This window comes from Ferroplasma sp., from assembly GCF_031200575.1.
Classification (GTDB): domain Archaea; phylum Thermoplasmatota; class Thermoplasmata; order Thermoplasmatales; family Thermoplasmataceae; genus Ferroplasma.
The window spans coordinates 1,726,665-1,784,335 of sequence record NZ_CP133597.1 but is presented as its reverse complement, the minus strand read 5'-3'; the positions used below and the strand labels follow the sequence as shown (position 1 = coordinate 1,784,335).

61 protein-coding genes and 1 pseudogene (2 of these 62 cut by a window edge) are annotated in these 57,671 nt (G+C 38.9%); 32 read left to right on the top strand and 30 right to left on the bottom strand.

Features of this window, described 5'->3' with window-relative positions; translation table 11 throughout:
- A protein-coding gene (locus tag RE471_RS09435) for an ROK family protein (RefSeq protein WP_309214620.1) crosses the window boundary here: on the bottom strand, positions 1-224 show its 5' end (the start). Its footprint begins 715 nt before the window's first position; only the first 224 of its 939 coding nucleotides appear in the window; its start codon is at positions 222-224; its stop codon lies beyond the left edge, outside the window.
- A 41-nt stretch (positions 225-265) separates the two neighbouring features.
- The gene (locus tag RE471_RS09430) at positions 266-1,570 is read right to left on the bottom strand and encodes an NfeD family protein (RefSeq protein ID WP_309214618.1); all 1,305 of its coding nucleotides are present in this window, start codon (positions 1,568-1,570) and stop codon (positions 266-268) included.
- A gap of 81 nt (positions 1,571-1,651) precedes the next feature.
- On the opposite strand from RE471_RS09430, the gene aspS reads away from it, so the two are divergent.
- Positions 1,652-2,935 (top strand): aspartate--tRNA(Asn) ligase, encoded by a 1,284-nt coding sequence (gene aspS, locus RE471_RS09425; protein ID WP_309214617.1) that lies wholly within the window; start codon positions 1,652-1,654, stop codon positions 2,933-2,935.
- On the opposite strand, the gene RE471_RS09420 is transcribed toward aspS, so the two are convergent.
- The 3 genes from RE471_RS09420 to RE471_RS09410 all read right to left on the bottom strand — a co-directional run bounded on the left by RE471_RS09420 (position 2,900) and on the right by RE471_RS09410 (position 4,500).
- On the bottom strand, positions 2,900-3,031 hold the full coding sequence (locus RE471_RS09420; RefSeq protein WP_298278792.1) for a hypothetical protein: 132 nt from the start codon (positions 3,029-3,031) through the stop codon (positions 2,900-2,902). The genes aspS and RE471_RS09420 overlap by 36 nt on opposite strands.
- A 291-nt stretch (positions 3,032-3,322) precedes the next feature.
- Positions 3,323-3,604 carry a hypothetical protein gene (locus RE471_RS09415; protein WP_309214616.1) on the bottom strand — a complete coding sequence of 94 codons (282 nt, stop codon included), beginning with the start codon at positions 3,602-3,604 and terminating at the stop codon, positions 3,323-3,325.
- 230 nt (positions 3,605-3,834) lie between these two features.
- Positions 3,835-4,500, bottom strand: a complete 666-nt coding sequence (locus RE471_RS09410; protein WP_309214615.1) for a fibrillarin-like rRNA/tRNA 2'-O-methyltransferase — start codon at positions 4,498-4,500, stop codon at positions 3,835-3,837.
- A 93-nt stretch (positions 4,501-4,593) separates the two neighbouring features.
- On the opposite strand from RE471_RS09410, the gene RE471_RS09405 reads away from it, so the two are divergent.
- The 3 genes from RE471_RS09405 (at position 4,594) to RE471_RS09395 (ending at position 6,143) form a co-directional block, all read left to right on the top strand.
- Complete coding sequence (locus RE471_RS09405) at positions 4,594-4,929, top strand: hypothetical protein (RefSeq protein WP_309214614.1); 336 nt, start codon at positions 4,594-4,596, stop codon at positions 4,927-4,929.
- Positions 4,930-5,100: 171 nt separating this feature from the next.
- Entirely contained in the window at positions 5,101-5,550 is a 450-nt protein-coding gene (locus tag RE471_RS09400) for a multiprotein bridging factor aMBF1 (RefSeq protein WP_309214613.1), read from the top strand.
- 74 nt (positions 5,551-5,624) lie between these two features.
- The gene (locus tag RE471_RS09395) at positions 5,625-6,143 is read left to right on the top strand and encodes a DUF2269 domain-containing protein (protein ID WP_309214612.1); all 519 of its coding nucleotides are present in this window, start codon (positions 5,625-5,627) and stop codon (positions 6,141-6,143) included.
- 111 nt (positions 6,144-6,254) lie between these two features.
- Here the strand turns inward: RE471_RS09395 and RE471_RS09390 are convergent, their stop codons facing one another.
- The 5 genes from RE471_RS09390 to RE471_RS09370 all read right to left on the bottom strand — a co-directional run bounded on the left by RE471_RS09390 (position 6,255) and on the right by RE471_RS09370 (position 10,052).
- Positions 6,255-6,818, bottom strand: a complete 564-nt coding sequence (locus RE471_RS09390) for a 30S ribosomal protein S7 (RefSeq protein WP_309214611.1) — start codon at positions 6,816-6,818, stop codon at positions 6,255-6,257.
- A 4-nt stretch (positions 6,819-6,822) separates the two neighbouring features.
- Positions 6,823-7,251, bottom strand: coding sequence for a 30S ribosomal protein S12 (locus RE471_RS09385; protein ID WP_298278805.1), 429 nt, complete (start codon positions 7,249-7,251; stop codon positions 6,823-6,825).
- A 4-nt stretch (positions 7,252-7,255) separates the two neighbouring features.
- Positions 7,256-8,431, bottom strand: a complete 1,176-nt coding sequence (gene ychF / locus RE471_RS09380) for a YchF-related putative GTPase (RefSeq protein WP_309214608.1) — start codon at positions 8,429-8,431, stop codon at positions 7,256-7,258.
- Positions 8,431-8,871 carry a UPF0179 family protein gene (locus RE471_RS09375; protein ID WP_309214607.1) on the bottom strand — a complete coding sequence of 147 codons (441 nt, stop codon included), beginning with the start codon at positions 8,869-8,871 and terminating at the stop codon, positions 8,431-8,433. The genes ychF and RE471_RS09375 overlap by 1 nt, the downstream gene beginning before the upstream one ends.
- Before the next feature lie 128 nt (positions 8,872-8,999).
- Positions 9,000-10,052 (bottom strand): NAD(P)-dependent glycerol-1-phosphate dehydrogenase, encoded by a 1,053-nt coding sequence (locus RE471_RS09370; RefSeq protein WP_309214606.1) that lies wholly within the window; start codon positions 10,050-10,052, stop codon positions 9,000-9,002.
- Between the two features lie 128 nt (positions 10,053-10,180).
- Here RE471_RS09370 and RE471_RS09365 point away from each other — a divergent pair, with 128 nt between their 5' ends.
- Both RE471_RS09365 and xerA read left to right on the top strand, forming a co-directional pair.
- Positions 10,181-10,624 carry a hypothetical protein gene (locus RE471_RS09365; RefSeq protein WP_309214605.1) on the top strand — a complete coding sequence of 148 codons (444 nt, stop codon included), beginning with the start codon at positions 10,181-10,183 and terminating at the stop codon, positions 10,622-10,624.
- A complete protein-coding gene (gene xerA / locus RE471_RS09360; RefSeq protein ID WP_309214604.1) occupies positions 10,614-11,504 on the top strand; it encodes a site-specific tyrosine recombinase/integron integrase in 891 nt (296 codons plus the stop codon). The genes RE471_RS09365 and xerA overlap by 11 nt, the downstream gene beginning before the upstream one ends.
- On the opposite strand, the gene RE471_RS09355 is transcribed toward xerA, so the two are convergent.
- Positions 11,501-12,526, bottom strand: coding sequence for a polyprenyl synthetase family protein (locus RE471_RS09355; protein ID WP_309214602.1), 1,026 nt, complete (start codon positions 12,524-12,526; stop codon positions 11,501-11,503). The genes xerA and RE471_RS09355 overlap by 4 nt on opposite strands.
- Before the next feature lie 119 nt (positions 12,527-12,645).
- Between RE471_RS09355 and RE471_RS09350 the strand changes: the two genes are divergently transcribed.
- Positions 12,646-13,335, top strand: coding sequence for a tetratricopeptide repeat protein (locus RE471_RS09350; protein WP_309214601.1), 690 nt, complete (start codon positions 12,646-12,648; stop codon positions 13,333-13,335).
- 55 nt (positions 13,336-13,390) lie between these two features.
- The gene (locus RE471_RS09345) at positions 13,391-14,344 is read left to right on the top strand and encodes an alcohol dehydrogenase catalytic domain-containing protein (RefSeq protein WP_309214600.1); all 954 of its coding nucleotides are present in this window, start codon (positions 13,391-13,393) and stop codon (positions 14,342-14,344) included.
- Here the strand turns inward: RE471_RS09345 and rpe are convergent.
- Entirely contained in the window at positions 14,339-14,989 is a 651-nt protein-coding gene (gene rpe / locus RE471_RS09340; protein WP_309214599.1) for a ribulose-phosphate 3-epimerase, read from the bottom strand. The two genes, RE471_RS09345 and rpe, sit on opposite strands and share 6 nt — an antisense overlap.
- Positions 14,990-15,323: 334 nt before the next feature.
- Here rpe and RE471_RS09335 point away from each other — a divergent pair, with 334 nt between their 5' ends.
- Entirely contained in the window at positions 15,324-16,850 is a 1,527-nt protein-coding gene (locus tag RE471_RS09335) for an AarF/ABC1/UbiB kinase family protein (RefSeq protein WP_309214598.1), read from the top strand.
- A 41-nt stretch (positions 16,851-16,891) separates the two neighbouring features.
- Here RE471_RS09335 and hsp14 read toward each other — a convergent pair whose 3' ends face one another.
- The 6 genes from hsp14 to RE471_RS09305 all read right to left on the bottom strand — a co-directional run bounded on the left by hsp14 (position 16,892) and on the right by RE471_RS09305 (position 21,771).
- Complete coding sequence (hsp14, locus tag RE471_RS09330) at positions 16,892-17,272, bottom strand: archaeal heat shock protein Hsp14 (protein WP_309214597.1); 381 nt, start codon at positions 17,270-17,272, stop codon at positions 16,892-16,894.
- Positions 17,273-17,400: 128 nt separating this feature from the next.
- Positions 17,401-18,321: a methylmalonyl Co-A mutase-associated GTPase MeaB gene (locus RE471_RS09325; protein WP_309214596.1), complete on the bottom strand. Its 921-nt coding sequence runs from the start codon at positions 18,319-18,321 to the stop codon at positions 17,401-17,403.
- Entirely contained in the window at positions 18,311-18,778 is a 468-nt protein-coding gene (locus tag RE471_RS09320) for a cobalamin B12-binding domain-containing protein (protein ID WP_375379259.1), read from the bottom strand. Before RE471_RS09320 ends, RE471_RS09325 begins: the two co-directional genes overlap by 11 nt.
- Complete coding sequence (locus RE471_RS09315; protein ID WP_309214594.1) at positions 18,729-20,432, bottom strand: methylmalonyl-CoA mutase family protein; 1,704 nt, start codon at positions 20,430-20,432, stop codon at positions 18,729-18,731. The genes RE471_RS09320 and RE471_RS09315 overlap by 50 nt, the downstream gene beginning before the upstream one ends.
- 80 nt (positions 20,433-20,512) lie before the next feature.
- A complete protein-coding gene (locus tag RE471_RS09310) occupies positions 20,513-21,319 on the bottom strand; it encodes a glycerophosphodiester phosphodiesterase (protein ID WP_309214593.1) in 807 nt (268 codons plus the stop codon).
- Between the two features lie 131 nt (positions 21,320-21,450).
- Positions 21,451-21,771: a winged helix-turn-helix domain-containing protein gene (locus tag RE471_RS09305; RefSeq protein ID WP_309214592.1), complete on the bottom strand. Its 321-nt coding sequence runs from the start codon at positions 21,769-21,771 to the stop codon at positions 21,451-21,453.
- 379 nt (positions 21,772-22,150) lie between these two features.
- Between RE471_RS09305 and RE471_RS09300 the strand changes: the two genes are divergently transcribed.
- From RE471_RS09300 to RE471_RS09285, 4 genes are all read left to right on the top strand, one after another.
- Positions 22,151-22,870: a hypothetical protein gene (locus RE471_RS09300; protein ID WP_309214591.1), complete on the top strand. Its 720-nt coding sequence runs from the start codon at positions 22,151-22,153 to the stop codon at positions 22,868-22,870.
- Between the two features lie 86 nt (positions 22,871-22,956).
- Positions 22,957-23,775 carry a hypothetical protein gene (locus tag RE471_RS09295; RefSeq protein ID WP_309214590.1) on the top strand — a complete coding sequence of 273 codons (819 nt, stop codon included), beginning with the start codon at positions 22,957-22,959 and terminating at the stop codon, positions 23,773-23,775.
- Between the two features lie 195 nt (positions 23,776-23,970).
- A complete protein-coding gene (tes, locus tag RE471_RS09290) occupies positions 23,971-25,797 on the top strand; it encodes a tetraether lipid synthase Tes (protein ID WP_309214589.1) in 1,827 nt (608 codons plus the stop codon).
- 51 nt (positions 25,798-25,848) lie between these two features.
- Positions 25,849-26,250, top strand: a complete 402-nt coding sequence (locus RE471_RS09285; protein WP_309214588.1) for an archease — start codon at positions 25,849-25,851, stop codon at positions 26,248-26,250.
- Here the strand turns inward: RE471_RS09285 and leuS are convergent, their stop codons facing one another.
- The 7 genes from leuS to RE471_RS09250 all read right to left on the bottom strand — a co-directional run bounded on the left by leuS (position 26,251) and on the right by RE471_RS09250 (position 36,155).
- Complete coding sequence (leuS, locus tag RE471_RS09280; protein WP_309214586.1) at positions 26,251-28,959, bottom strand: leucine--tRNA ligase; 2,709 nt, start codon at positions 28,957-28,959, stop codon at positions 26,251-26,253.
- Positions 28,960-29,499 (bottom strand): pyruvoyl-dependent arginine decarboxylase, encoded by a 540-nt coding sequence (locus RE471_RS09275; protein WP_309214585.1) that lies wholly within the window; start codon positions 29,497-29,499, stop codon positions 28,960-28,962.
- Positions 29,500-29,574: 75 nt separating this feature from the next.
- Entirely contained in the window at positions 29,575-31,092 is a 1,518-nt protein-coding gene (locus RE471_RS09270) for a hypothetical protein (RefSeq protein ID WP_309214584.1), read from the bottom strand.
- Entirely contained in the window at positions 31,067-32,605 is a 1,539-nt protein-coding gene (locus RE471_RS09265; protein WP_309214583.1) for a hypothetical protein, read from the bottom strand. The genes RE471_RS09270 and RE471_RS09265 overlap by 26 nt, the downstream gene beginning before the upstream one ends.
- Positions 32,606-32,813: 208 nt before the next feature.
- The gene (locus RE471_RS09260) at positions 32,814-33,623 is read right to left on the bottom strand and encodes a hypothetical protein (RefSeq protein WP_309214581.1); all 810 of its coding nucleotides are present in this window, start codon (positions 33,621-33,623) and stop codon (positions 32,814-32,816) included.
- A gap of 40 nt (positions 33,624-33,663) precedes the next feature.
- A complete protein-coding gene (locus RE471_RS09255; RefSeq protein ID WP_309214579.1) occupies positions 33,664-34,551 on the bottom strand; it encodes a hypothetical protein in 888 nt (295 codons plus the stop codon).
- On the bottom strand, positions 34,548-36,155 hold the full coding sequence (locus RE471_RS09250) for a hypothetical protein (RefSeq protein WP_309214578.1): 1,608 nt from the start codon (positions 36,153-36,155) through the stop codon (positions 34,548-34,550). The genes RE471_RS09255 and RE471_RS09250 overlap by 4 nt, the downstream gene beginning before the upstream one ends.
- 91 nt (positions 36,156-36,246) lie before the next feature.
- On the opposite strand from RE471_RS09250, the gene RE471_RS09245 reads away from it, so the two are divergent.
- On the top strand, positions 36,247-36,477 hold the full coding sequence (locus RE471_RS09245; RefSeq protein WP_309214487.1) for a hypothetical protein: 231 nt from the start codon (positions 36,247-36,249) through the stop codon (positions 36,475-36,477).
- 292 nt (positions 36,478-36,769) lie between these two features.
- On the opposite strand, the pseudogene RE471_RS09240 reads toward RE471_RS09245, so the two are convergent.
- Positions 36,770-37,804, bottom strand: a pseudogene (locus RE471_RS09240) (ISNCY family transposase).
- A gap of 34 nt (positions 37,805-37,838) precedes the next feature.
- Between RE471_RS09240 and RE471_RS09235 the strand changes: the two are divergent.
- The 4 genes from RE471_RS09235 (at position 37,839) to RE471_RS09220 (ending at position 42,914) form a co-directional block, all read left to right on the top strand.
- Positions 37,839-37,976, top strand: coding sequence for a DUF2080 family transposase-associated protein (locus RE471_RS09235; RefSeq protein WP_309214577.1), 138 nt, complete (start codon positions 37,839-37,841; stop codon positions 37,974-37,976).
- A gap of 86 nt (positions 37,977-38,062) precedes the next feature.
- On the top strand, positions 38,063-40,768 hold the full coding sequence (locus tag RE471_RS09230; protein ID WP_309214576.1) for a DEAD/DEAH box helicase: 2,706 nt from the start codon (positions 38,063-38,065) through the stop codon (positions 40,766-40,768).
- Positions 40,769-40,870: 102 nt separating this feature from the next.
- Entirely contained in the window at positions 40,871-42,490 is a 1,620-nt protein-coding gene (gene thsB / locus RE471_RS09225; RefSeq protein WP_309214575.1) for a thermosome subunit beta, read from the top strand.
- A 118-nt stretch (positions 42,491-42,608) separates the two neighbouring features.
- Positions 42,609-42,914: an L-rhamnose mutarotase gene (locus tag RE471_RS09220; RefSeq protein ID WP_309214574.1), complete on the top strand. Its 306-nt coding sequence runs from the start codon at positions 42,609-42,611 to the stop codon at positions 42,912-42,914.
- Between the two features lie 23 nt (positions 42,915-42,937).
- Here RE471_RS09220 and RE471_RS09215 read toward each other — a convergent pair whose 3' ends face one another.
- Positions 42,938-43,825: a dihydrodipicolinate synthase family protein gene (locus RE471_RS09215; RefSeq protein WP_309214572.1), complete on the bottom strand. Its 888-nt coding sequence runs from the start codon at positions 43,823-43,825 to the stop codon at positions 42,938-42,940.
- A 117-nt stretch (positions 43,826-43,942) separates the two neighbouring features.
- On the opposite strand from RE471_RS09215, the gene RE471_RS09210 reads away from it, so the two are divergent.
- Genes RE471_RS09210 through RE471_RS09200 form a run of 3 tightly spaced genes read left to right on the top strand, consistent with a single transcriptional unit; the run spans position 43,943 to position 46,877 of the window.
- Entirely contained in the window at positions 43,943-44,248 is a 306-nt protein-coding gene (locus tag RE471_RS09210; RefSeq protein WP_309214571.1) for an antibiotic biosynthesis monooxygenase, read from the top strand.
- Positions 44,249-44,269: 21 nt separating this feature from the next.
- The gene (locus RE471_RS09205; RefSeq protein ID WP_309214570.1) at positions 44,270-45,601 is read left to right on the top strand and encodes a DEAD/DEAH box helicase family protein; all 1,332 of its coding nucleotides are present in this window, start codon (positions 44,270-44,272) and stop codon (positions 45,599-45,601) included.
- Positions 45,543-46,877 (top strand): DUF790 family protein, encoded by a 1,335-nt coding sequence (locus tag RE471_RS09200; protein WP_309214569.1) that lies wholly within the window; start codon positions 45,543-45,545, stop codon positions 46,875-46,877. Before RE471_RS09205 ends, RE471_RS09200 begins: the two co-directional genes overlap by 59 nt.
- Here the strand turns inward: RE471_RS09200 and RE471_RS09195 are convergent.
- A complete protein-coding gene (locus RE471_RS09195) occupies positions 46,874-47,248 on the bottom strand; it encodes a DUF2004 domain-containing protein (RefSeq protein WP_309214568.1) in 375 nt (124 codons plus the stop codon). The two genes, RE471_RS09200 and RE471_RS09195, sit on opposite strands and share 4 nt — an antisense overlap.
- A gap of 303 nt (positions 47,249-47,551) precedes the next feature.
- On the bottom strand, positions 47,552-48,007 hold the full coding sequence (locus RE471_RS09190) for a PaaI family thioesterase (RefSeq protein WP_309214567.1): 456 nt from the start codon (positions 48,005-48,007) through the stop codon (positions 47,552-47,554).
- 258 nt (positions 48,008-48,265) lie between these two features.
- Here RE471_RS09190 and RE471_RS09185 point away from each other — a divergent pair, with 258 nt between their 5' ends.
- The 5 genes from RE471_RS09185 to RE471_RS09165 all read left to right on the top strand — a co-directional run bounded on the left by RE471_RS09185 (position 48,266) and on the right by RE471_RS09165 (position 52,221).
- Positions 48,266-48,550, top strand: coding sequence for a ferritin (locus RE471_RS09185; RefSeq protein ID WP_309214566.1), 285 nt, complete (start codon positions 48,266-48,268; stop codon positions 48,548-48,550).
- A gap of 47 nt (positions 48,551-48,597) precedes the next feature.
- Positions 48,598-49,095, top strand: coding sequence for a hypothetical protein (locus RE471_RS09180; RefSeq protein WP_309214565.1), 498 nt, complete (start codon positions 48,598-48,600; stop codon positions 49,093-49,095).
- Between the two features lie 153 nt (positions 49,096-49,248).
- Positions 49,249-50,040: an ABC transporter ATP-binding protein gene (locus tag RE471_RS09175; protein WP_309214564.1), complete on the top strand. Its 792-nt coding sequence runs from the start codon at positions 49,249-49,251 to the stop codon at positions 50,038-50,040.
- Between the two features lie 9 nt (positions 50,041-50,049).
- Positions 50,050-51,672, top strand: coding sequence for an ABC transporter permease subunit (locus tag RE471_RS09170; protein ID WP_309214563.1), 1,623 nt, complete (start codon positions 50,050-50,052; stop codon positions 51,670-51,672).
- An 81-nt stretch (positions 51,673-51,753) separates the two neighbouring features.
- Entirely contained in the window at positions 51,754-52,221 is a 468-nt protein-coding gene (locus tag RE471_RS09165; RefSeq protein ID WP_298277549.1) for an AAA-associated domain-containing protein, read from the top strand.
- On the opposite strand, the gene RE471_RS09160 is transcribed toward RE471_RS09165, so the two are convergent.
- Positions 52,216-53,127: an alpha/beta hydrolase gene (locus tag RE471_RS09160; protein ID WP_309214562.1), complete on the bottom strand. Its 912-nt coding sequence runs from the start codon at positions 53,125-53,127 to the stop codon at positions 52,216-52,218. The genes RE471_RS09165 and RE471_RS09160 overlap by 6 nt on opposite strands.
- A gap of 111 nt (positions 53,128-53,238) precedes the next feature.
- Between RE471_RS09160 and RE471_RS09155 the strand changes: the two genes are divergently transcribed.
- The 6 genes from RE471_RS09155 to hisB all read left to right on the top strand — a co-directional run.
- On the top strand, positions 53,239-54,279 hold the full coding sequence (locus tag RE471_RS09155) for an SIS domain-containing protein (protein ID WP_309214561.1): 1,041 nt from the start codon (positions 53,239-53,241) through the stop codon (positions 54,277-54,279).
- Positions 54,280-54,656: 377 nt separating this feature from the next.
- Positions 54,657-54,821, top strand: a complete 165-nt coding sequence (locus tag RE471_RS09150; protein ID WP_309214560.1) for a hypothetical protein — start codon at positions 54,657-54,659, stop codon at positions 54,819-54,821.
- Positions 54,793-55,560 (top strand): ATP phosphoribosyltransferase regulatory subunit, encoded by a 768-nt coding sequence (locus tag RE471_RS09145; RefSeq protein WP_309214559.1) that lies wholly within the window; start codon positions 54,793-54,795, stop codon positions 55,558-55,560. Before RE471_RS09150 ends, RE471_RS09145 begins: the two co-directional genes overlap by 29 nt.
- On the top strand, positions 55,557-56,195 hold the full coding sequence (gene hisG / locus RE471_RS09140) for an ATP phosphoribosyltransferase (RefSeq protein ID WP_309214558.1): 639 nt from the start codon (positions 55,557-55,559) through the stop codon (positions 56,193-56,195). The genes RE471_RS09145 and hisG overlap by 4 nt, the downstream gene beginning before the upstream one ends.
- Positions 56,152-57,279: a histidinol dehydrogenase gene (gene hisD, locus RE471_RS09135; protein ID WP_309214557.1), complete on the top strand. Its 1,128-nt coding sequence runs from the start codon at positions 56,152-56,154 to the stop codon at positions 57,277-57,279. Before hisG ends, hisD begins: the two co-directional genes overlap by 44 nt.
- Positions 57,276-57,671, top strand: partial view of an imidazoleglycerol-phosphate dehydratase HisB gene (gene hisB, locus RE471_RS09130; protein WP_309214556.1) — the 5' portion only. Its footprint extends 135 nt past the window's final position; only the first 396 of its 531 coding nucleotides appear in the window; it begins with the start codon at positions 57,276-57,278; the stop codon falls past the right edge of the window. Before hisD ends, hisB begins: the two co-directional genes overlap by 4 nt.

Below are 57,671 nucleotides of genomic sequence, written 5' to 3'. Positions count from 1 at the left end.
TCGGAATCCACAGGCCCTGCAAATATTATACCAATTTTTGAAATTTTATCGATGTTTTTCTTCTCTATCAGATCCTCGCCCATGGAAATCAACTGTTCTGTTATTCCTGTTTTGCCATACTCTCTGGCTGTTCTCCGTACAATTTTTCCTATGATCTCCCCACTTTCATTTCCAATGACAGTTGAAATTTTGGTACCACCCACATCATATCCAAGTATGTACATTATGTCTGTATTTACAGAAAAGATATAAAGATAGTCCAGAATCAAATCTTTTTTACTATCAGGGTAAGTCCCCTGCGTTCAATTATTATCACCCTATCATTTCTGTTGACAGGGACGCCGATGTTGAGTGCCCTCCACTGGACACCCTCTATTGCAACAAAGCCCCTGCCATTTGTTCCCATGGCTGTCTTAACCTCTGCGCTGTGGCCTATAAGTGACTCGATTCCGGTATAGTGTTCCCTTATCTGCGATTTCAATATCCTGCTTATATAAACTACCATTAGCATTCCCAGCAGGATGATAGCAATTGATGTCAGGTAGAATCCCTCACCATATGGATCCGGAGAGTATCCGGGGCTGTTTGTTCCATAGGAAGACCCAAGAAAATAAACGCCTGCAATACCTGAAATCAATCCAAGCAATAGGGCCACGCCGTGATTTGTTTCAAATTCTATGAATATAAGTATCCCGGCCAGAAGGAGCAGAAGGAGCCCTATGACTGATGCGTCTATGAGGGCTGCACCTATAATTCCAAGGACTATCAATGCAACCCCCAGCACAGAAAGCACAATTGTTCCATGGTAAAGGTCAAAAAATACTGCTATTATGCCAGTAAGTATCAGAAGCCCTGCAGTAAATGGGCTTCCAAGGAACCCAATAAAGTTTTCATATAAATTCTCCTCACTGTAGTGTATGCCGTATGAGCTAAGATTCATTTCTGCAATAAACCCCCCCAGGCTCGGGGACCTCCCGTTTGCCACATTATCAGAAATTGCAACAGAGGAATCATATACAGTATCGCCTGTAACCATTTCCATGGCATAGGTACCGTTTCTACCATGTGATGAAGCTAATGCTGACATTATATTACCCATATTCAGGGCATCAGCATTTTCTTCCTCCTGTGATCCCGCTATGATGTAGGGTTTAGCCCTGCCGATTGATGAACCTGGGGCCATATAAATTCCATCTGCATCCATGGCCACATATGAACCTGCATTTACAGCTGATGCTCCTGGTCCAATGTAGGCATAAACCTTTATCCCGGAATTTTCAGTGGAATTTATGCATTTATCCATATCCAGTGCACTCTTTAACATGCCAGATCCTGCATTTATGTTGATTATAACTGCCCTAACAGAGGAACTGCTTACACCATGCAGATCTGATTTAATCATGCTATACGTTCCCGGATCTATAGACCCTGTTAAATTTATGACCAGAACCTCCCTGCTGGATGCTTCATCATGGATAGCAGATGATCCATGCTGCAACAGCGGTGCAGCAACCACTATAAGTATTACCCCGATTAACAATAGCAAAAGAAAAGCCCTGGATTTTTCCATCAATCATAAAACCTAAATGAATAGTTATAGTTTGCTAAAAAAAACTTAAAGAATTTAATAATAGATAAATATACCATAAGAATGAGAACTTATATTGCCGATACAGAAACACTGGATGATGGGAAGGAGATTACGCTGCAGGGCTGGATTCAGGAACTCAGGAAGATAAAAAACCTGATGTTCATTATTGTCCGTGACAGTACAGGCCAGATTCAGGTGACCGTGAAAAAGGGCAGCATTACGAATTATGATGAGCTCTATGAGATAACAAGGGAGTCTGTTATTTCAGTCCATGGCATACTGAATAAAAAAAGCGTGAGCAGGTCAGGAACTGAAGTTCTGGCTACAGGTGTCGAAATACTTTCCATTGCAGACACGCCCCTTCCACTGGGGGTTATTGATAGGGTGTCAGCAGATTTCGATACCAGGCTGAACAACCGTTTTCTGGATTTAAGGAAACCGGAGCATCTTGTTATATTTAAGTTTGAAAGTCAGCTCCTATTCGGCATAAGGGAGTATATGAACAGGGAAAATTTTATAGAGGTGCATACTCCGAAAATAGTTGGGGCAGCCACTGAGGGAGGTGCAGATCTATTCCGCGTAGAATATTTCGAAAAACAGGCATATCTAAACCAGTCGCCGCAGCTCTACAAGGAAATACTCATAGGATCAGGATTTGACAAGGTGTTTGAGGTTGGCCCTGCATTCAGGGCAGAAAAGGAAAATACAGTAAGGCACCTCAACGAATTTACCTCTATAGATATGGAAGCGGCGTTTATCGATGATAGAAAGGCAATGGAATATCTCGAGAGAGCAATATCCTATGCGGTCAACAGAACCATTGATGTCATGGGCGCCGAACTGGAAAGATCAGGATACCATGTTGACAGGCTTGATCCGCCATTCCCAAGGATAACATACGAAGAGGCACTGGGATACCTAAATAACCACGGCCTGAAACTATCCTTCGGTGATGATTTCTCACCTGAGGCAAACAAAATACTGGCACAGAAATTCAACGGCTTTTATTTTATTACCGGATGGCCCTCAGCCATGAGGCCATTTTATACGCACCCGGATACAAATCCTGAGATAACAAAATCATTTGACCTGCAGCTGAACGATATAGAGGTAACTTCCGGTGCACAGAGAGTACATAATTACAGAATGCTGGAAGAAAATTTTATGAAAAAAGGGCTCAATAAAAACGACTTTGAATTTTACGAAAAGGCATTTAAATATGGAATGCCACCACATGCCGGATGGGGGCTTGGCCTTGAACGGCTTGTGATGAACCTCCTCGGTTTAAATAATGTCAGAGAATCGACATTATTTCCTAGAGACAGGACCAGACTTTCTCCCTGAATTATTTTTATCTTCTCTCCATATATCTTTTTCTAATTCTTCATAGCTGGCTTCTTCATCTAATTCGTCCTTTCCTTTCTTTCTGTATAGCGACATTAGAAAGACCAGATTATACATTATAAAAACTGTATATAAAGTTTTTGAATCAGTATTTCGGCAATTTCATCAATAACCTTTATGCTGGTAAATAATATATGGAAATTTTCTATAAATAATTGAAATTCATGCATATCCTTCCTTTCGGGCATATCATTAACCTTTGAATCCGTAAAATTACTGCCATTTCTATAAAAACGTAAAACTTACTTTCAGCATAAAACACTCATTAAAAATAAAAATAAACAATTAATAATTCAGGAAGAAGGTAAAATAATCAATAGAGATCCTTTATTTCTGGAGGGCACCTCTCTGTCTGTTAAGTATAACTATAGTAGGAGTTATCCTGTATTTTGATTTTGATATTCTTTCTATTGATATTATTGCTGATTTTTTCTCTGTGTTTGCAAAGAATTTGTTGATTTCTCTTGACAGGCTCCTGTTGATGATTAACTCGACATATATAGGGTTGCCAAGGCTGTAATATGTTGCTATTACTGACCCCTCCGTTACGTTCTCTATGTCCGACCTCTCTATTTCGAAATCATATTTTTCTCCAACTTCTATTTTCAAGTCTCTTACCTTATATGATATAAAAAAGAGAACTATATAACCTTTTCTAATGCCTTTTCATGTCAAATTAAATATATATTTAATATGAAAAAATTATTTATTTCAAAAATTATAATAAAAATGGATAAATACGAAATTAATACAGAAAATAAATATTTCAAGCCAGAACTTTTATGAATAATATAATTATTTAAATTTTAATATTTTTATTAACAGAAGCGGTATGCATGTTAATCTTTATCAAGATATATGAAATAATTACCAACATCATACGGTTTAAGATCTATTACTTCTCTCACCCTGAAATCCTTTATCTGCCTTACTGCAGAATTGATAATGCTCTTATCTGATCTGTTGGATGATATTGCCCTTGCCTTAATAATTAACATAGCTTTTTTTGCAGATGAAAATATTTTTGCATTTTCATTGAAAATCTGTACCTGGTTCCTCTGTGCAATATCCTGATATATAATATCTGGATTTCCCACAAAAAATTGATATTTCTCCGGCATATTGGCATCCTCCAGTATGGGAAAGATATTATTTCTCCTCCTCGCCAGATCGTATAGCTTTATAAATGAATCATATGAGAATTCTACTGCAAATACACTGCCCCTGTATGAAATATCTGCAACATGGCTTACTGTTGTTCCAGTGGATGCTCCAAGATAGAGTATCGATGAATCCTGTTCAACAGGCATGCTAGAAAATCCCTTTAGTATGGCAGCCGCGAGCTTGCTCCTTCTTGGGTTCCATTCTCTGAAGTATACATTTCCAGATCTCTTGATTCTCTCCCCGTATACCGATTGGTTATAAGCAGTTGCAGTATAAATTCTACTTTTATCAATTAAAATCCTGCTGTTCTGTATTTTCAGGGGATGATCATGCTTCTTCATAATTCTCTATAGCCAATAAAAATATATAACTTCCCAAAAATGATATATGGCAATTCCAAATATTTTTAATACTATAATTTGTATCCAACTACCATGAAGAAACGAGAAAGGAAGTTAGTAGCGGTTTTAGTTATAATTGTAATAGCATTGCTTGCATATGGAATAGTACCGGTTGCCATAGCGGCAAGTCCCGGTTCAATGCATAGCGGTAACACATATTATGTGTACGGTACAGTTGATCACAGATTTGAATATGATAACACCAGTGTTGTACAGATCAATGATTCTGGCCATTACTTCTATGTATATTTCAATGGGTCAGCCCCGGCAGTTGGAAGCCATATACTGGCACATGGAAAATACAATAATGGGTTTCTTGGGAGGACTATAAGCGCAACCAGCGTTTATCCCTGGTATTACTCACTATAATGTGGTGATTAATAACATTATAGGATATTTTCGATTATTTCTGTATAATTTTTACATAATTTTTAACCATGGAGAGACCCGGGTTCCTGCATAATCTATGGGCGGATAACTCCACCACTTCAAATATTGCTAATTTGATAAAATCTATATTTCAGATAGGCATATATTATTATGAACTGTGAAATGTGCGGAGAACCAAGCGATAAATTAATCAAGGTACGTATTTCTGGTGCCATACTTAATGTATGCCCGAAATGCGCAAAATTTGGAGATCCAGTTGAGGAAAAGAAACTCAACAAAATAAGTGAAAGCATAACAATAAAATTTCCCGAGAAGAAAATAAATGTGGTAACATACAAGAAACCATTCAAAAAACAGGCACCTTTGAAGAAACCTGTACATAAAGAAAATGTTGAGGACTTTGATGTTGTTGAGGATTACGCAGAGTTAATAAAAAATAAGAGGGAATCAATGAATATGACACAGGATGACCTGGCTAAGAAAATATTTGAGCGTAAAAACGTCCTTTCCAACATAGAACGGGGTGAACTGCTCCCGGATATAAGCACTGCAAGAAAATTGGAGAAGGTGCTCAATATAAAATTACTTGAAAAAAATTAAGCATAAGAGCAGGAAACCCATCTATAGCATGGTAAAGAAGTTAGATTTAATATATATGTAAATAATTAACTTCGATGTATTACGGCTTAATTATATCCCCGGCATTACATAAGGCTCTATTTTTTGTTCTGCTTTCTGTGCATGTGCTTTCTGCAATTACCTTTGTTGGCGGGTCAATATTTATATGGCTTATCCTATGGCCGGAATCATATAAAATGAATGATGATAAACTCCGTACCCGGCTTCTGGGTTTTGTTGGACACCGTTTTGCATTCTGGACAAATTTAACACTTGGGTTGCTTATCCTTACAGGGCTTCTGATGACCTATAAATATATCTTAAACCCGTCACTGTACATAGCCAGTACAGGCGGTAAAATTTTGCTTGCTGCTGAAATAATCATAGTTGTTATGATAATAATTATGTACGGAAACAACATATATCACGGAAAACTTATAGTAAGGCTTAATGAGGAGGGCAAATTTGATGAGATTAAAAAGATCAGGAAAGTTACGCATGTATACTCAATGATTACAATGGCGCTTCTAATTATTATAGTCATTATGATGGTGGCTCTTAGCATTTATTCCTAAAGAGTTACACTTAATTTTTAACAGGTACATGGAATAATACAACAATAAAAATAACATTAGCAGGTATTATAAATAAAATAGTGAATCTGAACCCGATGGGATACTATAAATTTATCTTGCCGAGGCAGCTACTCTTTCAATTTCTTCTTTCTTGCTTATTGCAAATGAATTTGCATCGTTTCTTGCTGCAAGCATAATTTCGCTTGCCAGGCATTCTTCTATGTGTGTTTTATGTTTGAAAGATGCTTTCGTTGCCCCACGGGCTATATTCCTGAGGGCCTCGTCAAGCCTTCTGGAAGGTGAAACATCAACGGACTTTGGTACTGCAATACCGCCGTACTTCAATCTAGTAACCTCCTCTCTGGGTGCCGAATTCTCTATAGCTGATACTAGTATCTGGACAGGATTCTGTTTTGTTTTTGTTGCTATTATGTCAAAAGCTTCACTGAGAACCCTGTATGCAGAATACTTCTTTCCTGTCCACTTCTCTGTTCTCATAAGATTGTTAAGCAATCTTTCAATGGTATTAATATTCCTTTTTCCAGAAAGGTAGTTTGAAAACCTGCCACCTGTATCAAGATTAAGGTAAGATGTGAGATTTATGTATGTTGCAAGCCCCTGATCCTTTATTTGTATTCCTGAAATGTCATATTTATTCATTATTAACTGATCCATATTATCACCTTACTGTTTTCTCCTTTCTTCCACGTACCAGCTCATTCAGGGAAATGCCATTTACCTTAATTACCTTGTATCTGACTCCAGGGATATCTCCCTTACTTCTTCCCATCCTTCCACCTATGCCTTCAACCATTACCTCGTCATGTTCATCTATATAGTTTATGGCACCATCACCTGGTGCAAAGGCGGATAACTGCCTGCCATTCTTTATCAACTGTATCTTGACGCATTTTCTGATTCCGGAGTTAGGCTGTTTAGCCTCTATACCGACCTTTTCTATAACTATGCCCTTAGCCTGTGGTGACCCCTCAAGAGGATCGCTCTTCCTCCTCAAATCTAGCATTCTCCTCTTGTAATCTCTATCCGACCACGCATAATGTTTTCTTGCTTTCATTAATTTTTTTCCTGCATTCATACCATTGGGCACTATATCACCTTGAATTTGAAATTATTTTGATAACGTCATTATTTAATAATTTATAATCTTTTCCTATTACTCTCTGCGTGCGTCCATTCACCGCACGGATAAAGTTTTTTCCGATGTCTGTGTGTATTCTGTATGCCAGGTCCAGTGCTGTATCGCCCTCCTTCATTAGATACGCATCAGGCAAAACATTTCCGTTCTTATCTGTCCACCTGCTTTCATCAAGAACCGGGTATACCACGATATAACCAAGTGATTTTATAATTTCAGTCAGGACATCGTAAAAACGTTTTACGACATTCCCATTTACCCTTTCCATGATGGCATTGATCACCGTTTTCTGTGACCCTCCGGATTTATCTGTAAATAAAAATCCATTACCGTCTGGTATAATGTATCCATTTTTTAATGCTTTTTCCAGAACAAGCTCATACTGTGCAGAAATAAAATATACTTTGCCCCTTCCCGCTTCCATAGATTCAAGTTCTTCATCGGTTACCATATCAGCCTTATTGCCTATATTAAAAACTGGCTTGGCGTATTTCAGTATGGCCTCAGATAACCTCTGTATATCTTCATCTGTCCAGTGAATAAGCTTTTCAGGGAATTTTTCTCTGGTCATTATTAGTATCATTTCCTTTTCATTTATCCCAAAGGTCGCAGCCTTCTGGAGTATTTTGACTTCCAGGCGATCCGGGCTGTTGTCCTCCTTCCTTGCAAATTTTTGCCAGTCCTTTGATATTTTCCCATTCATCCATTTAACTATTTCACTATGTACAAAATCAATGTCCTGCACAGGGTCATGCCGCTTTTCTGCAGGATTGCCCTCAACATCTGTCATGCCAGATGCATCAAAAAGATTGAGAATTATATCCGCATCCCTGATATTGTCGAGGAACTCATTTCCCATGCCCTTTCCCTCGCTTGCGCCTTCAATTAACCCCGGAACGTCAATTATTTCTACAGGAATATACCTAATGCCATCTATACATTTTCCCTCTCTGGGATTGCATCTTGAATGTATTTCATCCTCCGGGCATTTATCCTTTATAAAGGAGATTCCAATATTTGGCTTTATTGTGGTAAATGGATAATTTGCTATATCAACATCAATCGATGTAATTGCAGAAAATAATGTTGACTTTCCAGCATTTGGCTTTCCGATTAAACCTATCTTCAGCATTAGGATTCAACTTCCCGCATATCATATCCCTTTGGGCAGGTTAATTTACCCCTTATCCTTTTTACAACAATTTTTTTGTTTCCCTTTATGTTCAGGAGGTTGCATTTTTCAATGTTGGGGCATGTAAGGTAATCACACTTCATGCTCCGCAACTCTACGGATGAACCCTCCATAAGCCTTTTGCCGTTCTGTATATTGTAAGTATCAGGCACCTCCTCAACATCAATTGTGGATACCTTGTTTTTATTATATACAAAACATGGATTGACCTGCTCTTTTACGTTTATTATGCGGTATGATTTCCCTGGCTCAAGGTTAAAGCAGACATTTTTTATCCTGCACTCATCGCATTTCCCGGATAATGGTCCTCTGAATGTAAACACCAAATCTTTTTTGGCTAAATCAACGCCTATTAAACTTATTTTATTCAATTTGATCACGTTCCTTAAAATTAAATGGTTTATTAAAGTTATCATTTAACATGGATATAATACCATCTGAAATATATCCACTACAAATCATTATGTCAAATTTTTGTGTCCACAGTTCTTCAGGTTATGCTTTAAGCCTATATCACTCCTGTTGTTTTCAAGGCATTCCTTGCAACGCCCTCACTTAGATCTGTTTCCCCCAGTATTGTGTACCGCTGGGGGCGAAGTCTGTGAGCTATGGAAAGCGCCTTTATGGCAGTATCGTTTGATATGCCATAGTCAGCTGCCCTGGTTGAAACGCCTATCTTTTTATATGTTTCGTAAAGCATCTTCCAGTCTCCACCATGGAGGTACATTGACGCAAGGGACCCCATGGCCACCTGCTCACCATGCATTGCAGTTCCACTTCCAAGAATCTCCAGTGCATGGGCGAACAGATGCTCACTGCCACTTGCTGGCCTTGATGAGCCGGCTATTGCCATGGCTGTTCCCGAGGCCAGTATTTGTTTTGTTATCAGCCATATACTTGATTCCAGACCAGGCTGTATTATATTTGCGTTTTCTATCAGGTCCCTGGATGAATACTCAGATATCACAGCCGCAGTGGTGCTAAAAGATTCACCCTTGATTCTGTTTGCCATCTTCCAGTCCATTACAGCTGTTAGGTTGGCAATAACATCAGAGGCACCGGATGCAGCAAATCTGTAAGGTGCCCGTACCATAATTTTGGTATCTGCCACTATGGAAGAAGGCATGGCTGCCTCAATTGATAAGAATGATTTTCCATCATATATAGATGCTCTTGGTGATGCAATGCCGTCATGGCTGGGGGCAGTGGGCACACTGATAAATGGGACATCAAGATCATATGCGAGTTTTTTCCCCATATCTATTTTAGAACCTCCTCCTACCCCAATTACAAGGCCTACCCTGATACCTATAATTTCCTCTCTTGCCTTTTTTATGGCATCCATGGTTGCATTTCCTGTCATCAGAAGGTGGTATTCAAGCCCCTGCATTTTATCTATAACAGCCTCGCCGGCTATTTTATAAGTTTTCTCCCCGGATACTATTAGAACAGTTCCAGATTTTAAATTTTTTTCCACCACATGACGTACATTCTGTATTGCATCATGGCCAATGTAAACATCATTGGGAAAATGCATGGCCCTGATTTTATTGAATTCCATTGCATTATGATATTCATTTAGGATATAAATTTACGTATTGAAAAATGGATGTATGCCATCTGGATTCATTTATGATCCATGGTTCAGTAACAGGAAATGTTTATATATGTCAGACAATTAATATTAGTATGGACAGGTATAGTATATTTTTCCTTTCTGGAACGGCGATTGTTGTTATTACATACCTGTTTATTTTTGTGCTTCCTGGAAACCGGCTTTCTCAGGATTTTCAGTCAGATTATTACTCAGGCGCAATACCCAGAATATTCCCTGTATTTCTAATATTCGGTGACGTGTTCGTTGTGACTGGCCTTCTATTCCCGGACAGGAGCATGAGAAGAAACAGGATTATGCTTTTAGGGTCATCTGCCATCTTTATTATTGCAGGTTCTGCTATGGCACTGCTATTAAAAGTTTCGCCAGTAAATACATCACAGTACAATGGGATCAGATCTGGCTACCTCATAGTAGAGGGACTCTCAATTTTATTTTTCACAATGGTAATTTCATACTATAAAACAGCCGACACCAAAAATACTGATATTGATGCTTACGGAACCCATGACAGATAAAACAATAAAAATAAGAGGGGATAACATATATACAAAAATGGATACAGAAAGAGAACTGCGGTCATTCGAAAGGTTTATGATCACAGAAAGAAAAAGTTTTTACACAATAAAAGAGTATAAGTTTCTTATTTCTGGATTTCTTTCATACTGTAATAAGGATATATCATCCATCAATTTTGAGGATATAGAAAATTACAAGAACTTTATTGTAACAGAAAAAAAATACTCAAAGGCATCACAGTACCTTGCCATGAAGGCATTGAAACTTTACTATAAGTTCAAAAATACTGAGGTCCCTCCGAACCTTGTTCCACCAAGAAGATCACAGAAAATGCCAGTTTATCTGAATCAGAAAGATGCGGGCATACTTCTTAATGGGTCCAGTTCTATAAGAGACAGGGCCATTATATCTGTATTTCTATATACCGGCATTCGGGTCAGCGAACTTGTTAATCTCGAAATCGGCGATGCTGATTTCGAGGAAAATATTATATATGTACACGCTGGGAAGGGAGACAAAGATAGAATTGTGGTTATGCCCGATATCTGCAAGGAACAAATAAAAGATTATATAAAAGAACGGATAAAAATAAGGTCAAACAACAACTACCTGTTCCTATCAAACAAGAAAACTAAATTCAATACCAGCACCATTGAGAGGATGGTTAAGCGTGTTGCAGAAAAGTCCGGTATAACGAAAAAGGTCACCCCTCATGTGCTCAGGCATACATTTGCAACCTCCATATTGAGGAATGGCGGGGACATAAGATTTATACAGCAGATTCTCGGGCATTCCAGCCTGGCCACAACACAGATTTACACCCATATTGACGACAGCACCCTTAAGGAAATGTATTCCCAGCATATGCCGAAGTATTAATTTTCCCTCTTTATTAAATATTCCAGAAGAAAATCAAGCATATCGATAATATCCTCGTTGCCGGAGATCTTTTTCAGTGAGGCACGTGCTTTGCTATTATATTCATCAATTTTCTTTTTTGTGTAATCCAGCGAACCGGATTCTATTACAACTCTACGGAGCTTCTGGAAATCCGAATCACTAATATTCCCGTTGTTAAGGCACTTATCAATAAATTTTCTGGTTTCACTGCCAGAGCTTTCATATGCCCTGATCATCAAGAGTGTTTTTTTGCCCTCGTTAACATCACTTTTTATGGATTTGCCTGTTTTTTCCTCTTCACCGAATAGCCCAAGGAGATCATCATAAAGTTGAAACGCTATTCCTGCATATTTCCCGAAATCCCGTATTTCATTTAGATACTGTTTGTTTCCAGAAAGAAGCGCACCCATAAGTATGGGGCCCTGTATGGTATACCTTGCAGTTTTGAGAAAATGGAGCTTTAAAAGCCTATCCTCACTGTATACATCCTCCAGGGCTGAATATATATCGAGAATCTGGCCCTTACCTGTATCCTCTATAATTTTTGAAAATTCAAAATCTGCATCAAGCAGGTTATTTACAGGAAAACCCGATCTGAGAAGGGCCTCATGTGAAAACGTATCGATTAAATCTCCGGCGCTAATTGCTATATTTTCCGCTATTCTTTCTATACCATCACGATTCAATGAACTCTCAACAGATCTGTGAAAACTTGGCTTTCCACGGCGCATATCACTCTGATCCATTATATCATCATGGATTAAAAGAAAGGATTGGGCCATCTCTATAGAAATTGATGCATTTATTATCCTCTCATCTATTTCAGAAAAGAGCCCATAACCCATTATCAGGAGTATGGGCCTTACGCGCTTGCCCCCATTCATTGTAAACTCCCTTAATTTTATTATTATATCCTTAATTATTTCATTATCGCATTCATCCAGTTTGAATTTGAAGTAATCCTCGAGCTTTTGATTAATTCTTTCTCTGAGGCTATCCATTTGCTTTTTATAATTGTCTATATTTATCAATTTAGACAGTAATTGGTTGAATTATTATTAACTTTTTTCATGTTTATTCCCACTTAATGTTAATATATTCCTTTTATATACGATATAATATGGCGGGAAATTATGTATATAAAAAGGATGATGAAGCAGACGATTATAACGAGAGGGGAATATCATATTTCAATGTAACCCAGTACGCAGATGCTGTCAAGGAATTTACAAAGGCAATTAATTTAATAAAGACAGACCCGGATTATTATATCAACAGGGCACTGGCATATTATTCCATGAGAATGTACAATGACGCTATTAAGGACTGCAAGAAGGCTATAGAGCTAAGCAGCGATCGTGGAGATTACCACAACACACTTGGGTCAATATACGACGACATGAATAAGCTGGAAGATGCAATGCATGAGTTTGATGCTGCAATAAAAATAGAGGATGATGTGCCGGATTATTATTACAATAGGGGAAATGTTTACTGGAAAATGGGAGAGCATGATCTTGCACTGGAGGATTATAATAAGGCCGTTTACCTGAATTCCTCAGACCCGGTATTTCTTTATAAAAGGTCGCAGATATTTACTCAGCTGAAAAGATATGAGGATGCACTTGGCGACATCGAGGATTGCCTGAAACTGGCCAGAAACCCTCAGTATTACATAGACCAGGCACACATATATCTTTTAATGGGCAGAAGGGATAAGGCACTTGAAGTGGTAACCGGTGCCCTGAAATCCACACCAGAGGACATCTCATTGAAATCACTTAAGGCAGAAATTGAGAACCAAAAATAATTTTTTAATATGAAAAACTAGATAATACTTTAATAGCCTTATTTCATATTATGCTATGAAGGTTATAGAGTTTTCAAAACCTGGAATAGAGAATATTCATGTGGCTGACAGAAATCTTGAGGGCAATGGCATAAAAATTAAGGTTGTCAAGGCAGGGCTCAACCCACTTGATTACAATCTCATTGATGGAAAGGTTGTATATAATGTAAATCCCATGCCCCATATACCTGGTTCAGAAGTTATGGGTATTGCCATGGAAGATGGAAAGTACGTGAAGAAGGGCGATAGGGTAATCGTATATAACAGAATTTTTGATGGCAGCTGCGATATGTGTTATTCCGGCAATGAACATCTTTGCTATAATGGCGGGATATGGGGCGTGATTTCTAACGGTGGTTATTCAGAATTTATCAGGATCGGAGAACAGAACCTGTTCAGGGTCCCTGACAGCATGGATGACAATACTGCGGTAAGTGTGGGCATAGGTGCACTAACATCCTACAGGGCATTGAAACTTGCAAACCCACTTGTTAATGAAAAAATACTTGTATATGGTGCAGGCAATACAGGAATATTCACGGTCCAGATAGCAAGGTATATGGGTCTCCATGTTTATGTATACTCCAGAAACAAGGGGCTTGAATCTTCAGGTATAACTGTATTCAATTCAATTCCAGAGGATTTCCGTGCAGATATAATAATAAATCCCCTAGGAGGGAAACTTTTCAGTGATTCCATGAACCACCTGAAGAGAAAGGGCAGGATAGTTACATACGGGGTTCTCACAGGAAAAATTGCGGATACGGACATAGCTAGTATATACACAAACGAATTGAAAATTATAGGCTCCACAGGTGGCACCAGGAAAGATTTATCAGAACTGCTATCACTTATGGAAGCCAGGCATTTTGATCTTCCTGTCTATAAGGAATATAGCCTATGGGATATAAAGGAAGCACTCCATGCATTCAGGGATAGAATCAATGGCAGAATAGTCCTTAACCTATAAGGACTTCAATTTTTTTATACTATCCTCAATATTATTATGGAAAATATATGAGGCTGATACCAGTATTTCAGCACCGGCTTCCCGGGCCAGTTTTCCAGTTTCCGCGTTTATACCTCCATCTATCTCTATTTTTGCACTGTAATTGTTTTCATCTATAAACTTTCTTAACTCTCTCACCTTATCAAGAGACTTTTCAATAAATTTTTGACCTGAAAACCCCGGATACACAGACATAATAAGAACAATTTCAGATGTTGGAACAAATTTATAAATTTTTTTTATGTCGGTATCAGGGTTAATTACTATACCATGGCGTATATTTTCATCTTCAAGTTTCTTCAGGAAATTGCCTACTTCAATTGGGGTTTCATAATGAATTAGAAGGACATCACATCCTGCATCAATGAAGGATTTATAATACCTGTCTGGCCTTTCAATCATTAGATGGCAGTCAAGGCGCAGATTAGTTGCCCTTCTCACAGCTGAAACCACATCAGGGCCAATTGTAATGTTATTAACAAAATGTCCGTCCATAACATCCAGGTGAAATGACCCGGCCCCTGCCCTCTGGCATTCTTTTACCTGATTTCCCAGTTCCAGCAGATTGCTTGAAATTATCGAAGGGGATATTTCCGTACTTTTCATGTTATCTAATAATGAACCTGGATTTATTTTTTTTTATAAATTTTTTTAACAGGTGTGGCATTCTCCCATCTCTAAATATCTGGGCTTCCCCCTTCTATGAAAAAGGATGTTTATATTAAGATCAGCAAATGGGACTCTTATACATGTAGATATAAATGCACCCTATAATATTTCATAATGGGAATCATGAAGTTTGTGTAAACTGGAGGAAGTATTGGTCTTGCCCAAGGAAGTGCAGGCATAGAAGAATTTTAAATATGATATACCCTAAAGGTTGTTATTAATGTGGTTTTAAGAAACCGTAACCTTAAAAACCTGTTATGAATTTGCAACGGTGAACGATGACGTTAAAAATATTAAGGTTACAGAAATCAGATACTTATTTAAGCTTCTGCCCGTATTTATTAAATTCAGCTCAGATAGAAAACGTTCCAGAAGGCAGGAGGAATACGATTACAGAATAGAAAAGCATGGCAGAATTGCTGTGAACACATTTATCCAGCTGGGCCCAACATTTATCAAGCTGGGGCAGGTCCTTTCAGCGCGACCCGATCTCCTGCCGAAAGAATATTTAAAGGCATTTTCAGACCTTCAGGATAAGGTCCCGCCGGACAACTTTGCCTATGCCCGCAGAATAATAGAGGAAAATGTTGGAAATCTTGACAAGGTTTTTGATGAATTCAATGAGAATGCAATATCTGGGGCTTCCCTGGGACAGGTTTACAGGGCAAAATACAGGGGCATTGATGCAGCTGTAAAGGTTAACAGGCACGACATAGACAGGGTGCTAAGGAGAGATTTGATTATTATCAAAAAACTACTGGACCTTTTCAAGAGATTCATGGATAACTTTCTGTATATAAGTATCTCTAACGTCATTTCCGATTTTTCAGCCAGGATATATGATGAAACAAACTATCTCATAGAGGCAGATAACATAAGGAGAATCAGGACCAATATAAAGAAATACGACATAATCATACCTGACGTTCTGTTTGCCTCAAAACAGGTTTTGATACTTACATATATTGAGGGAATAAAGGTTACGGATGTTAAAAAACTCAGTGAATATGGCATAGACCTACCGAAGCTTGCACATGATCTTGATATAACTTTCATTCGCATGCTCCTGCGCAATGATATATTCCATGCAGACCCACACCCAGGGAATATATCAATTTCCACAGAGGGCAGAATTATTCTTTACGATTTTGGCATGGTGGGGAAGCTTGACGATGATACCAGATTTAAGCTGTTAAAACTGTACGATGGACTGATTAACAAGGATCCTGATACTATTATGGATTCGCTGATCCAGCTTAACGCACTTTCCCCTGCTGCTAACAGGGGCATAGTACGAAAAGGAATAGAGCTATCCATAGCCAATCTCTCAGGTACAAATGTAAACGAAATGGATATCAGGGAGCTTCTTGCAATAGCAAATAATGTAATCTTTGAGTTCCCGTTCCATCTCCCAAGGGAACTGGTACTGTATATGAGAATGTCATCACTTCTTGAGGGCATCTGCAAAACGCTGGACCCGAATTTCAAGTTTGTGATTGTTTTGAGGGATATACTTTACAACGAGGGCATGCTTCAGGAATTGTATATGAAAGAACTGAACGAATTTGCACAGAAGGCTGTAATATCAATAGAAAAGGGCTTTGATGTACTTCCACTTCTTAAGAGGAGGCTGGAGGAACAGGAAATGCCTGTCCAGGAAAATAGGAAACTCCCAGCAACAGTGTTTCTATCTGCAGTATTTATTGCCATGGTTTTATTTTCAAGAATACATCCAGTGGTTTCATATATAATAATGGCAGCAGACATCATAGTTATGGTTTTAACCTTAAGGAAATAATCGATAGATTCTAAAAATAAATTTTGTTTAGATATAAAATTTCATTCAATTTTTACTGTTTTTACATTCTTTACAGGTATTCTTAATGAGAGCACGCCATCGGTGTATTTTGCTGTGAAATCCTGTTCGGTATCTACCTCAAGAGGCAGTTGCATTCTCTTGAAAACTTTGTCAGGCCTCTGGTTTTCGAATACTGTTCCATCTGGCTTGATTTCACGATCAGCCCTTATTACAATAGCATTCTTCTCAATTGTAACCTTTATATCATTTCTGTCAAAGCCAGGAAGGTCTGCATCTATTCCTATGTATCCATTGTCCTCATACACTGTAACCGGCGGGTACATGTAGCTCATTATTTCTCTAGCCCTGTTGTTAATATTTTTCATAAACTCGTCAGAGTAATATTTTAACGGTCTGTACATATTTCAAATATAAATCATGAGTACTAAAAGTTTACGTTAGTATTTAGGATACAGTTTTTTCAGGCGTTAAATATAAAAAACCTAATCCACCACTATTTCTCTTTATATTTCTATTCATTATATTCATCCTATACTTCCCTGCCCTTAAGCCCATCTGGCCTTGCCACATGCCTTGCAAGGATTTCCTCGGCCATTGTATATGGGTCTTCCTTTAAGGGTTTATCCCCAAATTCTATACTGTCAACATAATTTGAATATTCATGGTAAATAGCCTCCATGACAACCAGCTTAAGTTTTTTGTAATATTTTTCCCGTGGATTCCTGTTGTGCATCTTCAGTATGCTCTGCACCAGTTCCTCATAGTGATCACCAGTAAGTGAATTAACGCCGATAACAGGGGTTTCCAGTTTATTGCTAATGCTAAGGGATTCTTTTATGTCCTTGATTGCTAGATAAGACCCCTCCCTGTCTATTTTGTTGATCACAAAGATATCACCTATTTCCATTATTCCAGATTTTATTGCCTGTATCTCATCCCCCAATCCTGGGGCAAGGAATACGCATGTCACATCAGCTATGTTCATAATATCTATATCAGCCTGCCCAGAGCCAACAGTTTCAAGGATTATATAATCATTCCCGGCAGCTTCCAGAACCTTTACGATATCCCACGTGTATTCTGAGAGTCCACCATTGTAAAGCCTGTTTGAAGTGCTCCTCATATATATCCCCTGCCTGCTCAATGCGGACTGCATCCTTATGCGGTTTCCAAGTATGGCACCTCCCGAGAAGGGGCTTGCAGGGTCAATTGCCAGAACCGCAACCTTTCCATGGTCAGCAAGTAAAGGCGCCAGATTCCCTATTGCTGTGCTTTTTCCTACCCCTGGCGGCCCCGTGATCCCAATGACCTTTGCATTGCCATGCCCGTATATCCTTTTAATTATGGCCTTTCTTACCTCATAACCTGAGTTTTCTATTAGGGATATTGATCTGGCCATGGCCCTGTAATCTCCATTCAGTATGCCCTGAGCCAGCATTTCAGTATTCATTTTCTCTCAATTTCCTTATTTCCCTGGCCCTTGCCTTAATATGATCTATTATGATGTTCAGGGGTGTACCAGGGCCAAAATTTCCAGTTATTCCCATCCTCTCAAGGGCAGGTTTGTCTTCATCGGGGATGATTCCACCACCAACCACTGCAATATCATTTACACCCCTTTTTTTGAGTATTTCCATTACATTTCTGAACGCGGTCATATGGGCTCCATTCAAAAGGCTGAGCGCAATTACGTCTACATCCTCATTTATCGCGGTATCCACAACTTCCTCAGGTGTTGGCAAAAGTCCAGCATAGATAACGTCCATACCGGCATCCCTGAAAGCCTTTGCAAGGACAAATATGCCACGGTCATGTCCATCTATAGCAGGTTTAGCCAGCAGAATCTTTATTGGTGCTTCAGTATATTTTTGGCTCTTTCCACTCACCGAATATCTCCCTCCCCACATTTGATATTTCTTCCAGGGTGCAGTAATTTCTCACACATTCCATTATATATGGCATGAGATTTATCCTATCATCTTCCATTGCTTTATGGAGTTCCTCAAGGGACCTTGAGACTTTGGACTGATCGCGGTTCTTTTTGACATTCTCGAGGCTATTTATCTGCCCTTTCTCTGCCACATCCGTAATCTTCAGGGTATTTATTGGCTTTTCATCCCTGTCGACATACTTGTTTACCCCGACTATTATGTCATCTCCCCTTTCTATTTTGAGCTGTTTTTTATAGGATGTGTCAGCTATTTCTTTCTGCAAATAACCGGACTTCACGGCTTCGAGGATTCCGCCCATCTTCTCAATTTCTGAGAAGTATTTGTACGCCTCGATCTCCATCTCACATGTCAGCCTCTCCAAATAATAGGAACCACCCAGGGGATCAATAACATCAGTTATCCCAGTTTCCTCTGCTATTATCTGCTGTGTCCTGAGCGCAACCTTTACTGCGTCATCAGTTGGAAGTGCCCAGGCCTCATCATAGGAATTGGTATGCAGGCTCTGAGTCCCTCCAAGAACAGCTGCCATTGCCTCAATTGTTGTTCTGACTATGTTGTTCAGGGGCTGCTGCCATGTCAGCGTGTAACCGGATGTTTGTGTATGGAATTTCAATGCCATGCTTTTTGGATTTTTTGCGTGATATTTTTCCTTAAGCACAGTTGCCCATATGCGCCTTGCTGCCCTGAATTTTGCGATTTCTTCGAAGAAATTAATGGATGAATTGAAGAAAAATGATGTTCTCGGTGCAAAATCATCCACTTTCAGTCCTGCATTTATGCCCATCTCGATGTAATAAAAACCATCTGCAAGTGTAAATGCAAGCTCCTGGACAGCGCTGGACCCAGCCTCCCTTATGTGGTATCCTGAAACACTTATATAATTCCATTTGGGAACATGTTCTGTTGAATATACAAGCATGTCCCTGATCAACCTAAGGTGGGTCTCAGGCGGATACATCCATTCTTTCTGGGCTATGTATTCCTTCAGTATGTCTGCCTGTACTGTTCCTGAAATTTTTTCTAATGGAATGCCCTTTTTCTCTGCCAGTACAAAATACATTGCAGTCAGTATGGCTGCAGGGGCATTTATTGTCATGGATGTGCTTACCTTTGAAAGGTCTATGCCATCAAATATTCGCTCCATGTCATAAAGTGAGGAAACATTAACACCGCATTTGCCTACCTCACCCTCTGCCCTGCTGCTGTCACAGTCATAACCATAAAGGGTGGGCATATCAAATGCGATACTCAAACCTGTCTCGCCATTTTCAATTAAATACTTAAGCCTCTTATTTGTATCATCCGGCGTTCCGAAACCTGAAAACATACGCATGGTCCAGTTTCTTCCCCTGTACATATTTGGGTATATGCCACGTGTAAACGGGTATTCACCTGGATATCCAATTCTCTCTGAAGCATCTCTGGGAAGGTCTCCGGCCGTGTAAAGCTCCTTTACGGGCATTGCTGATGAATTTTCCATGGTTTTATCCTTATAACCGGTTTTTTTGTTCCACGGATTTAATACCGTCTCCTTCCATTTTTCATAATTTTTATCTTCAGTGAAGGATTGCATTATTTCCCTTGCTTTTATATCCCAGAAATTATCCATGTTCTCTTAATAGCTAAAAGCATTAATATTTTTCTTATGGGACACATATAGCCCTTTGATAGTAACAGAATCATTTATTGTTATTTTTTATCATGTCCACAACTTCCAGGCATAGCATCCACCCTATTTGTAATAAATCCGTTTAATCCTGCATTGCATATCTTATATGCATCCTCAGGTTCATCAACTGTCCATGGCAAAACGGAATAACCTGCCTCATGGATTTTTATAAATTTCTCAATATACTCTTCCTTGAATTCCGGCAGATAAAGTGATACATCCATGGACTCCAGGTCCCTGCAATCTATCTTTCCCATATATTTTTCTGAATGGCTATCGTAATCAAGTCCCAGCATAATAGTGCTATTCAATTCCCTCGCTTGTTTGATTGCATATGGGTCAAAAGAAATAATGCATACATGGTCCCTCATTCCGGTTTCCTTTATTACATCAAGGGTGCGCATTGGCAGCTCATTCTTGATAATATAGCCATCGTCATGCACTGTTTTTAATTCCACAAGAAAATATCTGTCCCTGTGTTCTCTTAAAAGATCCTTTAATCTTGGAATTTTTTGATTTCCAACCCTAATATCATAGATTTCTCTGGAATTCATGCTTTCTATTTCTTTATTAAGTGACGCAAGCCTTTCCAGATTAAAGTCATGTATTATAAATACTTCATTATCGCTGCTAAGATGAACGTCAAGTTCAACAATGTTTGTGAATTTAAATGCATTTTCAAAAGACTCCATGGTATTTTCCATATATTTTGATGGCAGCCCTCTGTGGCCTACTGCGGTGAAATTTGATTTTATATAGTTATATATATCCATTGCCATTAATTTATCACAACCTAATAAGAATATTGCCTGCACTGATCCTACCATGCAATAACCATGGGACTCTGTGCTTTTTATACAAAGTAATATGCAAGAATATAAAGGTCTGAAATTCCGTTCGGATTGTAAGATCTGCCATTACCGGTATAATTCCAGATAAAAATCAAATATGGAAATAATTAAAAATCAAATTTTTTAATAATTTTCTCATTATAGTAGCTGGCATATGTATATTTTCTCAATAATGGATAATAATTAAGGTTAAATTTCCTGAGAATTTCCCTGACTTCCTTTGATGAATATGTAACGTCAAACTCATCTTCTATATATTTCTGGATTTCACGTACGGTGCAAACTTTTTTATCTTCTATGCAGTTTTTCAGTATGCACATCTGGTTCTCGTGCAATTTGGAAGGCCTGCCCATGTATGTTCTAACTACCACATTCTTTTCTTCATCACTTTCAACTGAATTGACAGTCTGTAATTTATTCTGTACCATACTTTCACCCTACAATTCGTATATACATTTAACTTATAAATACGTTATTATTTTTGTAGAATAAATCAAAAAAAAACGAAATTATGTATATTTTGTAAGATTTCATAATTCACTCAAAAGATTTCAAAATTTATCTATTATCTTAACGGCTCTTGTATATTTAAGTCGAAAACCAACAAAACTGATACAAAGAATGAATATGTAATCGCAACTTCGTATAAACTTAAATTTTTTATTATTTATCACGATATTATTAAATCTTGAAAATTCAGTAACAAAATCAAAAGGCAATAAATTGAAGTATACATTTTCATATTTGTCATATTCCATAATATCATGACACAAATAACATATTTATATATCTATAATATCATTGCCTATGAAATTTGCATCTCCGGGATTTGATATTGTTTCTGATTTTTTTGGATATACTGACGGAGTCAAAATCTCTGTATCAGGGAGCCAGTGGTTTATAGTACCTCAAATCATCTCATATTTTTCCTCTGCAGGGATCAAGATCTACGTCGAAACACTGCCCTCAGTACTTGTGAGGAAAAGGGCAAATGGCGTTCCAATTTCTCTTGGGAACCTGCAAATAGCCGGTGTTCCACATATAATCTGCATTGATAACGAATTAATCCGCAGGATGAATATGAGTGACAGATTTCCAGCTTTTCAGGATCGTATGTGCATTGCATGGTCCGGTAAGGGCAATAAACCGGAACTATGTGAAATCGACAGAAAAGGTCTTGCAATACCTAATCCCCAGTTATCATCTATAGGGATGGTGTTTAAAAAATATTATGAAAAACAATGTGGCTATTATGGGGACCTTAAGGGGGAGGCCATAATATGCGATCTACACCACAGGGAAATACCCCAGAGAATTTTATCCGGGCAGGCCAATTATGGAATTCTGTGGGAGAGCGAGGCGAAATACTGGAAATTTAATTATTGCATTCTTGATAAAAATGGAAAAAAATTTTCCTGGGTTTTAACAGAAAACTCAGACATAGAATCAAAAAAGGTTTTTGATACCATAAAATCAGGTGCCTTACGGGATTTCTACAGGAAATATGGTCTAGAAAGTACATCTTAAAATATTATATATTTAATGGCATAAAAAATAATATTAAAAATCCTTTTATATGAGTTTTATCTTAATTATCTGTATTGTGGTCTAATATGAAAGACAAAATGGAATTACTGTGGGACAGCATTGTAAAATATTCCAAAAGGAATGACATTTCTATATATTATTCCACAGATGTGGATATAGTGATAAGCTTTGAGTGGGATAAACGCATGGGGGGAGCCGCAAAATTCCTGAGGAATGCAGAGGAAAGCGGAATTAAATCCATTGTGATTTCCATAAAAAGATTTGAAGATGAGGATATGGATTGCTCTTCCATAGATTGCAAGAAGTACCGGGGAAAGATTGCAGAAATTGATATTATGTATATATCAAACGATGTGGGTTACAAATATCATGAGGAAGCAGACTGGTTCTCTGAATTAAATACTTTCAATATCGATGATCTACTGGAAGAGAACGATGATAAGAAGGTTCTGCCCCTCACCAGGGAGGTGAATGAGAAATCCATAGACTCACTTATACAGGATATGTTACAGTATTTTGACAATGAGGTTATGGACTTAGAAAATGGTGAAATAGACAGCAACATAAAAAACTTCTGGATGGATAAGGGAATAAACTTTGATTTTCCAATTGACCAGGAATTAAAGCTGAAAATCGATCGTGTTAACAGGGAAGCCCGCAAAAAGATAGAAAAAAATATGAAATCTGTTGAAAGGCAGAAACTGATGAAATTAATTCCTGCTGTAATCAAGGAAAAAATAGGAAATTCAAATGATATAATATCCAGGGAACAGCTTAAAAATTATCTGTCCGATAAAGGTATAACTGTCCATACAGCCTCTAATATAGATTATATGTACAATCAGTTATTAAAGGAAATCAAAATACAGAATAAAAAATATTAATTTTACATTATAAATTTTCTGTATAAATTAGTCCTGTAAGATAAAACAACCCTGAATATTTGTTTTTCTTATATATAAAGGCATATTTTGTAATTATTACCACTAATTAGTGTTTTGCATTATTAGCAAGAAAAAAGACAAAACATATATATTATTCTATATGCTTAACATGATTAGTTAATTAGGTGAATTAAGATGGTATTGACAGAAGAAAGAAATAAATCCGAGGTCAGACTGGCGAATGACTTTGAGATAAGTAGAAACGCGCCTTTCAAGACTGTAGATGAATTCTTGAAAAGTATGGGCCATTTAATTACAGACGATATGCTTGTTTTAAGAGTAACAGAAAGCTTATGCCCACTATGTGCAGATGAGGAGAAATTCGATCAGATGAGAATTCCCGCAATCGTGTATGAGGAAGGGGGAGAAGTTGACCTTATCAAAGAATGCGCTGAACATGGTATAACAAAGGAAAAGTACTGGGAAGACTACGATATGTATGAGGAGGCAAAAAAATTCCAGGACAAGGAAGGCACAAAAATATTAAATCCCAATGTTGCAGTATATGCAGATAAAATTGTATGCCCCACTCACTGTGGTCTCTGTGTAAAGCACAAATCCCATACAGGACTTGGAAACGTTGTTATAACCAACAGGTGCGATCTATCATGCTGGTACTGCTTCTTCTATGCAAAGGAAAACGAGCCCATATATGAGCCGTCTCTGGATCAGATAAGATTAATGCTCAGAAGAATGAGAAACGAGAAACCAGTTGGAGCCAACGCAGTGCAGATAACAGGTGGAGAGCCAACCCTTAGGGATGATATTATAGATGTAATAAGAATCGCAAGGGAAGAAGGCTATGAACACGTCCAGATGAACACGAACAGTGTAAGGGCAGCATATGACCCTGACTTTGTCAAGAGGGCAAGGGATGCAGGATCTAACGTTGTTTATACAAGTTTTGATGGGCCGACACCAAGATCAAACCCCAAGAACTTCTGGGAAATACCCATGGCACTGGAGCATTACAAGCAGGCACCAATGGGTGTTGTACTTGTGCCCACTGTTATAGGTGGGATAAACGATATGTACCTTGGAGATATGATAAAGTTTGCAAAATCCAATATGGACGTTGTAAGGGGACTCAATTTCCAGCCAGTAAGCCTTGTGGGAAGGATGTCAGACCGTGCAAGGGCAAGGCAGAGAATAACAATCCCTGGAGCAATAAAGAAGATCGAGCAGCAGCTTGATGGTGCAATAGGAAGGGAGGACTTCTTTACCGTGCCGGCAACAACAGATGTATCCAACTTCGTGGCTGCACTTAAAGGCCATCCAACATACAAATTATCCATACACTTTGCATGTGGAATGGGAACATACATATTCGTTGATAATGACAAGATCATACCTGTAACAAGGTTTGTTGATGTCAAGGGAATGTTTGAATACCTCTCAGAGCTTGGAGACGACATAAAATACGCAAAATGGCAGGCACCAAAGAAGGTAGAATCCGTTACAAAACTTCTGTTACACCTGAAGAAATTCGTGGATTACAGCAAGGCACCTGAGGGATTCAAGCTGAAAGATATGGTATATAATGCATTCACAGAGGGAGATTACCACGGACTGAAAGCTTTCCATTACAAGTCTCTGTTTGTAGGGTTCATGCATTTCCAGGATCCGTATACATACGATGTGGACCGTGTGGAGAGATGCGATATACACTATGCGATGCCAGATGGAAGGGTAATACCTTTCTGTGCATTCAATGTGATACCGGAGCTTTACAGGGATTCAACACAGAGAAAGTATTCTATACCTGCAAATGTGTATGAGGAGAAAACCGGATTTGACCTGAAAAAGGACAAATATTTCAGGAAATACACCGTGGAGGAAAAGAAGAGAATCATAAGATTCTATGAGAGAAGCCTTGGAAGAAATCTTACCTCCAAGGAAATAGGACTTGACCTGGACAAGGACGAAATCCCAATGATTTCATCCGTAAACCCGGATCAATAAATCCTATAATTTTTTAGTATTGTATTTTATATTTATTTGTTATTCTATGTTATGATTTATGATATACTGGATCATACTGCAGATCTTAAGGTTAAAATATATGGAAATTCCTATACTGCAATTTTTCAGAATTCTGTAATAACAATCTCAGATTTAATAGTGGATAGAAAGCTTCTGAGACCTGATTTTAATAAGACCATTGAAATTGAAAAAAATACTCCTGACAACATACTGGTGAATTTACTCAATGACATCCTATTTTATATGGAATATGAGAATGTTATATATTTCAGTTCAAAATTAGATTTTACAGAAAACCGACTTCAAGGCGGCATATTTGGGTCCAGCATTCCAGATAATGCAGAGTACAGAAATGTTATAAAGGCAGCCACATACTATGATCTCAAGGTTAACCCGGAACATGGGTTTGCCATTGTTGTATTCGATATCTGATTAGCTGATCTCTATGAGGGGCCTCCCAGGCCATGGGTTTTTCTTCTGTATGCTGTCAGATTTTACGACAGTAATATCAAGCTTGAGTGAAGACTCGAGGTATTTTCTATTTGCCTCTATTATATTGTATTCATCAATCATCTCTATATCAATCCTGTTTTTGTTTTTCATGTAATCGCCTATCATGGTGCGGTATTCTCTATCCAGATTTCCATTAGGATACTCCTCAAGGAATATTTTCTGTTTCTGCCCATAAACTGTGATAGTAGCCTTTTTAGCATCAATATGAATAATTTTGAGGATTTCCCTTATGTCTGATATTACTCTGTTAAGATAGTTTTCAGATTTTAAAACACTGTAATCTATTCTGTCATCTATGTTCATATCCAGCCTCTGCGCACTGACAAAACTATTGTTGTCTATATGCCTGTGCCAGTACTCTTCAGCGGCGAAGGGTATTATTGGAGAAAGGGCTTTTAACCAGTCCGCAAGGACAGGTTTCATGGCAGTATTGATATTGCCTCCGTGGTTTTCAACATTCTTGAGATCGTTCATGACATTGTAAAATATCGCTATATATGAATCTCTAATGTTCATTGACTCCATGTCAGCAATATATGTTTTTAAATTCCTGTAAAATGCGGATTTGAACCATGAATAAATATAATTACCATCATCATCTCCTGGAGAATAGGCATCAAGAATGTCAGTAAAATATGAATACCTTTTTATTACAGAAGAAAGATCTTTTTCATTCCAGTCAAGAAGTGATGAAATATCGGCCCCTGCTGCCATGAAAAGTCTGTATATATCGGCAGAATAATGATTTATTATCTCCAGGAGAGATATTACATTTCCCTTGCTTTTTGATATCTTAGCACCATTTGATATGACGAGTCCCGATATCATCAGTCCCCCAGGTAGCTCCTTCCCCTTGAAAATGGCTGCATGATTCATTATATAGAAGGCCAGGTGGTTAGATATGTGTGGCGGTGCTGTTATCCTCAAATCGTTGCCGTACCAGTATCTGAATTCATCCCTGGCTTTTCTTGCATTCTCCATGGTATATTCATCGTATTCTTCTGTTACTTCCTTACCCAGAAGTATATAATCAAGTATCCCGTAGGGAATTTTTTTAAGATGTGCGTATATATTTTCGAGCTCAGTTTTATTGGTATAGGCGAGCATGTATATTGTGGAATCTGAAAGCGATTCTATAACCCATCTTTCATCAAAGGGTAGCCTGGTTCCTATGCCTCTTCTTCTGGCGCATGGCCTTTCCTTTAGCCAGTCAACAGCATCGTTCATCAGCTTTCTGTAAAGTTCAGGATAGAATTTCATTGAATTTACAAGTAGGTGTGCTTTTTCTTTTAGCCATTCTGGGGAATAATCAATAAACCATTGGTCATTTAGCACTGCAACTATAACTTCTGATCCTGACCTTGTTACTGCCTTTCTTGTCGTCTCATAAAATATGTATGCAATGTTTCTTTCCAGCATTTCCTTCCTTATTGCCTCCCTTCCGGCTTCAACAGACATGCCACTGTATTTGCCGGAATTGATTAATGTACCGTTGTAAAACTCTTCCTTATAAAGTTCCTGTGTTGCATCCTTGAGCCTTTCACTGTTATTTTCAAGGTCATACTTTTGAACCAGTGATTCTACTGATACGTTCCTATCAACTTTCACAACTTTCTTTAAGTTATTCTTTATGCCCTCCTTCCTGTAGTAAATATAATCAAAAATAGAGTGCCCTGGCACAGAATACACAATGCCGGTTCCATTATCCGGGTCAACAAATTCGGCCTTTAAAACCCCGACCTTTTCACTGCTGAATGGTACCTGGAATTCAGATGCTGCTATCTCATCAGAGGAGATATCCCTAACGTACTGAACATCCTCATGCTGCATCGAGAATTTTTTGCATCCACTGCTGGACATCACTACATTCTCTTCACGGTACCTGACCATTCCATATTCTGCAGATGGGCTTATCCATAGATTTGTTACACCGAATATTGTTTCAGGTCTCAGGGATGCCGCCATAAGGGAATATTTTTCACCCCTGAACAGTACACCGGTAAATTCTTCGATGCTTACCTTGTCAGTATCACCATCCTTGATATCATCCTCCCCAACTGCATTTTCATCCTTCATGCTGTAAAGTATGGGGTAGCTCCCTCTTTTAATAAGTCCCATCCCATTCAGCTGGTTGAACTGCCACTTTACAACTTCCTGGTAAAATGGATCAGCGGATGTAAACTTCCTGCTCCAGTCTATGGAATAACCGAGGTCCATGAAATCCTTTATTATTACCCTGGAAAAGTAATCTGCTATATTCTGTGGCTCCCTGAATGATGCCAGTATTCCATCTATGTCCTCCGGTTTTTCATATTCGGATAGATAACTTCTGTAAAGCCTAATGGTATCCTTATCACCATTTCTCAACCTCTCCGAGAATGCCAGGATTGGCGTCCCACTTTCATGGAATCCCATGGGAAAGAGGACATTGTAACCAGTTAGCCTTTTGTAGCGTGCAACTATGTCTCCCAGCGTATACGTTCTCCCATGGCCCACATGCAGTGAGCCATTTGTATATGGCCAGGGCACAGTTACAAAAAATTTCTCCCTTGTGCTGTCTGCAACCGGCTCGAAAATATGGCTTTCTGCCCAGCGGTCACGCCATTTTTCCTCTATGCTTCGTTCCATCTAAACCACTAGGACTGCAGCGGCTATGACTGTTGCCCATTCATCGGGCTTCAGCACCACTGTCGTCGCTGCGATATTTTTTGTTGTAAGTATCTTATCATCCAGAACATACTCATTTTTCCTTTCTTCCCATTTGAGATGGTCATCCAGCCCCATTGTGCTTGCCAGCATTTCAGCAGCAAGTTTTTCAGCAAAATGCCCAGAATCGTTTTCCGTCTGGCCGAATGTATGGTGCTCACTTAAGTACCCCCATTTGCTCCTGTCAGATGGCACTGCCACGCCGATAGCAGAAGATATCATCCTGTTAAGCTCATTGGATGAATTCCTTGCAAGTACTGTAAATAAAATCTGGCCGTAGGAAAGGAGCTTTATGCCCTCAGATTTATCGACTATTTCAGCATATGGCGGAAGGATTGAACTGACACTGACCAGGTTATATGCAGCGATGTCAGCATCTCTCAATGCATTTTCGAATGATTGCAGCTGTGTCTCTCCGCGACCTATGCCCCTGGTGAAAAATATCTTCTTTGGAAGTAACATAGGGGTGTATTATTAATTATTTAAAATATTTATCTTAATTTTTACGGCTGCTACAGAATTAATTGTGTTTCCTCATCACTCATTTCGGCCCTGTAAATTGCCTGTGTTTGCATTCTGTTCCACAAAAATTTTCCTGTAAAGGTCCATTCCATGGCCTGTTTCCTGGGGCTTGCCCCGAATTATCCTGTACGTATGTTTTCCATCTTCTGTCCTTTCGGCAACAAGAAATAAAGATTTTTCCCTAATGTCACTGGCAACTGCAGATGCAAATTCATATAAATGCGATACAAAAAATACCATTATGCCATTTTCAAGAAGTGCCCTTGTGATATCCAGGGCTATTTCAGATCCCTCCCTGGTATTCGTTGAGGAGAAAGACTCATTGAAAAGCACCATGCCATTCCTGGTCAGATGCTTCACTATTTCATCCATCTTTGAAAGCTCATCCTCAAATTTCCCCCTGTTCAGGTTTCTGTCCTCCCCGCTTTTGAAATGGGTATAAATCCCAGAAACTATATTAGCCCCGTAATATTCAGATGGTACGAAAATACCGGCCTGCATGAGTATCTGTGCCTGCCCGATGCTTCTCAGGAATGTTGACTTCCCACCACGGTTAGTTCCCGTGATTATGAATAATCCTGTATCCAATGATTCCATATTATTGGGCACGACTGCAGCTCCAGTGCTCAGAAGCAAGCCCAGGTCATACAGGCCAGTAAAGGACATGCACTTATTATGGCATGGTTCTGGAAAGCATATTTTAGCTTTTCTTTTTTCAATATTTTCCATCAGATTAATTGCCGCAAGATAAAATCCTGCCTCTCTTTTTATGTCATCATAAAATTCCATTACATTTTTTGCAGCAATTCTAAGTACTGCGGCAACCTTTCCCATTCCGCGGCTTTTTATACCCTTAATTTCTTCTGCCCCTCCAATGTCCCTCTCATGCAGCGTGTATGTGAAATGCCTTTCCAGCACACCCTTCATGGTTTTCTTCACTGATATGGAATTATCGGGCTCATGCAGAATATAATCCCTTCCGGAATTTCCTGGCCCCAGTGCCATGCTCAGAGTCACACCATCATGAAAATTCAATTTTTCTAAGTATTCCAGTGCCCTATCAAGATACTCCGGCCCGAAGTCCTGAGAGATTACACTGTAGAATTTCTTCAGCCCTATTGAATTGAAACTGTTCTTGGATTCAGAGAGCACTGCCCTTAACCTTGACGCATGGATAATAAATTTACGGAGTATATCAACCGATACTTCTATTGAAAGCGACTCATTGTTGCTGAACCAGAAGATCTGCTTCTTTGCGTACTCTGTAAATTCCACGGCATTTCTATATAACTCCCCGGCAAGTCCCCTGTTGGCAATAAAATCCCTCAATATTTCCTGCCTGTAGAGTATTTCTTCTATGGAATTACATCCGGTTAGAACAAACTCCATGGAATTTTTCGTAAGAAAATTATTGCCTTCTGACATTGCGCTGAATACTGGTTTCAATCCAAGGTCATTTATAAGTGCATCGGAGTTCCATTTCAGATCATTGACCCTCCTCTTTCCATTAATGCTGCTCAGATATGTTTTCATTGCTAATCCTCCTTCTTAAGTCTTCGTAGGACAGCCTGTATTTTTCAGCCAGTGCATGTGCATAGGCCATCCCGTTTGATGCCTGTTCAATGATTTTATACGTTCTTTTTCCAGGGTCTTTATTATCAACCTGTGCAACATAGCTTTCTATTCCCTCTATTGAAGCAAGTTCATGGATGAATGTAACGTAAACCGCAATGCACCCGATTTCCTTTATTTTTTCAATAATTTTCTTTCCTATCTCTATTCCATCTCTTAAAGTCGCTGAACTAAGCATTTCATTTATAATTACAATGCTTCTGCACGTTGCACTTTCAACTATTGTATGGATCCTCCTCAACTCCTCCTCGAGCCTGCCAACTGGATTTTCAATGGTCTCTGCCCTTTCAAAATGTGTATATATTTTGTCCGGGGCCTGGAGCCTTGCACTGCTTCCTGGCACTGGAAAGCCAAGAGATGCAAGATAGTGTATCTGCCCAAAGGTTCTGGCAAAAGTGGTCTTTCCCCCATTGTTAGGCCCTGTCACAAGTATAATTTTTGATCCACCTTTAAGGCAAAAGCCGTTTGTCACAGGTAATATTCCCCTATCAAGAAGTTTACCTGCAAGTGCGAGGTCATAGGAATCCCTTGAATAAAAAACATCACCGGAGGATACAATTTCTGGGATGCAAAAATCCAATCCGCTGTCAATGAAACGTTTCATGTAAATTATGTATGCTGTATAAAATTTTATCTCACGCATAAGCCTTTCGATTACCGGATTGATGAAATTCTGGTGTTTCTCATAGAACGATTCCATCTGCAAGAACTGATCTGGGTAAAGCCTTGATGCCATTTCAACCAATGATGCCTCCATATGGCCGGTGCTGTATGAATAATATTCCTTCAATTCCAGCTGTTCACCATCAAGAAAATGGTCAAAGTATTTTACTATCTCGGCACCAAAATCCTCTGATTCAATGCTTCTCCTGACAGTTATCCTTGTGCCCTTTATTGTAATCATATACCTTAGGGACTCCATCGCACTTTCCACTCCTTTTGATTCAGATGCCAGCGTTCTGAATTCTTCAGATTTACTGTATGATTTAAGGTAATCTCTTAAGTCATTCAGTCCACGGGATTTTACGGTATTACTGTCAAGGCAATTAAGAAGGGAAATAATAGAATTGCAATACAGATATGCGGAATCAAGAAATATCCTATTTCTCTGCACTGAATCTACTTCCTTCAATTTTTTCATATTATATCGCAGTATTTCTGCATCCCTGGAGAAAGACTCTATTCCCCTGCTTATGTCTATCTCCTTCAGATCCTGAAACACTTCCTGCCTGTATTTTATATCCTGTTCAGATTTCAGGGGCATGTAAAGCAAAGATTCACTTTCATTATCATGTACGTGTCCATTTATTGCGGCAAAAATTTCATCCAGGGCCAGATCCCTAAAAATATCTTTTTCCCTTTCCATTACGGTTTTTGCCACATTGCCCCTGTAAATTATACTTTCAAACTCCACAGTACCACTCCATTCGGTTTCTATCAGGAGTTATCAGCACAGAGGCATTGAGTGGAACTCCATCCACATAGATTATAATGCTATTTTCAATATAAACATTTCATTATTAGATCAGTGGAAATTTGTGGATAGAAGTAAATTGCCATGCTAGAGACTAATATCACAACAATTATAATCGCAATTATCATCTTGTAATGGGATTTTAGATTCATAAGTCATCACTGTATATTACATAACATTTACTGCCTCCACTGGATATTGTTTTATTTCCAATTGTCCCTATTTGTTTCAATGTACTATTTTTTATTGAGTATATTCTGTATCCTGTATCAGGATGGACAAAATAATAATAGGATCCACTATGTACATCTACTATATTCATATGTGAATTGTTTTCGTTTTCCATAATAAACTCGCCATTTGCCCTGTCTATGTTTCCAGTGCCTGTATAATCAACATGGCCGTATACAGCACTCTCCTCCTGGGCGTCAATATAGTATATATCATACAGTTTACCGGCAGATACCTTGACAGTATAATTGTAATAATTGTCATTCAGATAACTATAAATCCCTATAACCTTTACAATAAAGCACATGTTGCTGCTGTAGTTAAGCCTGGCAGTATTCTGGTTTACAGTATATTTCTTCCTTACTGTGCCATTGTAGTGACCACCGTAGATAACACAGGTATCGCTTCCTGTAACAGTAACATATACATATTTTGCATTTACTGTACTGCCGGTCATGTTTACAGGCATGCATGCACATGAGAAGTCCTCTGCTGAAATATTATAAGCTAAAGGTTCAACACTTGTATTAAGGTAAACATATCTGCCATCACTGTTATAGTATGATGATACATGGTAATGATTGGGTATGAGCCATGTGTTGTCGTTATTGAAGTACCTTAATGTAATGCTTCTTCCATTATTATAATACTCTGTATCATTATGGGGATAGAAGTATATAGTTAGGGATGATACTAGTATTACCACAATTATAATCGCAATTATCATCTTGTAATGGGATTTTAGGTTCATATTAATGCCTTAATATTTATTTACCCAGCAGGGTATTAAGATACACATTTGTAAACATAGAACCCTCGGGTGCATTCATGGTGTAGATATTATGCTCTGTTGAATTGTTTATGAATATTCTATTCATTGTATTATTATAATAAGAATAGAATTCATATTTATTTCCAGGAACTGTAAATAAATAATAATAGCCATTTGTTATATTGATATTATAGAGCATTGAACTGTTCAGATCGTATGCAAAGAATTCACTATTCAATCCTTGATCAGCACCTGTTGTACCGGTTTCATTTACAAAACCGTATACAGCACTCTCCCTCACTGTATCAATATAGAATACATTATACAATTTACCTGCAGATACCTTGACAGTGAAATTATATTTCCCATTTAGCGCATCAGTATTTATTCCTGTTACCTGAAAACCAAGATTATTCAAGCTCTGGTTTGTGGGTATTTTCATTATGCTCTTACCATAATCAGATGGGCCATAGCATGTTGCATTGTAGGTATGTATATTCTCACATATCTTTAAATACTGTGAATTGTTGCTCCCATCTGCAGTGACATAGATATATTTGCTGTTTAATCCGCTGATATGTATATCCATGTTGAATAGAAGGCATTCATAGTTGCCATAAGATAGATCGATATAGAATAAATTTATCATTGTTGAATTTAAGTATGATACTTTATTTTTATTTATTGAATGTGATGATACATAGTATCTATTATTTATATGGTATCTGTACTCCTCCCCGCTGAAGTATCTTACATCAACACTTTTTCCATTGTTGTAGTACTCTGTATCATTATGGGGATAGAAGTATATGCTTAGGGATGATACTAATATTACAACAATTATAATCGCAATTATCATCTTGTAATGGGATTTTAGATTCATGTGAAATCACTTGCATCGAAATTAACATTTATACTGTTGCCGGCATTAGGTGTTTGAACTTCCTTAGCATCGTCTGAATAAGATGTATTATGGTTTGTGAATCTTATAGACTTAAAACTTCCATTAATATGTGAATAGAACTTATACTCAGTATTGGGCTGTGCAAAGAATAGGTACCTTCCGTGATGTATAGCTACATTATACACATCTCCATTGTTCACATTCTGTATATATAGGGATTGATTATTTATGTTCTGATCCGGCCCTGTATAACCTGTTTCATTTACACATCCGTATATTGCAGACGCTGTTACTGCATTAATTGTCTCTGTTGCCTCTGATCCTGCCTTCTGCCCTAGCAGTATGCTGCCCTGCACATAGTAATTCTGGTATTTTAGTGTAAGTGTCCTGTTTACAGAAAGGTCTGAATTGGGAATGCATATATATGCACAGGTGCCAGCTGAGTATACATTCTGCCCGGTACGGACATATGATGATCCCTGTGGCGTGGAATAGTTGCCCCCTGTTATGTTGAATGTAGCCCCTGCCTCATTGTTGCTGCATGATACATCCTTTGAGGTCAGGCAGTGTATAAGGTTGTATGCTGTCATTGATGCTTCACCGCCTGTGATCACATATCCGGCCCCGGGAACAAGGGAAATGCCATCCAGCATCAGTGACACCTCATCATTCTCCTCTGTAACTGCCCTACCGCTGGATGTTATGTTCATGCCATATTCATTTCCACTGTGCCCTAGCATATCCACCTCAGGGCCATTGCCGGACATCTCTATGGAGAATGTCATTTTATCAGGGTATGAGGATTCACTTTCACCGCTCTTTGCATTGAAAGAGCACATTATCTTCCCTGCACCGGTTTCACCTACCTTTACCTCAATGATAAGCTTGTCTCCACCTTCAAATTCTGTATATGATTCGTTGCCGATAATGATATTTTTGCATATGCCGCCTGAAAGTGTGCCGGAGGATTCGGCACCTGGGAGGCTTATGTTTCCGTATATATTTTCTGTGGGCTGGCATGCATTGGACAGGTATATCACTTTATTTCCATCATATCCCATATACCTGTGGCAGTCCTGCAGCCATGTTATGTATATGTCTGAATTCCCTAATGTGGAGTATGAATTCCTGAAGAATACCATGGGCCTTCTTTCAGCATAGTGCATAGATGGTTTTTCCATAAATTCTGATCCGGAAAGGTACTCAGCATGGAAGTTTACTGTTGTGTTTGCATATCCAGGTGACCAGTTATATGTATATACGCCTGTCCCGTCAACATCTGTTGAATGTATCCTTTTCCCATTGACAACGAAATACATTACTGTTGGCCCGGCGCCTGATGATTCAGAAAATGATGTTACATCTATTTTCAGTGCAACAGTGCTCTCTGAGCTTGCAGATGATGGTGCACATGTTCTCCCTGACAGTGACCATGTATTTACAACCTCACCAAATGCAGGGGACAGTTCCCCGGCTGCATTGCTGCTGGTTCTGTCTGCCGTTCCCCTGCCTGATGCAAGCCCCGTTCCCAAAAACATTGCAACCACCACCATGGATATAAAGATTTTAAATCTATTATGCATAATAATAATAATTATAATAATAATTAATATTTAAATATTTCTATGTATTGTATTTTATCTATGATAATGTTAATAAATGGCAGCTTAAATTTTGCATGCAGGTGCACTCAACCATGAATTCAAGGACTTGAGGGTGTGGATAAGGTACAGGAACCTGGATGTTTCACCACTGCACCTCAAGGAGGCAAGGACGCCCGAGGCATGGTTTCCCACAGAGGATGAGATGGAAAGGATAAAGAACTATTTCGTACACAAAATCACAAATGCAGGTGCGGAGGGATCAACTCAAATCACTCATAGAGAAGATGGTCTATGGATTTAGGAGCAGTGGGGCTTTTGAAGACGAGCATATATTTCAGATGCGGTAATTTGCATATTTATCCATTAACCCACATGAAAGTGTAATAGAGGATGAAAAATTTGGATATTTATTTAGTACCTGCAGGGTTAAATTGAAAATGCATCAGACTAAACTGTACTGATATTTCCATTCCTGCTATTTATACAGATAGTGTAATACTTTCACTGTAAATTCAAATGACCCTTTACCATTATCCTCAATCAACCTCTATATTTATGTATTTCTTTAACAGCTAGTCTGGGGCACTATTATTCTATAACCTGCCCATATTGAGCACATTATGCCATGTGCCTGTGCAGAATAATGCACTGTATATTCTGTCATTCCTTTTCTCTGCCACATTCCATCCAAGCATCTTCTTATCAGCTGCAAATCCTGATTCTGAATTGCTTCTCTGGTGGTACTCTTCCAGGTATGGAATGGTATTCTCAACAAACTCCCTCATTGTATTCTTCCATTTCTTCGAACCATTAAGTGTTGAATTCTTCTCTGGAATGATGTAAACCTTTGTACTGCCTAAACTATCCATGTATGATGGGAATGGATAGTACCTGTCCAGCCTGATTGATTCCATTTCAATATGGGTGGCTCCAAGCATCATTATGGTCCTGTCATATGCCTGCCTTCCAGATTTCATGGGCGTTCCAATGGCTATATACATTCTGGTTTCAAGATCCATTATATTGAATGAATATGCAAAGAGTCTATTCTTATGATCCCTTGCATTCTTGGTTTTGCCATTCTCCTTCCTGTTTTCAGGACTCTCCTTTGCCATATCTTTCAGCTTCTGTGAATATGATTCGTAGTTCATTTTTACAGTAAGGCCATAGCCCGGCCATCACCTGTTGCATTTGAATTATTAATATCCTTTTCCCCTAATATCAGCACATTGAGATTATGCATTGCAAGAATTACCCCATCATCAGAATATAGCCTCTCAATGGTCTTGTATTATACATATATTCCGGAGACCATGGAGAATATTGCAAGCATATTTGTAAACATCCTGCTGGATTTGCCAGCAAGCTGCCTGATCAATAATACTTTTATCCTCTGTTCCAGTGATAGTGAGTGTGTATGGCATTGTGCTGTATGCATTGCTGATACTGTCTTATTGACCAGTGGCTCAAGCCCCCTCATTGCCGCCTTTATCCTATCTTAGAATCTCCTCTCATAGTTTTTCCAGTCCCTTTCCTTTCCCGGATGTTCCAGGGCATACTGCTTCCCAATAATATTTTTTTATTTCCTCCAGCTTATAATGTATCTCATCACCGGTAACATTTCCCATTAGATAGTTATATACAATGTATATATACATTACTATGAACAATGTAAAGATTGAGGAGACAACAGAGTTCACAGTAAAGGGATTCTATGGTGTCATAAAAAGAAAGGTTACAAAGTTCGGGTCAGGGGCAAAGCTTGACTGCCCCAAGGAGTTCCTTGGCAGGAAGGTTTAATTAGTAATAACAAAGGACGAGGAATAGTGTCCCACACTTTCATAACTGAAATATTTTAAATAATATCCTGTTATTGGAATAGAACAATGTCAGCACAGGGAGAAAATGTTTTCGATATGCTTGACCCCGCACTTAAAGATAGTGTGGCCAGAAACGGAATACTGGTTCCAACAGAGGCACAGAAGCTCGCAATACCTGAAATACTCTCTGGAGAAAATGTGCTTTTGATATCCCCTACCGGTTCTGGCAAAACCGAAGCTGCTGTTCTCCCTGTTTTAAACAGAATATATATTGATAAACCCCAATCCATAGCACTTCTTTACATAACGCCACTCAGGGCACTTAACAGGGATATGCTATCCAGGCTTTTTGATTACTGCAATACACTTGGCATGCGTGTACAGGTGAGGCACAGCGACATAACACAGGCACAGAAGAATGAAATATCAAAAAACCCGGCGCAGATACTTATTACAACGCCTGAATCTCTCCAGCTCCTCATGATGGGCAAACGGCTCAGGGAGCATATAAAGAATATAAGGTATGTAATAGTTGATGAGGTTCATGAAATGGCGCAGAACGAGCGTGGATCCCAGTTTGCCATAGCCATGGAGCGCTTAAAGGTGCTTGCAGGGAATTTCCAGGTTATTGGCCTCTCTGCTACGGCAAGAAATGAAAATGAACTGGCACTTTTTATTTCACCATCAAAGGAATGCAAAATACTGAAGCCCATTATAGACAAGAAAATGGATATACAGGTGATAATGCCGGAAACGAGTGATGAGGAAACAGCCGAAATTATGGCATGCGATCCACAGTACGCAGGATCAATAGAGAAAATCCACTCCATAGTGGAGGAAAATACCGGAACAATAGTTTTTGTAAACAGAAGATACGTTGCCGAGGACATATCATTCAGGATGAAGCTGTGGCTGAAAAATCCTGATATAGAGGTGCATCACGGGTCACTGTCTAAGGAAACAAGGGAAACTGCTGAATCAGATTTCAAGGAAAACCGTGTAAAGGCTCTCATATGCACATCATCTCTGGAACTGGGCATAGATGTGGGATCAGCCGATATGGTTGTTCAGTTTAACTCTCCCAGGCAGATTAACAAGATGATTCAGCGCATAGGCAGGGCCGGGCATTCACTGGAGAAGATTTCATGTGGCATAGTAATCTGCAACGATGTCATAGAACTGGAGGAGGCAAAGGCAATAGTAGGGAATATAAAATCTGGAGAGCTGGAAAATGTCATGATCAGGAAAAATTCTCTATCCACTGTTGCCAATCAGGTCATGCTTGAGCTAAATTTTTCAAGGAAAATGGATTATAATTACTTTTATAAGGTTATTACCGGGGCCTATCCTTTCAGGGATTTAACATTTGAGGATTACTATTCTGTTCTGGAATTACTGTCAAAAACCCGCAAAATAATCATAGATGGAAATTTTGCCATAAGGAGGTATCCTGTTCTGAAGTACTTCATAGAGAATATATCAATGATAGCTGGAGAGAAAAACTACCGGGTGATTGATGTAATAAATAAACAGTTCATAGGAACACTGGATGAAAAATATGTAATAAATGAGGTTTCCCCCGGTTCCTATTTTGTTATGAAGGGGAATACATGGAGGACAATCCGGATAGATGATGACAAAATATACGTTGAGCCATTTGCAACGGCTGCCATAGCCCCACACTGGACCGGTGAGGAGATTCCGGTGCTTTATGAAGCGGCATCCCGCGTATCCTCAGATCGTGAGAAAAAAATAATCCCTGATTTTCTAAATGAAAACGGCAGGGCTGCACTTGCTGAATGGTATAAAAATGACATGGCCACACTGAATAGAATTATAATTGAAGCACATAATTCTGAAATAGTCATACAGGTTCTCCTGGGCAGCCTGGGCAACTTTACACTTGCCCAGATTCTCTCCGGGCTTCTCACATCCATAACGGGGGAAAGTGTGGAAATGGATTATTCTCCATATCATATTTATATGCGGGTCTCCAGAAACATTTCAGCAGAGGACATAAAAAACCTTATTATGAATATTGACAGAAATAATCTGGATGGCTATGTAAAATCATCTGCCAGAAGGTCGCGGTTTTTCAACAATGTATTTCTCTATGAGGCAAGGAAATTTGGGATTATTACAAATGAGGCAGACATAACACGGATACGGTTCGAGAAGATAGTGGATTCTTATTATAACACAGTTGTATATGAGGATTCAATCAGGAAATTAATATTCGATTATATGGATATAGAAGTACTGAGAAAGTATCTGGAAAGTCTAGGGGAATCAAATTTTACACTAAAGAATAAAATATCAGAGTCCTCTAATATATTCCTTTCACATTACTCCGAAAGGGTCATGCCACTGAAACCAACAAAGACCATACTTGACTCAATCAAAAAGAGATTGATGAATGAGGAGGTTATCCTTTACTGCACATCATGTGGAAATAAGAGAACCAGAAAAATAAAGGACATAACAGATATACAGTGCCCGATATGCCATTCGAGGCTTGTGGCATCGGTATCCAAATTTGATGAGGAATCAATATCTAAAAAAATAGACGAAAAAACCAGGCGCAGGCTTGTCAAAAATGCGCATCTTGTCAGGGAGCATGGCATAACGGCAATAATGGTAATGGCCGCCAGAGGGGTGGGGCCAGAAGTTGCATCCCGGATACTTGAGGTATCATATCTGCATGAGGAAGACCTGATAAAGAGGCTTCTGAATGCTGAAACCGATTTCGCAAAAAACAGGCAGTACTGGTAGTTATTTTTATATATAAATCTATATTTATTTATACTGTATAATATAATTAGAGTTAATATAGTAAACTATATATAGAAGTTTATTTTTACTTACTTGATAATCATGATTGGTGGTCAACCCATATTTATCCTGAAAGAAGGAACAAAAAGAGAGAGCGGAAAGGACGCAATGTTCGAGAATATAGATGCTGCAAAGGCAATAGCAACATCTATTAGATCCACACTTGGACCTAGGGGAATGGACAAGATGCTTGTTGACTCCCTTGGAGATATAGTTATAACAAATGACGGGGTCACAATACTAAAGGAAATGGATGTTGAGCATCCTGCTGCAAAAATGATGGTTGAGGTTTCAAAGACGCAGGACAGCTATGTCGGCGATGGAACCACAACGGCAGTGGTAATAGCAGGGGCTCTGCTGGATCAGGCACAGGCTCTTGTAAAACAGAATGTGCATCCCACAGTAATAACAGAGGGATACAAAACTGCTGCCGTGCAGGCAAGCAGGGTTCTTGACGAAATATCAAAGCCAGTGTCCTTGAAGGATAAGGAAGTACTAATTAAAATGGCAAAAACCTCGCTTAACAGCAAGAGTGCATCCGTTGAAAAAGACCTGCTTGGAGAAATCTCATACAATGCCATAAAGAACATTGCAGAGGAAAGGGATGGAAAATACCTTGTTGATTTCGACAATCTTCAGATAATCAAGAAGAACAGTGGAGAAATTGACCAGACCGAGTTAATTGATGGTATTATACTGGACAAGGAAAAGGTACACCCCAACATGCCAAAGGTTGTAAAAAATGCAAAGATAGCATTGCTGGATGTGGCACTGGAAATAAAGAAACCAGAATTTGATACCAACCTTCAGATCAGCGATCCTTCAATGATACAGAAATTCCTTGGACAGGAAGAAGATGTCCTCAGGGAAATGGTTGATAAAATAAAGGCAACAGGGGCAAACGTTGTTATAACCCAGAAGGGTATAGACGATATGGCCCAGCACTACCTTGCAAAGGCCGGAATGTACGCAGTAAGGAGGGTCAAGAAAAGCGATGTTGACAAGCTTGCAAAGGCTACAGGAGCAGCCATAGTATCTTCACTGGAGGAAATTACTGCATCAGACCTTGGAATAGCAGCAACAGTAGAGGAAAGAAAGGTTAGTGACGACTATATGACTTTCATCACAGGCAGCAAGAATCCGAAGGCTATCAGCCTGTTAATAAGGGCAGGAACAGACCACGTTGCAGATGAAATAGAAAGATCATTAACAGACTCCCTTCACGTAGTTGCAGCTGCAGTAGAGGATGGTGCCTATGTAACAGGCGGCGGATCAGCTGCAGAGGAAATTGCATTCAACCTGAGAAACTACGCATCCAAGGTAGGTGGAAGGCAGCAGCTTGCCATTGAAAAGTTTGCAGATGCCATGGAAGAAATTCCCAGGGCCCTTTCAGAGAATGCAGGCCTTGACCCCATAGACGTCCTTATAAGAATAAGGAGTGAGCATGCCAATGGAAAGAAAACATACGGTATAAACGTCTTTTCAGGAAATGTGGAAGACATGGAGAAAACCGGTGTCATAGAGCCTATAAGGGTTGGCAAGCAGGCAGTTGAGGCCGCCACTGAGGCAGCAGTAATGATACTGAGGATAGACGACGTCATAGCAACAAAGTCATCCAAGGGCGGCTCACCTGGCGGAATGCCACAGGGTGGAGATTATTAAGGATAGTTTTTATCCTTAAATCAAATTTATCCAAATTTTAATTTACATAATATTTAATTTTAAGTCATTCTTTTGAACTCATCATATGGATATTTATATTTCATGGCAATAATATTTTATGAGATATAGTTTCCATCTTATTATAAGGGACGAAATGAAGGATGAATATATAAAAAGGCATAACAATGTGTGGCCAGAATTATTAAAATTACTGAAAGAAGCCGGCGTCAGGAATTACTCCATATTCATGGATGGTGCCGATATTTTTGGCTACTGGGAGTGTGAGGATTTAAGCAGGACGCTTGACATTATAAACTGCAGTGAAATAAACCGGAAATGGCAGGATTTTATGAGTGATGTGATAATAACTGCACCAGAAAGCCGTACCCGGGATACAGTCACGGAGGTTTTCCATCTAGATTAAGCCAGCGAATTCATTAAAATCTTTCACAAATCTCCAAATATTTTATTGTAAAATGTATCACTCCTCCCCAGAACTGCATGGCTAAATGGAGGGCATGGACATCTACATGTATATCCTGAAATTATTCCTCTCTTCATGAGTATGTATTTTTCTATAGACGTAAAAGAATACAGATGATTAACCTCGAATCTGAGCATCTTGAGCACATCCTCTTTTATAGTTGATGATGCGTTATTTAGAATAGTTTCCCTGATTTTATCAGGCATCGATGAGCCGATTATGCTACCGGCTGACCCGGATTTTATTTCCTTTTCCATATTAATTCCGAGATACCCGCCGTAAATCTCAGTATCCATGTACATGGCATGCAGGGTTTTTATTTTTCTCATGGAGCCCATGCCCTCTATTTTAAACCCTGCCAGTTTCCCATTATTTATATATTTTCTCCAGAATCCGGGTTCAGGCAAAATACTCTCAGGTACTCCAGTATCCTGTAATATCAGTGGTATCCCAGAACTTTTTAAAACCATGGATAGAAAGCGCTTTACAGTATTTTTCCTCACTCCGTAAAATGGCATATATGGAGGTATAGAAATTATCCCCGCCACTGCACCGTACTTATCAGCCTCTTTTTCCAGTATCATAGTAGAATTGAAAGAAACATCGTTCAGACCAACAAAAACCTTCTGCCTGCTGCCTGCAATCCCTGTAATTAATTCAATCTGATTCTTCTTCTCTTCCAGTGAAAGCCTGTAATGCTCACCTCCAAATAGAAGTATTGAAATGTTTTTTACATTAATTCTATTTAAAAATTCAACTATTCCTGAAGTCTCGTCCCAGTTTATTTCCTGATTTATATTAAAAACTGTGGGAATCGCGGAGTTAATCTTGAACCCAGTTCCATGATTCATGCATATCAATAAATTCGAAATTTAAATATTTAACTGCTGGTTCCAGATTATTGTGGCTTTTGGGGATATCTCTAAATTTATGGCAAAAATTTATTAGAATAGCTACAATATTAAAATATGATACATGTAGGTTTGTACTACAAGGTTAAGGAAGGCCATAACGAGGATTTTGTGAAAACATTCAACAGTGTGCTACAGCTATTGAAAAGCAAACCAGAAACCGGATTTATCGACGGGAAGCTCTATCAGGAAGTGGACTGTCCAAGGGAATATATGATTTACACAGAATGGAAGGATAGGACAGCATTCAAAAACTTTATAGAAATGAGAGAATTCAAGGAAACCACGGATTATGGGAATACGATACTTGAGGGAACACCGAGAAACAAAGTCTTCGGAGAAAGCAATGGGCAAACTTATTAAATCATTTCATATATACAATCCATGGAAATATCATATAAAGCCGGAAGCATAATATCAGATGAAAATTATGCCGGCATATTTTCATATGATGATAGGATTAAAAAATACCGGGCTCCGGCTTACATGTACTCAGAAATTATTAAAAAACCAGGAATTATAGATAAGGTTTTTCAGGATAAAAAACTTGAAATAGATTCCAGCATAAACCTCAGGCCATACCAGAAAAAGTCACTGGAGATGTGGGCAAGGAATAATTATTCAGGCACCGTTGTTTTGCCCACTGCTGCAGGTAAAACCATACTTGGGATATATGCAATAACGATGCTTAAGGTCCCCACAATAATACTTGCACCAACAATAGAGCTTATCATACAGTGGAGGGAGAAACTTAAGGATTTATTGAAGGTAGATGTTGGTCAGATAGGGGGTGGCGAGAGAGATATAAAGGACATCTCTGTCTCTACATACGACTCAGCCTATCTAATGGCAGAGAGCCTGGGCAACCGCTTCAAATTAATTATTGCAGATGAGGTGCACCATATGGCATCTGAAAGTTATTTGCAGATAGCCAAATTCTATGCATCACCCTACAGGCTTGGCCTTACTGCCACATATGAAAGGGACGATAAACTCCATGAGGTGCTTGAAAAATATATGGGTGGCAAGGTTTTTGAGTTGGGCTATGAGGAATTGAATGATTTTATATCGAATTATAAAATAGTAAGAATACCAATAGACCTCAGCGAGGAGGATGAGATAGAATACGAAAAGAACCATGAAATATTCCTTTCATATTTAAGAAAGAGGAATATAAAATTGAATGGGAACATGAACTTTGAAAATTTAATAATGTCATCATGGAATCCCGAGGGAAAGGAAGCATTGATGGCATGGAGAAAAGCCCGTGAAATAGCGTTCAATGCTGAAAAAAAGGTAGATTATTTAAGGTACCTTCTGAGCAAACATCCTGGGGAAAAAATAATAATATTCTCTGAGGATACGTCCACAGCATATCTGATTTCAAAGGAATTCCTTGTCCCGGCACTTACATACATGACGCCTGGAAAGGAGAGGAAAAAATATCTGGACATGTTCAAAACTGGGGAGATCACCGTGCTTGCCACATCCCGAATACTTGATGAGGGAGTTGATGTACCTGACGCATCTATTGCCATAATAATGAGTGGTTCTGGCAGCACAAGGCAGTTCAGGCAGAGGCTGGGGAGAATTCTAAGGCCATCAGAGGGAAAGTCCAGCTATCTTTACGAACTGGTTTCAGCTGGTACGGCAGAGTATGGAACTTCAAGGAGGAGGAGAAAAGGTGTTCCCGTCGGACTTAATGATAGCACGTAAAACGAAAAATGGGCTTATATTTCCAGTTTTTCTCTCGGACGAGAACAGTGATTACCTTGAAAAAGTCAGGTCTGTATTTATTAGGAATAAAGGGAACAAGAGAGAAACAATTGTAAAGGATCTCAAAGATCTGGAGGTTAATTCATCCAGCACAAAGACAGTTAGGGCTCTTTCCCTTCTTTTCTTCCGTAACTCTGTTTTTGAACCTCCAGTTAATGTGGATTCAATGGCCCTCCGTGAGGATGTGTTCAGGGCTGCCAGAATACCGCCAGTATCTGCCGGGGAAAAGCAATTAATTCTGGTTCCTGTTGAGGAAAAATATGGGCTTGATTATGATGGCATTATAAATGGCCTATACGCTGACAAGGAAAGTGAGATGGTGCTTACAAGAGTTTACGATGGCGATCCCATGGAAATATCCAGAAAATATAACATGGAACAGCTGGAAACAATAATGGGAAAATGCAGCTCCCTTAACATTACCTCAGCCTCTAACTGGAGTTATCTTATCACATCAATAAAACGCCTCGGCCTCTTATATAATACGAATATTTCTGGAATGGAACTTCAGTCCGTAACTGTTACCGGCCCACTGAGCATCTTCGAAAATCCAGATCGTTATGCAAGCCGTTTTGCACAGCTCATGTACAGAATAAGCAGGCTGGAGAAATGGAGCATCGAGGGTGATATAAAGGTAAAGGACAAATTTGAGAAAACAGTAAAGGTATATAAACTGAATTTAAGTGATGCAGTATCATATTACCTGCCACAAAAGCTTCAGAAAGAGGAAATTGCGTACGATTTTGTGCGCAGGGCAGACCCGCTTATAGTTGATGGCAACGTTTATTTCCCGGATTATATTATTAGAGTATCTGGCAGGGATATTTATATAAACATTACATCGAAATACCTCTCAAAAAGAGATGAGGAGATAAAAAGAAAATTGAATGGGAAGGTAGACTGGGAGAATATATACGTCCTTGACCAGAAAGATAAAAATATTAAACAGGGAATTATATTTTACGGTGATATAAATTTCCAGTCCCTGAAGTCCATACTGGAGGAAAAATATTCCGGCAAAAAACAGCTGAATTCAGAGCTTGATGATAGCTCCATAGGTTCAATCAAGAAAGAGCTGGAAAAACTATATCCAGATACAGATAAGATGTTTGCATACATTGAAAGCCAGGGCCTGGTACCGGAAAGAGTGCTTCCCGCCATGGGATATAAATTAAAATGGCATGGTCTTGATATTGTGGTAGTAAAGAAAGATTAAATATAATTCCACAGTTTGTCCTGCCAGAGATCGTATTCCTCAGTGAGTTCTTTTATTCCGACTTTCTGGAAATTGTCATTCCGGGAATCTGATTCATATTTTGCCATAAGTGTTTCATAATCTGTTTTCCCCAGTTCATCGAATTTCTTTTTAACCCTCTTTTTATTTTCTGGATGAAAATCACTCAGTTTTTCTCCCCGGTATAGCACCCTGTAATACTTTTCTTTATCAAGCGTTACATGAAAAATCCTCCAGGTAATATCCATATTCTCCTCCTGTCTGAAATAATTTCCAGTTAAGTTTGCGAGTGCAAGAACAACATTTTCCTCCTTATCATTATTAAGCTGAAATGCTATTTCCACGCCATTCATGTATAAATATGGGATGCTAGTATAATTAATTTATGTAAAAATATAATTTTCTCTCCATTATATATGGTAGCGGAGATATGTCATTCTGATTTTAAGGGCAGACTATCGATTTTATTATCCAGTAATCCTGTTTCTGAAAGCAAAATCTTGAATTAAACACTCCATCCCTGCACTGCCAACCCTATGTTATTAATCCAGTAAAATCTCAGTCCGCCATAATTAATTTCAAACTTGTTAAGATAGCACATCCGGTATTATTTGTATTCTCAGGCAAGCATTTCATTACACGCAAACTCAAATAATTTATGATTTTTTGATCACCCTGTCCCTTATTATATACCATGTACCCAGTGCCATAACTCCAAGTTTCCCATCAGCATCATAAAATTTTATCTCAATTATAACTGCAGTTCTACCTGCCTTGACAGTTTTTCCCTCTACCCTGAAGGGGCCATTCGCCATTGGTGCAAGGAAATTGATCTTAACTTCCTGTGTGACCTGATCAATGCCATCATTAACCGTCATGGCGGTGATACCTCCTGCATAATCAATAGCACTCATTATCATCCCTCCATGCAGAACCTTACCGGCCCGGGTGAGTTTCTCGCTATAAGGCAATTCCATCTGGCAAAACCCCCTTTCTATTCTGGTAATTTTTAATCCCATATAACTAAATAAGTTTTCATTTTCTTCAAATGCCCTGTTAAGTTTGTCAAGATCCTTTGAAAGGCCCATAATTTGTTCAATTCGGGTTGCCATGTGCCTGTATCTATTTTGTGTTAATAAATATAAGGTAGGTATCCATTTAAAGTCCCGTATCTATGATGCCCATGGAATAGTTAATCATACACCAATTTTAAACAGGCTATATTAGCCCGAGTTAAATTAGTCCAGTCAAAATTAGAGAAATATTGATTTCATGAGTCAACACTTGTTTCTGTTTGGCTATCGTGGATACAATTTCTGCAGTATTTGTACTATAATAATATTTATAAATAAATTCGTATTTCAATTTATATGCCAATGTATGAAACAGAAAACAGCTTAGATGAGAAAACAAAGGATATGTCAAGGGCCAGGCAGTCCTTAATAGAGGAAATGCAGGCAATAATGTTCTATGATGAGAGATTAGATGCAACAAAGGACCCTGTATTGAAGGATGTAATAAAACATAACAGGGATGATGAGAAGGAGCATTTCTCCCTCTTGCTTGAGTACCTGAGAAGGAATGACCAGGAGCTAGACAGGGAATTAAAAGAAATACTGTTCTCCAAAAAGGAATTAAAGGAATTAGGAGATTAAATATTTTAGGGAATCTATTTATTTTTTATTTGCATTGAAGTCTGGTTATGTATCAAAACAAAATTTCTGGATCAATCGTTATTGTAGATGGAAGCAATGTTGCAATGTACGGTATGAGTAAATCAGGGAAGAAAAGGGCCGTACTGGAAAACCTCCTGTCAGTAATAAATAAACTTAAAGAATATAAAGCATCCGAAATAATTACCATATGTGATGCAAATATACGTTATACAATTGATGAGAAGGAAAAACTCAACCGGATGATTGAGAATAAATCCATAATTCTTGCACCATCAGGCATAAGAGCAGATATGTTTATACTGGATTATGCCAGAGAAAAGAAATGCCTGATAGTTTCCAATGATAAATTCAGGGATTATAGAAGTGATAAATGGGTTCATGATAATATTGACAGTATAACAATAGGCTTTATCTTTGTTGGAAAGGATGTACTGCTGGAACCTGTTCAGAAAAGCACAGAAAGTGATAGAAAACCTATGGATAATACAAAAAAGTGGTGGCATTTATTCAAGAAAAAACAGTAAAATATAATAAAAAATCAATATTGTGCATTCCGGCATAATTATATATAGATTATTTTAATACTGTCCTGGAGATAACCTCGTGAATACGCAATAAATCATATAATAAAAATAACCATTATGATCGGGGGTATTTTCACCATGGGGTGAATCATAATGGAGGCAGAAATTAAAAATGAAAATGTATCAAATTCCGTTCTTGAGGCTGATGGAATTTATTTTTCATATGACAACGGCTACGATGTATTTGAGAATATAAATATCAGGGCCGATACCGGAAAATTTGTTGCAATAATTGGGCCTTCAGGAATAGGAAAATCAACACTTCTGAGAATACTTGGAGGATTCCTGAAACCGGATAGGGGCATGGTAAAACTCCTTGGAAAAACTTTATACGAACCGACTCCGGAGGTTGCACTTATACATCAGTCCATAGTAACATTTCCCTGGATGGATGCCCAGGAGAACGTAATGCTTTCAATGAAGGCAAAAGACATGTCCAGGGATGAAATGGAATCCAAAGCAAAGGAAGCGCTTTCCAGGGTTGGGCTGGACGGATTTGAGGACCTTTACCCAAAGGAAATGAGCGGCGGTATGAGGCAGAGGGTAGCAATTGCAAGGGCTTTTGCTGCAGATCCCTACGTTTTCTTAATGGATGAACCATTCGCACATCTTGATGAACTCACTGCAGAGGGGCTCAGGCAGGATATATATAATATTCTTTTTAGCGGGGAAACACCGTTGAAATCTGTTATTATGGTTTCACACAATCTTACCGAGGTACTGGAACTGGCTGATGAGATATATATCCTAAATAATATTCCGGCAACTGTTGTGGGCAAGGTAGAGGTTACCATGCCAAGGCCGAGGAATCCAAGAAGTGATAATTTCAATGCAAATCTTGATGCGCTTTACAGTTATCTGACCCCTCCGAGGAAGAAGAAATGAGGTATTGTTATGGCAGCTATAATACTTATAACACTGGCCGTACTGGCTACGGTTGCCCGTGTAATCGGGCTGATAATACTCTCCATAATAGCAGGATGGTTCCTGGCATATGCCTCAATAAAATCAAAATTCTTTGAGAATACTTACATTATTCTTATAGAAATATTTGAATCTGTACCTGTTATCACATTCTTTCCCATCGTTCTGGTAATTTTCATAACCAGGATAGGCGGTCCGCTTGGGGTTGAGCTTGCAGCAGACTTCTTAGTATTTACAGCAGTGGTCTGGAACATATGGATGGGGGAATACCAGGCATTCAAAACGGTACCCAGAGAGATGGTTGAGGTTGTTGAAAATTCGCGGTTCGGATTATTTTCCAAATTGAGATATCTTTATATCCCGTTTTCCGTACCCAGGATTACTGCAAATCTATTTCCAAGTATCTCTGATGGATTTTTCTATATTACTGTAAGCGAGGTTTTCGAGGTTGGAGTCCACACATACCAGACATTCGGAATAGGGTCAGTACTGGATACATTTGTTGCTGATGGCCAGTTATTCAACATAGAAATGGCGCTGCTCATAATGGGCATTGCAATAGTTGCAATCATAGTTATTCTCAGGGAGTTCAGCAAATATGCCGTTGGGAGATATACATTAGATACAGATGCACCTGTTATGAAGCGTGGCAGGCTTAATATAAGGGAAACTGCAAGGGTATTTGCGGTTCTTTCAAAAAACCCACTTACAAGGCTTGCAAGGTATTATAAATATAGAGAGGGTGACAATCATGAGGAAACATATGAAAAGAAGGAAAGGAAACAGAAGCGGTACAGGTATGTATATGCCGCAATTGGCATAATTATTCTTGTTGCAATTATTTACGGTGCAGTGTCGCTCATTGCATCCGTAAAATTGAGTGAATGGGGGGTGTTGATAGGAAAAACTCCATCACTTCTTACCGGACTAGGCTATGATTATTTGCGTGTTGCCACAATACTTGTTATATCCATGGCTATTGCAATTTTCCTGGGATACTATCTTGCAGTGAACAGGCGGGCGGAAAAGTACTGGATTCCAATTATTCAGTCTCTGAGTGCATATCCTGCCCCTATATATTTTCCATTTCTGTTCATACTTACAGAGCCTTTCATCTTCGGAATTTTCGGGGTATTTACCAATGAACTCTATGTACTGTCTCTGGGATTCATAAGTACATTCTATTACGTCTTTTACTCGTTCTGGATGGGGGTAAAGGCGATGCCATCGGAATACTGGGAGATCACGAGAAACCTGAAACTTGGGTATTTCAGGAAAATGAGGAAGGTTGTAATACCATCAACATTCCCTTATCTGATAAGTGGGATATCATCCACAATAAACAGTGCCTGGGGAGGACTTATGATAGGTGAATACTGGCCTGATATATATGGAACACATTCGTTAACTGTACACGCAGGGCTGATGAAAACCATAGATGTGGCAACGGCCACCGGTGATATAGCCCTTGCAGCATGGGGGTCACTAATATTTGGTATAATAGTTGCGGTATACTCAGTACTATTTACAAGAAAGATGATGGATCTGGCACAGAAGAAATATGTGGCAGAGGAAGGCGTGTATTCTGCATAGGCATTCGTACTAAGAAACAAGCCTTTTTAATATACATAAAATAACATTAATATTATTAATACAGTATGTATATACTTTATCATGGATGTAATAGACCCTGACGCCAGAATAGCCGATCTTCTGGGACTCCTCTACGTACTTAACAATATATTTGATGGAAAGACTGACCTTTACCAGCTGGAAAAGGAAATGGAAGTGGATCTTGACGATTTGATGCCAATAGTTTATACAGCCACGAATCTCGGGCTTGTAAACACAGAGTCAGGGGATATAAGCATGGCCCAGAAAGGGATAGAATACATAAAATCAGGCATGAACCAGAGAAAACAAATTATACGCGATTCATTAAAGAATATAGAGCCATTTAAGACTGCCCTCTCATTAGGTTCATTCACCCTTGAAGACATAATAGATAAATTAAAAGAAAATGATGTCCCCACATTCAATAACCCTGACGGCCCTCATGACCTGGAGGTTATACTGATCGAATGGGGAATATATTCAAGATTTTTGAAGAAAACCGATGACGGTTTTGAGGTCGTTTCATAGATAGTCAGGTATAACCCTGGCTACCATCTTTACAAGCATTCTCGCTCCCTCAGAAATCTCGAAATCTGTGGCAGATCCATGAATCATGCCAATGCCCCTTATTCCAAGGGCGCTTATACCAGCCTGCCTCAATTTTTTCACATAGCTCTCTTCGGGGTCCCTTAAGGGGTCATATTCGTTGGATATCACTATGGCAGGTGGAAGCCCGGTAAGGTCATCCGCTACCAGCGGTGAAAAATAGGGATTAATCAGGTCTTCCATACTTCTTGAATAGAGATATCCGAAATACCTTATCATCTTTTCAGTAAGTACATAGTCGTTGCCGTATTCCATAAAAGATCGGGAAAAATTATCCGGTGCAAGGCTTGGATAAAACAGTATCTGGGCAGCTGGCATATCTGTTTTCATGTCCCTGGATTTAAGGCAAAGTGCCGCGGAGAGATTCGCCCCTGCACTGTCACCTCCCACACCGAGTTTGCCAGTAATGCCAAATTTATCCTTGTTTTCACATATATAATGGAATGAATCATAAGCATCGTTAATGGCATCTGGAAATTTATTTTCAGGTGCAAGTCTGTACTCTACAGATATGATTTTTACTCCTGACTCATATGCTAGGAATCTGCAGAAATTATCATATGTCTCTATATCACCAAATAGGAAGCCACCACCATGGTAATATACCAGTGCGGATTCTGACCTTACATTGCTATACATCCTTGCCTTTAAAGTCCTTTCTTTAAGCTCTATTCTGTAATCCCTGATCTCTTTGACATCTATTTTTTTGCCCTGCGAGTTTATGGATGTTTCATTTAAAAAATTCCTCAGCGTTGCAGGTTCCATTTCTGTCATGTCCCCTGCATTTCTGGACATCTCAATCAACGTTTTAAAATCTGGGTCCACCATATATATTTAGTATACAATAATATTTTAACCTTGTGAACTGGTTATATTTAAACATCAATTTATAGACTAATTATACAAAAATAACTATATGCCTGTTAGCATTAATCATACATGACAGATACAGTACCTGAAAAGAGAACAAAGCACCCATATTTTATGTACGATATGATGAGGGAAACACCCGCATCTCTGGACATAACAAAGAAAACCATGGAGAATATTGATTACTCCTTTCTTTTGAATCAGCCACTGCTGTTCACAGGCAATGGTACTGCATACCACGCAGCACAGATAGGGTCTGGATTTCTTTACAAAACCAATTTGAAACATTCATTTGTTCAGTCATTTGAATTATTAAATTATTATATGCCGGTGCATGGCACAGTTGTAGGCATCTCGAACAGTGGAAAAACGAAATCAACTATAGACTCACTTGTGTACCAGAAAAAATTTGCATATATAGTTGGCATAACACATTATCATGGAACACCTATGGAATATATTTCAGATAAAAGCATTGTTATTGATTCAGATGATAAATCACTCTGCAATACTAAATCATTTTTTGACAACGCCCTGGCGGCCATGTATATAGGGGTTAAGTACTCACATCTGCCTGTTGATATGAATGCTGTAGTAAATTCCCTAAAGGATCTTATTGTATCAATGGATTCAAGTGTAAAGAAGATCGCACATGATCTTGCTCACATAAATAGAATATTTGTACTTGGTGCCGGGCCCGAGGAGCCAGTTGCAAGGGAAGCTGCACAGAAGATAAAGGAGGCAACCCACATACATGCAGAGGGGATAGAACTTGAAGAGTTCATTCATGGCTGCACATCACTTATAGATGAAAATTCACTGGTTGTAATAATCAACTCTAGAACAGTGGAAAGCCGTTCAATGGATATAGTAAAGGCATGCAGGGTTGTGGGCACAAAAACATTTACAGTTAACGGTGAGGGTGATTACCACGTTGATGTTAACGATTTAGGAGACGAATATCTCAACGCCCTGCTGAATGTAGTTCCACTATACTATCTGGCATATTATCTTGCTGTCGAAAATGACACCAACCCTGATCTGTTGAGATTTGATGAGGAAAATTACAGAAAGTTTGATGATGTAGTTTTTCCTCCAGGGGCACATTAATTCATCCTTTACATCCAGGCATAATATTTTTCCTCTAAAATTTTTTCACTATCATAATATCGCAAATTATGTGGATAGAAATATACGGCCATGGAGGACACTAATATTGCCACAATTATACTAAAAATTACCATTTTATAAGGGAATTCTCACTCATTTGGAAATGCTCTGGTTCATATTCACCTGAGTGACACTACCTGCATTATCTATACATTTTATCAATGAAATTTATTAGTTATTTGTATAATTCAATATAAAAATAGCATAAATGAAACCTCAAAACTTCTGATGGCATTGAAAATGATAATATCAAAATTAATATTATCACAGTAAATTTTACCGGCAATAGTTATATATTGTATTATTATTCCAAACTTATGGAAACAGAGATGTATATAAAACCTAACGCCAGCTTTTCAGTTTTTACTGTTAATGTTAGGCATATACATCATCACGGGAGGACAGGCATTAAAAACGATATGCTATCAAGTTTCCTATTCACCCGTGGTAACATTGAAAATCCTGGACAGAAAGCTAGGTGAAATAGCCCGCAGGGTTCGTGAATCATTCTATGATTCTGCATTCTATGAAGTTTTTCCAGCTTCGTACATCAGGTCCAATAATATTGCAGGATTTAGATTTATTTACCGCAACGAGGTCTTCGTCCTGGAGCCAGACATTACCCTCAGGCTTATGGAAAAACAGTTCCCGCCAGGTTCAAACATATTCTATGTTTCAGTGCAGAGTGACAGGAATCTTGCAGAATCACTGAAAACGGGCGGTGAGATAATAGGTGGAGACCCTACTGATATAACCATAAAAATTTTAAAAACTGCCATAAAAATACTGGACGGGCTTGGTCTGAGTAGCTACAGCATTGATATGGGCATTTCTGGTATTTTTGATAAATACAAATCCAGCAGTCAGTGGGCTGAAATAAAAAAGGCACTAAGAAGCAGGGATTTTCAGGCTTTAAACAAAATTAACAGTGATGACAGATCTGAAATTATTAAAATTATGGGGACAAGGACAAGAAGTAGCAGGATAGAAACACTGGATGCAATTTTAGCAGCTGTAAATGATTCAAGGGTTATTATAGACCTGGGGACAGTGAGGCAGCCTGATTACTACAACGGCCCCGTATTTGAGATATATAATGGCAATGAATTTATTGGCGGTGGGGGAAATTACAGTATTCATGGCATTAATGCCTGTGGATTTACCATGGATCTAATGTCAATATACAGAATGTATAACGAAAATATGGAGGCGGAAAAATGAAATTTGTGATACCAAGAGGGCGTTTGATGAATAATTCAATCAAGCTTTTAAAGGCAGCAGGGGTGGACATTGACATAGACGATGAAAGAAAGCTGATATTCAGAAAAAACGGTGATGAAATAATACTCCCAAGGGCAAGGGATGTGCCAGTTTACACAGAATATGCCGGGGATATTGGAATTTGCGGGACAGATTCTCTGATAGAGAGCGGTGTCGATCTATTTGCTCCCCTGCCTTTAAATTTCGGCATATGCAGATTGAGCATACTTGCACCAGATGGCCTGAGCATAGATGATTTAGAAGGCATGGACATTGCAACAAAACATCCCGTTATAACTGAAAAATACCTTAATTCAGAAGGAATACGTGCAAATGTAATCGGGCTGAACGGGTCCCTGGAGCTGGCACCGGAAACCGGGATAGCTGATGCAATAGTGGATATTGTCCAGACAGGGGAGACAATGAAGAAAAATCACCTTGTTGAAATAAAAAAAATAATGGATATACAGGCCACTTTGGTTGTCAACAGGGTTTCCCAGAAAACTAAATATGATGAGATAAACAAATTTGTAGAAATAGCAGGTGAGGCAGATGGAAATAGAAAATTATGTGAGAAATATACTGGAAGATATTAAAAAACGCGGGATAGATGCTGTTATGGAATATTCCGCGAAATTTGACGGGTATGGTGGCGATATAAAGGTATCTGAGGAAGAATTCAGGGAAGCAGTGGATTCAGTGCCGGATTACGAAAAAGAGGTAATCAAGAGGGCGTATAAACGTATAGCAGATAATCACGAGATACAGCTCAACAGGGACCGCATGCGCATCTTTAACGGGTCTATCTACGGCATAAGGTATACCCCACTGGAACGCATAGGCATGTACATACCTGGGAAAAAACCGCTCCCCTCGACAGTAATGATGATTGGAGCACCAGCAAAGATAGCAGGTGTCAGTGATATAATTATAACAACAGCACCAATGGACAACGGAAAGGTCAATCCATACACCTTATATATTGCAGAGATGCTGGGAATAAAAGAGGTGTACAAAATAGGCGGAATCCAGGCCATAGGCGCCATGGCCTTCGGTACCGGGATGAGGCAGGTGGACAAAATATTTGGGCCCGGAAATTCCTATGTTAACGAGGCAAAGAGGCAGGTTTTCGGCATAACCGGAATAGACGGGCTATACGGCCCTTCTGAAATAATGGTTATAACGGATGAAAATTCGAACAATGACTATATCAGGGCAGACCTGGATTCCCAGCTTGAACACGGGCTGAGTTCCAAGGCATGGCTTCTGACCACAGGAAACGTGCCGGATAATATAGGCAATAGCAGGGTTGATATCATTGTTTGCAGAAATATGGAGGAGGCCATATCAAAGGCAAATGAGATAGCCCCGGAACACCTGGAAATACTTGCTTCGAGCCCAATGGAGATATTCAGCAGAATAAAAAATGCAGGGGCAGTGTATGCTGGCGAATACACACCTGTACCTGCCGGTGATTATTTCCTTGGAGTCAACCATCTTCTTCCAACCGGTGGGACGGCACGCTTTTCATCGGTGCTGACTGTAGACGATTTCATGAAGAAAACCTCCTTTGCAGATGTTTCCAGATATGATTTCATGGGCGATCGGGAACTGGGCATTGCACTGGCAAATATAGAAAACATGCCACTGCACAGAAAATCCATGGAGGTGAGGTCATGATCAGGATTACCAATGAAACAGAAATAGAAGTTTCTATGGGATCAGGGAAAACAACTATAGAAACCGGAGATCCCATTCTTGACCATATGATGAAAACATTATTCTTTTACATGGAGAAAACTGTAACAATAAAATGCAAATACGATCTCAGGCACCATTTATGGGAGGACCTGGGAATAACAGTGGCACAGGAAATATCATCATATACAGGCAAAAAGCACATCAGGAGATTTGGAAACGCAACAATGCCCATGGATGAATCTCTTGTAATGGTTTCACTGGATATTTCAAGGGCTTATATAAACTTCGATGTAAATTTCACAGATTCAGAGGGCTTTGAAATAGGTCTTGTATATGAATTCCTTTGGGCACTTGCAAGAACAGTGCCACTG

Excerpts from the sequence above, each read along its gene's own strand:
- RE471_RS09350 (WP_309214601.1), top strand. The coding sequence starts at position 12,646 with ATGGCGGGAAATTATGTATATAAAAAGGATGATGAAGCAGACGATTAT.
- RE471_RS09305 (WP_309214592.1), bottom strand. The coding sequence starts at position 21,771 with ATGGTACAGAATAAATTACAGACTGTCAATTCAGTTGAAAGTGATGAA.
- RE471_RS09155 (WP_309214561.1), top strand. The coding sequence starts at position 53,239 with ATGACAGATACAGTACCTGAAAAGAGAACAAAGCACCCATATTTTATG.
- RE471_RS09175 (WP_309214564.1), top strand. The coding sequence starts at position 49,249 with ATGGAGGCAGAAATTAAAAATGAAAATGTATCAAATTCCGTTCTTGAG.
- RE471_RS09190 (WP_309214567.1), bottom strand. The coding sequence starts at position 48,007 with ATGGCAACCCGAATTGAACAAATTATGGGCCTTTCAAAGGATCTTGAC.
- RE471_RS09395 (WP_309214612.1), top strand. The coding sequence starts at position 5,625 with ATGTATTACGGCTTAATTATATCCCCGGCATTACATAAGGCTCTATTT.
- RE471_RS09260 (WP_309214581.1), bottom strand. The coding sequence starts at position 33,623 with ATGATAATTGCGATTATAATTGTGGTAATACTAGTATCATCCCTAACT.
- RE471_RS09275 (WP_309214585.1), bottom strand. The coding sequence starts at position 29,499 with ATGTTACTTCCAAAGAAGATATTTTTCACCAGGGGCATAGGTCGCGGA.
- RE471_RS09200 (WP_309214569.1), top strand. The coding sequence starts at position 45,543 with ATGGAACTTCAAGGAGGAGGAGAAAAGGTGTTCCCGTCGGACTTAATG.
- leuS (WP_309214586.1), bottom strand. The coding sequence starts at position 28,959 with ATGGAACGAAGCATAGAGGAAAAATGGCGTGACCGCTGGGCAGAAAGC.
- RE471_RS09300 (WP_309214591.1), top strand. The coding sequence starts at position 22,151 with ATGAAATTTGCATCTCCGGGATTTGATATTGTTTCTGATTTTTTTGGA.
- RE471_RS09295 (WP_309214590.1), top strand. The coding sequence starts at position 22,957 with ATGAAAGACAAAATGGAATTACTGTGGGACAGCATTGTAAAATATTCC.
- aspS (WP_309214617.1), top strand. The coding sequence starts at position 1,652 with ATGAGAACTTATATTGCCGATACAGAAACACTGGATGATGGGAAGGAG.
- RE471_RS09325 (WP_309214596.1), bottom strand. The coding sequence starts at position 18,321 with ATGAATACTGAAATGCTGGCTCAGGGCATACTGAATGGAGATTACAGG.
- RE471_RS09250 (WP_309214578.1), bottom strand. The coding sequence starts at position 36,155 with ATGCATAATAGATTTAAAATCTTTATATCCATGGTGGTGGTTGCAATG.
- RE471_RS09165 (WP_298277549.1), top strand. The coding sequence starts at position 51,754 with ATGGATGTAATAGACCCTGACGCCAGAATAGCCGATCTTCTGGGACTC.
- RE471_RS09405 (WP_309214614.1), top strand. The coding sequence starts at position 4,594 with ATGAAGAAACGAGAAAGGAAGTTAGTAGCGGTTTTAGTTATAATTGTA.
- RE471_RS09270 (WP_309214584.1), bottom strand. The coding sequence starts at position 31,092 with ATGAAAACATATCTGAGCAGCATTAATGGAAAGAGGAGGGTCAATGAT.
- rpe (WP_309214599.1), bottom strand. The coding sequence starts at position 14,989 with ATGAAAAGTACGGAAATATCCCCTTCGATAATTTCAAGCAATCTGCTG.
- RE471_RS09310 (WP_309214593.1), bottom strand. The coding sequence starts at position 21,319 with ATGGTAGGATCAGTGCAGGCAATATTCTTATTAGGTTGTGATAAATTA.
- RE471_RS09210 (WP_309214571.1), top strand. The coding sequence starts at position 43,943 with ATGATACATGTAGGTTTGTACTACAAGGTTAAGGAAGGCCATAACGAG.
- RE471_RS09365 (WP_309214605.1), top strand. The coding sequence starts at position 10,181 with ATGGACAGGTATAGTATATTTTTCCTTTCTGGAACGGCGATTGTTGTT.
- RE471_RS09285 (WP_309214588.1), top strand. The coding sequence starts at position 25,849 with ATGATTTATGATATACTGGATCATACTGCAGATCTTAAGGTTAAAATA.
- RE471_RS09150 (WP_309214560.1), top strand. The coding sequence starts at position 54,657 with ATGGAAACAGAGATGTATATAAAACCTAACGCCAGCTTTTCAGTTTTT.
- ychF (WP_309214608.1), bottom strand. The coding sequence starts at position 8,431 with ATGCTGAAGATAGGTTTAATCGGAAAGCCAAATGCTGGAAAGTCAACA.
- hisD (WP_309214557.1), top strand. The coding sequence starts at position 56,152 with ATGGAAATAGAAAATTATGTGAGAAATATACTGGAAGATATTAAAAAA.
- RE471_RS09430 (WP_309214618.1), bottom strand. The coding sequence starts at position 1,570 with ATGGAAAAATCCAGGGCTTTTCTTTTGCTATTGTTAATCGGGGTAATA.
- RE471_RS09315 (WP_309214594.1), bottom strand. The coding sequence starts at position 20,432 with ATGGATAATTTCTGGGATATAAAAGCAAGGGAAATAATGCAATCCTTC.
- xerA (WP_309214604.1), top strand. The coding sequence starts at position 10,614 with ATGACAGATAAAACAATAAAAATAAGAGGGGATAACATATATACAAAA.
- RE471_RS09170 (WP_309214563.1), top strand. The coding sequence starts at position 50,050 with ATGGCAGCTATAATACTTATAACACTGGCCGTACTGGCTACGGTTGCC.
- RE471_RS09370 (WP_309214606.1), bottom strand. The coding sequence starts at position 10,052 with ATGGAATTCAATAAAATCAGGGCCATGCATTTTCCCAATGATGTTTAC.
- hsp14 (WP_309214597.1), bottom strand. The coding sequence starts at position 17,272 with ATGTACAGACCGTTAAAATATTACTCTGACGAGTTTATGAAAAATATT.
- RE471_RS09205 (WP_309214570.1), top strand. The coding sequence starts at position 44,270 with ATGGAAATATCATATAAAGCCGGAAGCATAATATCAGATGAAAATTAT.
- tes (WP_309214589.1), top strand. The coding sequence starts at position 23,971 with ATGGTATTGACAGAAGAAAGAAATAAATCCGAGGTCAGACTGGCGAAT.
- RE471_RS09180 (WP_309214565.1), top strand. The coding sequence starts at position 48,598 with ATGTATCAAAACAAAATTTCTGGATCAATCGTTATTGTAGATGGAAGC.
- RE471_RS09320 (WP_375379259.1), bottom strand. The coding sequence starts at position 18,778 with ATGTGGGGAGGGAGATATTCGGTGAGTGGAAAGAGCCAAAAATATACT.
- RE471_RS09230 (WP_309214576.1), top strand. The coding sequence starts at position 38,063 with ATGTCAGCACAGGGAGAAAATGTTTTCGATATGCTTGACCCCGCACTT.
- RE471_RS09410 (WP_309214615.1), bottom strand. The coding sequence starts at position 4,500 with ATGAAGAAGCATGATCATCCCCTGAAAATACAGAACAGCAGGATTTTA.
- RE471_RS09345 (WP_309214600.1), top strand. The coding sequence starts at position 13,391 with ATGAAGGTTATAGAGTTTTCAAAACCTGGAATAGAGAATATTCATGTG.
- thsB (WP_309214575.1), top strand. The coding sequence starts at position 40,871 with ATGATTGGTGGTCAACCCATATTTATCCTGAAAGAAGGAACAAAAAGA.
- RE471_RS09235 (WP_309214577.1), top strand. The coding sequence starts at position 37,839 with ATGAACAATGTAAAGATTGAGGAGACAACAGAGTTCACAGTAAAGGGA.
- RE471_RS09420 (WP_298278792.1), bottom strand. The coding sequence starts at position 3,031 with ATGTCGCTATACAGAAAGAAAGGAAAGGACGAATTAGATGAAGAAGCC.
- RE471_RS09185 (WP_309214566.1), top strand. The coding sequence starts at position 48,266 with ATGCCAATGTATGAAACAGAAAACAGCTTAGATGAGAAAACAAAGGAT.
- RE471_RS09220 (WP_309214574.1), top strand. The coding sequence starts at position 42,609 with ATGAGATATAGTTTCCATCTTATTATAAGGGACGAAATGAAGGATGAA.
- RE471_RS09355 (WP_309214602.1), bottom strand. The coding sequence starts at position 12,526 with ATGGATAGCCTCAGAGAAAGAATTAATCAAAAGCTCGAGGATTACTTC.
- RE471_RS09215 (WP_309214572.1), bottom strand. The coding sequence starts at position 43,825 with ATGAATCATGGAACTGGGTTCAAGATTAACTCCGCGATTCCCACAGTT.
- hisG (WP_309214558.1), top strand. The coding sequence starts at position 55,557 with ATGAAATTTGTGATACCAAGAGGGCGTTTGATGAATAATTCAATCAAG.
- RE471_RS09400 (WP_309214613.1), top strand. The coding sequence starts at position 5,101 with ATGAACTGTGAAATGTGCGGAGAACCAAGCGATAAATTAATCAAGGTA.
- RE471_RS09255 (WP_309214579.1), bottom strand. The coding sequence starts at position 34,551 with ATGAATCTAAAATCCCATTACAAGATGATAATTGCGATTATAATTGTT.
- RE471_RS09390 (WP_309214611.1), bottom strand. The coding sequence starts at position 6,818 with ATGGATCAGTTAATAATGAATAAATATGACATTTCAGGAATACAAATA.
- RE471_RS09160 (WP_309214562.1), bottom strand. The coding sequence starts at position 53,127 with ATGGTGGACCCAGATTTTAAAACGTTGATTGAGATGTCCAGAAATGCA.
- RE471_RS09195 (WP_309214568.1), bottom strand. The coding sequence starts at position 47,248 with ATGAATGGCGTGGAAATAGCATTTCAGCTTAATAATGATAAGGAGGAA.